The following is a 56,060-nucleotide window of genomic DNA, read 5'->3' on the forward strand; positions in this document are numbered from 1 at the left end:
CGATCACTCCACCGATCTCGGCAAGGCCCATGGCCGCATCGAGCAGCGCACCGTCACCGTCAGCGGCGAAACCGATTGGCTCTCCGGCACCCGCCGCTTCCCCGGCGAATTGCGCCTGCCCGCCGCCGCTTCGATCGTCCGCGTCGCCGCGCATGTCGAACTCAAGGATCGATGCCGTATCGAGACCAGATATTATATTTCCTCCGCAACGCTCAGCGCACAACAGGCCGCCAATGCCGTGCGCGGCCACTGGATGATCGAGAATGCCCTCCACTGGACGCTCGACGTCGTCTTCAAGGATGACCAGTCGCGCCTTCGTAAAGGGCATGGCGCAAACAACATGGCCATCGTCAGGCACTTCGCCATCAATCTCGTCCGAGCCGTAGCAGACAAGAAATCCATCAAACTCCGCCGCAAACGCGCCGGATGGGACACCAGATATCTTGAGACCCTGCTGGGAGGGCTTTGCCGTTAACCTGGATTCGAAGCCCTGCCCGCCCGCCCCGAACGGAAGATGTTTTGAGGCCGCTTCCGCAAATCAGCGCGCGTTGGACGAGCGCATGTGGCCCAAACGAAAACGGGGCTCTGAAAGAGCCCTGTTCGCATTCACATGAAATAGCTTACTTCACCCCTTCGGGGCGGGCACCGGCTCTGGCTTGACCTTCGGGGTTTCCTGCGCCGTGTTGGATTCGATCGGCGGCAGGCCCTTCATCAGCTTCTGCTGCAAGGTGGCCAGCACATCGGGATCGGGCTTCAGGTCGCGGGCCTGGTTCCACTGGAAGGTGGCTTCCAGCTTGCGGCCGACGCGCCAGTAAGCATCGCCAAGGTGATCGTTGAGAACCGGGTCTTCCGGCTTCAGCGACACGGCGCGTTCCATTTCGCGCACGGCATCGTCGAACCGGCCGAGGCGGAAATAGGCCCAACCCAGCGAATCGACGATGTAACCGTCGCTTGGCCTGAGATCGACGGCCTTCTGGATCATCGCCAGGCCTTCCTTGAGGTTCATGTTCATGTCAACCCAGGAATAGCCGAGGTAGTTCAGCACCTGCGGCTGGTCGGGGACCAGTTCCAGCGCCTTGCGGAAGTTCGGCTCGGCCTTGGGCCATTCCTTCAGGCGCTCATAGGCGATGCCACGCTGGTAGAAGATGTTCCAGTTGGCCGCGGTCGGCGTCTTCAGCGCCTCGACAGCCTTGTCGTAGAGATTGGCGGCCGAGCGGAAATCATCCTTCGAGGAATAGACGCCACCGAGCGCCAGATAGGCGCGCATGTCATCGGGGTGGGCGTCGACGAAGGCCTTCAGATGGGTGATCGCCTCCTCATGACGGTCGAGATCGGCAAGGTTGAGGCCGAGCTGCAGGTCCGAAAGCTCCTTCAGCGGCGAGGTAGCGGGGATCCGCCGATAGAGCGCGATGGCGCCCTCGCCGTCCTTCAACTGCTCGGATACTGCAGCGAGCTGCACCAGCGCCGCATCGCTGTCGGGCTTCAGCGCCAGAGCATACTGCAGATAGAGACGGACGAACGGCTCGCCGCCACCACGGTTGAGCGCGGTGGCGAGATCAAGCAGAATCTCGGAGGCGCCATCGGACGGACCGGCAGCGAAGGGCGCGATCTTGTCTCCCTTGGCGATCTTGTCGCGCAAGGCGACGATTTCCAGCTTGCCGGGCGAAAACGTCTCGGCCTGATCGAGCACCGACATTGCCTTGGTCTTGTCGCCTTTGCGGGCCAGGAACGAGGCGTAGGCCTGCGCATTACGCATCCAGGTTTCGGGAGCCGCACCACCGGCGGCCGTATCCTGCATGGTCGCGGCGTAGATCGCCTCGGCCTTTTCGGGGATACCGGACGCATCGGCGATCAGTGCACGATGGAACGACTTGAACAGGCCGAACCAATCCGGCCCCTGGAGCTTGTCGATGGAGGCCATCGCATCGGAGGCCTCACCGGCGCCCTGTTGGGCCCAGCCGGACATGACCCCGGAGATCAGCCGGTCGAGATCGGATTCCAGCGACAGCTTGAGCCAGTACTGCGCCTTGGTGAAATCCTTCTTGTGGAAGGAATCAACGGCGAGTGCCAGGCGCGAGAAGCGTTCGACGTCTGGAACTTCCTTGAGCTTGTCGGCATAGACCAGGGATTCGTCGAAGCGGCCTTGCGCGATCAGCGACAGCATCAGGCTCTGCTGCAGGCTGGTGTCGCTCGGGTCGAAGGCCAATGCCTGCTTGTAGTAGGCGATGGCGCTGTCGAGGTCGTTGTCACCTTCGGCGATCCGGGCCGCCAGATAGGCGCCCGAGAAAGACGTGATCTTGACCGGTTCGGTGGTTTGCTTGGCATAGGCCGGCAGAGCCGAGATCGCCATGCCGGTCACAATTGCCAGCCTTGTCAGCCAGCGCGCACGTCCTTGCCGCATCGTATCCCTTTCAGCCAGGCGCCATCTCCGCATCAGCGGGATCGGCGTAGACTCCATCTTCGTGATAAAGCATGGCCTTTTTGGGGTCGCGCTTCAATCCGCCTCGAATTCACAATCCGGGCACCCGATTAACAAACCATGGCGACAAGGGACAGTTTTCCGATTTTGAATTCCGGCCACGGCCCTGCGCGGAGCCGAATATATCACAGATTCGACCTGGGCTCGGAGCCAATTTCAGCGCTCACCCGGCGAGGCAGACCACTGCACCAGCGTGTCGCCATATCCGCCGGCCGCGATCGTGCCGCACAGATCATTCCACTCACAGCCGCCGCAAGCCTTGCGCACGCGGCCAGCCGAAAACGCCTGCCGCATCTGGACCAGGATTGCGGCGTCGAGATCGAGGCTGGCGCCGACCCGGATTGGGCGCGCCAGCAACTCCTCCAAATCCTGTGCCGCGAGCCGGTCCCGCTGGACGACGCTCTCGTTGAGACAATGCGGTTCCGCCTCGTCGAGCAACGGGCCGCAGACATCGTCAGGGCCGGAAACGAGGAGGACGTCCTCGCCCCGGCTCAGGCGCTCCGCGACGCGATCGTAGTTGGCGGTGAAGGCGGGACTGTATCCCTTGCCCACATAAGTGAGCAGGCAAAGGAGGTGATGGGCGCGCAGCCTGATCGTCACGGATTGGCCGGCTTAGCCCTGCCGGGAAGGGCCATGAGTGTCGCGGCACCCAGCGCCGACTTGAGCAAGCCGCCGACCAGAAAAGGCAGAAATCCGAACGTGATGGCCTGTTCGGCGCCGATCATGACGGCGAGCCACATGGTGCCGAGAACCAGGCAAGCAAGGTTGCCGAGCAGCATGGCAATGAAGGCGAGCACGACGCTATTGCCGTTCCAGCCGCGTTCGGCGAGCCAGCCAACCAGCGCGCCGGTGACCGGGAATGCGAAGAGGTAGCCACCGGTCGGCCCGACGAAATGCTGTAGGCCGGCGGCGCCCCCGGCCAGCACCGGGAAACCGACCGCGCCCTCGACCAGCCAAGCGGCGATGGTAACGGCGCCAAGCCGCCAGCCATAGAGCGCGCCGATCAATGTCACGGCGAAGGTCTGCATGGTCACCGGAACCGGCACCATCGGCACTTCGATGTAGGAGGACAGCGCCAGGAACAGCGTCCCGAGCACGACGGCTCCAACCTGCCAGGCAAGAGAGCGGCCCTGAAGCCGGAGCGGGCTGAACGACGGCTTGCTGGCCGAGAATGCGACGTCTGTCATCGGGATTCCTTTGATCGATTGCAAATTATAGATAATTTCTGTTTTCGATCTATTATCGAATCCACAATTCCTCGGAGATAGCAAGCCCTGGCTGCGCAAAGGGTCGTCCTAGCCTACGATGGCAAAGGCTTCTCGCGTCGTCCCGGCAGCCGTCCTGACAGGCTTGCGGCCAATCCATTGGACGTGCCGCCCCAGTGTCGCGGCTGCCGATTCGGTGTTTCCCTGCCGTAAGGCGGCGAGTATCGCGCGATGATCCTGGTCGGTGCGTGTCTCCCACTCCGAGCGCCAAGCCGCGAACAGGAAACGGGCACTCGCCGCGTGCAGATCGTCGATGGTGGCGAGCAGGCGCGGCATGCCGCATGGCGCCAGGATCAAGCGGTGGAAGGAGCGGTTGGCTTCTTCCCATGACCTGACATCGCGGGATTTGTCGCCGGCCTTGGTCGCTTCCTCGGCCAGGTCGAGAATGGCCGACGTCAGGTGCGGCGCGGCGTGCCGCAGCGCCAGCACTTCGAGCGCGGCGCGCATTTCGGCGACTTCCTTGACCTCGCCCAGGTCGAAAGACGCGACACGCACGCCACGGCGTGGCTCGCTGACGGCCAGCCCTTGCGCCTCGAGCCGGCGGAAGGCTTCGCGCACGGGAACATGGCTGGTTTGGAATTCCTCGGCGATATGATCCTGCCGAAGCCTGGCCCCCGGCTCGATCGCGCCGGAGATGATGCGGTCCGCCAGCACCTTGCTGATGCGCACCGCGATGGTGTCGTCCGTGCCCTTTGCCATGTTTTATAGATAATTTGCGACGGGGCAGCTTGTCGAGACGGCGAGACTGAATTCACAACTTACCTGCCCACAGCGCAAACCAGAGGGAGCGTCGCGAAAGCCAGCCTTCAATTCACCCGGCTGATGCAGAAATCGATGACGTCGATCAGCGCGGATTTCTGCGGCGTCGCTTCCAGCGGCGCCAGCGCGTCGCGGGCGATCTCGCCGAAATGGCGGGCGCGCCCGATCGTGTCGGCGATGGCGCCGTGGCGTGTCATCAGGCCGATCGCCTTTTCCAGGCCGGCGTCGTCGATGACATTGTCCTCGATGGCACGCTTCCAGAAGGTGCGCTCGGCCTTGGTGCCGCGCCTATAGGCGAGGATGACCGGCAAGGTCACCTTGCCCTCGCGGAAATCGTCGCCGACATTCTTGCCCAGATCCTTGCTGGTGCCGCCATAGTCCAGCGCGTCGTCGATCAGCTGGAAGGCTAGGCCGAGATTCATGCCGTAGGAGCGCAGCGCGGCACGGTCGTTGCGCGTCGCCTGGGCAATGACCGGGCCAACTTCGGCCGCCGCCGAAAACAGCGCGGCGGTCTTGGCCTTGATGACGGCGAAATGCTCGTCCTCGGTGGTCTCCAGGTTCTTGGCGGCGGCAAGCTGCATCACCTCGCCCTCGGCGATGATCGAGGCCGCGCTCGAAAGGATGTCAAGCGCCTCCAGCGAGCCGACATCGACCATCATGCGGAAAGCCTGGCCGAGCAGGAAGTCGCCGACCAGCACGCTCGCCTGATTGCCCCAGATCATGCGGGCGGTCTTCTTGCCGCGGCGCATGCCGCTCTCGTCGACGACGTCGTCATGGAGAAGCGTCGCCGTGTGCATGAATTCAACTGCCGTGGCGAGCTTGACGTGGCCCTCGCCGGAATAGCCGAACATCTGCGCGGCGGCGAGCGTCAGCATCGGCCGCAATCGTTTGCCGCCGGACGAGATCAGATGGTTGGCGATTTCGGGGATCATTTCGACATCGGAGCCGGCCTTGGACAGGATCAATTCGTTGACGCGCCCCATATCGGCCGCGGTCAGATCGATCATGTCCTTGATGGAGGCGGGCTCCCGCTTCCCGTTTTCGATGTTGAGAACGACACCCACGACAATCACTCCCGTCTTGGTATAACGCGTGCGACGGCACCCTTAATCCTTGCATGGACTCTAGGGCGGCAGGTACATCCACGGCAAGAGGCGAATTGGCGCGCCGGCGACGACAGGCTGTCAACTGGCGCCACAGGGAGTTCTGCTTCGCCGCAATCTGCCTACCCGTTTACATCAGCGCCGCAAACTGAGAGTTTCGCCCGATGATAGAGCTCATTCGCACCAACGACGCCGTCATCATCTCCTTTGTCGAATCGCTGATGCGCGATGCCGGCATCGGCTGCTTCGTCGCCGACCAGAACATGAGCGTGCTCGACGGCTCGCTCGGCATCCTGCCGCGGCGCGTCATGGTCGACGCCGACAAGGCCGACGCGGCACGGCGCATCCTGACGGACGCCGGCATCGCCAACGAGATCCGTGGAAAATAATGCCCGCCGCGCCGGCCACCCTTATCCCGGACACACCGGCCCATACGGTCGATGCTTTCCATCGCGGCCGGTTCTGGCTCGTGCAGCCCAAGCAAGGCGGCCATCGCGCCGGCATGGATGCGATGATGCTGGCGGCGTCCGTACCATCTTCCTTTGGCGGGCGTCTGGCCGATTTCGGCGCCGGAGCCGGGGCCGCGGGCCTGGCGGTGCTGTCGCGCTGCCTGGCGGCCGAGGCCGTGCTTGTCGAACGCGCGCCGGAAATGGCGGCCTTCGCGGCGGCCACCCTTGCCCATCCCGGCAATGCGCATCTCAGCGATCGGGCGTCCGTGCTGGTCGCCGATGTCACAGTGTCGGGCCGGGCGCGGGCGGCCGCCGGCCTCGCCGACAACGACTTCGACTTCGTCATCATGAACCCGCCTTTCAACGCCGCACGGGACCGCGCCACGCCCGATCGCTTGCGAAAGGAAGCCCATGTCATGGAAGACGGGCTGTTCGAGAGCTGGATCAGAAGTGCCGCCGCGGTGGTCAGGCCGCGCGGCGGGCTTGCCGTGATCGCGCGGCCTGACCAGCTCGGTTCCATTCTAGATGCGATCGCAGGGCGCTTCGGCGATACCGAGATGATTGCCGTCCACTCTCGCCCAGACGCGGCGGCGATCCGCATCATTGTGCGGGCGGCACTCGGCGCACGAGGAAGACTTGCCATCCGCCCGCCGCTGATGTTGCACTCGCAGTCGGGCAACGGTCCTGATGAGCGCAGTGAAATGATCACCAACGGGCTTGCCTCGCTGTTCGGAGATTGAGCTATTCCTGGCGCCCACATTGCTGTTGGCCGGGGAATCCCTACATGCCAGCAACCCATCGACCGGAGACCGTGCCCTCGTGAAACGACTTATCAACCGCCTGCTGCCGAAATCCTTGCGCTCCACCGTCGTCACCATTCCGGTCATCCGGCTGCACGGCACCATCATGGCCGGCGGCCAGTTCCGGCCAACCCTGTCGCTGGCCTCCACCGCCGGTCTCATCGAGAAGGCGTTTTCCTACGACGCGCCGGCGGTCGCCATATCGATCAATTCGCCCGGCGGCTCGCCGGTGCAGTCGCGGCTGATCTTCAAGCGCATCCGTGACCTGGCAACGGAAAAGAACAAAAAGGTGCTGGTCTTCGTCGAGGACGTCGCGGCATCGGGCGGCTACATGATCGCGGTCGCCGGCGATGAGATCTTCGCCGATCCGTCCTCGATCGTCGGTTCGATCGGCGTGGTGTCGGCCTCGTTCGGCTTCCCGGAACTGATGAAGAAGATCGGTATCGAGCGCCGTGTCCACACCGCCGGCCAGAACAAGGCAGTGCTCGATCCGTTCAAGCCGGAGAAGAAGGAAGACGTCGAACGCCTGAAGGCGCTGCAGCTCGAGGTGCACGGCACGTTCATCGACCTTGTCAAGGAGCGGCGCGGCACCAAGCTGAAAGACGATCCGGACCTGTTCACCGGCCTGTTCTGGACGGGCATCAAGGGCCTTGAACTCGGCCTTGTCGATGCGCTCGGCGACATGCGGACGGTGCTGAAGACCCGCTTCGGGGAGAAGACCCAGCTCAGGCTGATCACGGCGCCGCGCGGTCTTCTCGGCCGCTTCGGCCTATTCGGCTCGAGAATGGGCTTTTCGGCGCCAGACATCGCCGCCGCCGCCGCCAGCGGCGTGATCGATGCGGCGGAAGAGCGTGCATTGTGGGCGCGCTTCGGGCTTTGAAAAATCGGCGAAACCGTCTAGCATGAGAGACTTGTAGTTTCATGCATGTCGTTTTCCCAAAACCGGATCCACTTTCGGGCGACATGCATCAACCGACCCGACCGGCCGCCTTCGCCGGCCCAGCGTGGGAGGAGTTTTGGTATGCCGCAGATCATTTTCTTCACCGTGGTTGGCGTCGCCGCCTATTTCGGCTATCGCACCTTCATCCGCGAAGCCGAGCGCGTGACCGCCAAGGTACGGCGCACCGAAAAGCAGGCGGCCAACGGCACGATGGGCACGCTGGTCAAGGATCCGAAGACCGGCGAATACCGGCTGGCCAAGGACTGAGCACCATTTCACATGTGACTGACGCGGTGGACACCGACACCGGTTCACGTACTTGGCATGCGCATGCCAAGATCAATCTGGCGCTGCATGTCACCGGCAGGCGTCCCGATGGCTATCATCTGATCGAGAGTCTGGCGGTGTTCACGCGTTTTGGCGACAGGGTCGAACTCGCGCTGGCCGACAGTGATGATTTTGTCATGTCAGGCCGCTACGCGCCGGCCGTTCCTGTCGACGCCAGCAATCTTGTGCTTAGGGCGCGCGATACCCTGCGAAGAGAAGCCGGGCTGGAGAAAACCCCACCGGTCGTCATCCGGCTTGAAAAGAACCTGCCGGTTGCCTCGGGCGTCGGCGGTGGCTCGAGTGACGCGGCAGCCGTGCTGCGCGGGCTGGCAGAGATATGGGCCCTGGATATCGATGGCACCGAGCTGGCGCGGATCGGCCTCTCGCTTGGCGCCGATGTGCCGATGTGCCTGGCGGCAAAGCCGCTGGTCGCGCGCGGCATCGGTGACGAGCTGTCGATGGTGCCGGATTTTTCGGCGCTGGGACTGGTGCTGGTCAATCCAGGCACGCCGGTGTCGACGGCCGATGTGTTCGCAGCACTTTCGCGTCGCGACAACGAAGCCTTGCCGCCGCTGCCACGCAGCATCGATTTTCACAGCCTGCGCAACTGGCTGGAGATCACCCGCAACGATCTCGAACCGGCAGCGCTGGCGATGCAGCCCGCCATCGGCAGGGCGCTTTCCTGGCTTAACAAAGCTGGATCGGGTTTTTCACGAATGTCCGGGTCGGGCGCCACATGCTTCGGCCTGTTCGAAACAGGCAATGTCGCCAAGCGCGCCGCCGCCGAGATCCGCGGCCGCCAGCCCGACTGGTTCGTCGCGGCGACGCGCAGCATCGCATCGGAGGGAGCCGATGGCCAGAATTGACGAGAGCCGTTCCCTCATTCCCGTGCGCATCGCGGTGCTGACCGTTTCCGACACGCGCAGCCTTGCCGACGACAAATCCGGCCAGACGCTGGCCGACCGCATCACCGAGGCCGGTCATATCCTGGCTGCCCGCGACATCGTTACCGACGACCGCGAAAAAATCCGCGACAAGGTTCTGGCGTGGTCACGGGACAAGGATATCGATGTCGTGATCACCACCGGCGGCACCGGCTTCACCGGCCGCGACGTGACGCCGGAAGCGCTGGAGCCGATCTTCGAAAAGCGCATGGACGGCTTTTCGGAAGTGTTCCACCGCATCTCCTACGACAAGATCGGCACCTCGACGATCCAGAGCCGGGCGACCGGGGGCGTCGTCAACGCCACTTTCGTCTTCGTGCTGCCGGGCTCACCCGGTGCCTGCAAGGACGCCTGGGACAGCATCCTGAAGGCGCAACTCGACTACCGGCACATGCCGTGCAACTTCGTCGAGATCATGCCGCGCCTGGACGAGCATTTGCGGCGCGGCAAATCGGCTCCGTAGAAGCCGAGGCGAAGCGTCGGTTCCACGCCGCGTTTGCCAGGCAAAACAGCACCGGTGCCTTCGAAACACCATTCCAAACCGGATCTCGCAAAAGTACCTTGCGTGAAGGCGATCATCGCCATCACGACAAGGCGGATACGATGACCATGCATACCGGCGGATGCCATTGCGGCAACGTTCGCCTTGCATTTTCAACCGAACTCGATGCATCGCAAATCGAAGTTCGCGCCTGCCAATGCTCGTTCTGTATCAGACATGGTTCGCGCGCCGTTGCCGATCCGAATGGCCGACTGATCATCTCGGTCAAGGACGATGCACTATTGCAAAAATACCAGTTCGGGCTGAGGACGGCTGACTATTTGATCTGCCGGGATTGCGGCGTCTATGTCGCCGCAATCGCCGGAGAGGACGATGCAATCGCCAGAGACGACGCAAGGGCTATCGTCATCATCAACGCGCTGGACGACCGAGAGCGGTTCAATCAGGCGCCGGTCCTTGTCGACTTCGATGCCGAAAGCCGAGCGCAGCGCCAAGCCAGGCGCCGCACACACTGGACGCCTGTCGAGATGAACTTCGGATGGTTCCTTTTCAGCGGATGACCGGCTCGCCATGAAAGCGACGGCGCGACGGCGACGATACGCCGAAGCCGACTTCCATCATCAGCCGCGGCGTCCGCGACGGCACAGTGCCCATGTGGAAGCCGAAGGGGTCCTCGACGAAGCCTAGTCCTGCTTCTCCAGTCAACGTCACCGGGCTCTGCTCGCCATAGACGTCCAGAACCTCTTGCGCGGGTGGCCGACCAGGAGGGTGAGCTGATGCTTGAGACTGCGGCGATTGTGACTGCCCCTGACATAGACATGCGGGCCGGTGTCGCCATCGACCGGCTTGAGATAGAAAAAGAATTTCAGCATGCGCCAGTCGTCGAGGTCAAAATGATATTTGCCGAGTGAGGCGAGGTTCTTGTCGGCATCCGAGGCGGCACCCGTCGGAAAACTCCACCAGACCCGTGTCGTGATCAGTTTTGCCTGGCCGCCGAGATAGTGCGTGGCAACATCCAGAAGCAGCGGATCGCGCTGGATGGCGAGCGCCGCCTGGCAATCGAGGATGCGCTCGAAAAAATGCCCGCTGAGCAGCGAGCGGCCAAAGCGCTTCTCGGCTTCGGCATGTTCACCCGGCATGAATTCGAGACGGCGGTCGAAATTGCCGAAGCAAGGCGTGCGCCCGGCGAAATCCGCGATCTCTTCATGGATCGCCGGCGGCAAGACCAGGCCCGAAAACAACCCGTCGGAGCGCAGCGCTTCGACCACCGCTTCACGGTCGACGCCGGCAAACATCGTATCCCCCGCATTGTCGGCCGGACGGGCGCGCTTTGCGCCCAGCCAATGCATGCGGCGCCCGGGCATGGTGCGCGCCAGCACGAACATCGGCAGCCAGGCGGGGTTTTCGCGCAGGTCCGTCAGATAGGTCGGAATGCGCACGGCGATGCGCCGCAGCAGGCTGCCGTTACGCGCAATGGCCTCGAGACTGGCCGTGCCGATTTGTCGGGGGCTGAAAAGTTCATTGGATCCTCGGCTACGGGGAGCGGCACCGATTCCGTATCGGTGCTCATCACTCGGCATGACCCAAACCCAATTCATCCGCCTGACCGGGAAACTAACCTCAGGTCAGATTTTGTGCAATGCACAATGGACAGAGCAGCTGCAAAAATCACCTCGGGGGGCGACGTTCCTGTTTCGCCGGCGCCACCCATATCTCGGCCTCGAGCCGCTTTGTCGCTAGGCCGCGGGCGATGGCCTCGGCGCTGACGGCACTCTTGGCCGCGGCCTGACGCTTGCTGATCAGCAATCCATCGGCCAAGGCGCGGTTTGGGGAAAAGACGCGAGCCAGGAACGGCGTACGGCTGCCCCGCGCCCGCGAAAACCGTGCCGCCGTGGCTTGCCTGGCCGTATGGTCGACGACCGCGTCGATCCAGCCCTCCATCAATCGTGCGCCCGGCTCCAGGAGCAGCAACCAGTCCCCCTTGGCTTGCCGAATCCCCACCGCGATGCCGCCCGTCACGTACTGACAACCGGCATGCTCGGCCACACGATGCGTCTGGTCGGTTGAGCCGGTGTCACAGACGATGACGTCACGCACCACGCCCTCGACGGCGCCGCCAATCAGCGAGGCGAGCGTGCGGGTAAGGCCTTCCTCGTCATTGCACGTTTCGATGAGAACACTGAGCATCATTAGCCGAATAGCGGAAAGCGCGGCACGGCGCCAGTTATCCAGCGAAGCACAAAAAGTTCTTGCTTTGTTCTCATCAACAAAATAGGAATAATTTCATGAACAGAGCGATTCGACACAACACCGACAGTCCCTGGGAGCGGGCGAAGATGGAACAGATCGTGCGCGCCGACATCGCGGCTTTCGGAGCTGGACGGGCCGGGATGGCCAATGCGATGATCGAGCAGAGTGGCATGCGTGTCCGTCCGGACCGCAACCGCGGCAGGTCGGCGGGCATCAATCCGTCGGGCCGGTTCGAGCCGGTCAGCCGGCATGTGTTCGACGATGGCTGGAACTCGCTGGAGGAACTGCCGCCCTTCAAGACCGAAGTGCAGGTCGAGAAACCGCGCACCATCATCACCCGCAACGAATCGCCCGACATTTCCTTCGACCGTTCGATCAACCCGTATCGCGGTTGCGAGCACGGCTGTGTCTATTGCTTTGCCCGGCCGACGCACTCGTTCATGGGCCTGTCGCCGGGCCTCGATTTCGAATCGAAGCTGTTTGCCAAGCCAGATGCGGCGCGCTTGCTCGACAAGGAACTGTCGAAGGACGGCTACCAACCGCGCACCATCGCCATCGGCACCAACACCGACCCCTACCAGCCGATCGAGAAGCAATACCGGATCATGCGCGAGATCCTCGAAGTGCTGGAAGCGCGTGGCCATCCGGTCGGCATCGTCACCAAATCCGCTTTGGTGACGCGCGACATCGATATCCTGTCGCGCATGGCCGAACGGGGGCTGGCCAAGGTGGCGCTGTCGGTGACGACATTGGACCGGATGCTGGCCAGAACGATGGAGCCGCGGGCGTCGACGCCAACCAAGCGGCTGGAGGCGATCCGGCAGCTTTCGGATGCCGGCATTCCGGCTTCGGTCATGGTGGCGCCGATCATCCCCGGCCTGACCGACCCGGAGATGGAACGGATTCTCGATTCGGCACGTGCCGCCGGCGCGCGCGAGGCGGGTTATGTCCTACTGCGCCTGCCGCTGGAGGTCAGCCCGATCTTCAAGGACTGGCTGCTGCGCCACTATCCTGACCGCTACCGTCACGTGATGTCGTTGATCCGCTCGATGCGCGACGGCAAGGACTACGATTCGGAATGGGGCAAGCGCATGAAGGGCGCCGGTCCCTATGCCTGGCAGATCGGCCGGCGCTTTGAGATCACAGCCAAACGGCTCGGCCTCAATGTCGAACGGCGCACGCTGCGGACCGACCAGTTCGTTCCCGCGGGAAAGGATCAGGTACAACTGACGCTGCTTTGAAAGTGCAATCCGCTGCGGTGGTCGATCCGCCGCAGCACAGGAATCCCGTCCGGCCTGCCCCGGCTTGCAGACGGTGCCCTCCCGGTCCGGCGCCCCACCCGACCCGGAGGGACTTGCGGAGAATCGGAGCCGATGCGAACCTCGCCGCAACATGGCTCGCACGCGTTCTGATTCTCCGCCTCTCTTTGAGATCATCGAGAGGCCCGACTTCTCCTTCGAGACGAAGGCGATGGCCGAAGGTCTGTGGCCGGTTGCGGGCATGGACGAGGCCGGGCGCGGTCCCCTGGCCGGGCCGGTGGTCGCGGCGGCGGTGGTGCTCGATCCCGCCAACATTCCCGACGGCCTCGACGATTCCAAGCGTCTCAGCCATTTGCAGCGCGAGGCCCTGTTCCTGCGAATTCTCGGCTCCGCGCAGGCGGTCTCAATGGCCTCGATCAGCGCCGAGGGCATCGACGGCAGCAATATCCTCAAGGCAAGCCTGGAGGCGATGCGCCGCGCCCTGGTTGGCCTGTCGGTTCAGCCGAAGCTCGCGCTCGCCGACGGGCGCGACGTACCGCCGGGCCTGCCTTGCGCTGGGCGCGCGCTGATCAAGGGTGACCAGCGTTCGCAATCGATCGCCGCCGCCTCGATCGTCGCCAAGGTGATGCGTGACCGCATGATGTGCGGTTGCGGCAACCATCACGACCGCTATGGGTTCGAGGCCCATATGGGCTATGCCACGGTCCGCCATCGCACGGCGATCGAGGCGCATGGCCCGGTAGCGCGGCTGCACCGCGTGTCGTTTGCGCCGTTCAGGCTTGGCGGGACCGAAGTGGCCGAAGAAGAGAGCCTCGTCGGATTGGAGTGAGCAGACGGCGATGGCAGCCGATCTCCCCCCTCGAGGGGGAGATGTCGCCGAAGGCGACAGAGGGGGTCGGCTCGACTGGACTCGGCGCCCCTTTTTTCACTGGGCTCGACGCTCCTTCGACGACGAAAGAAGAGGTCAGCGCTTCACGCGCGGCGACCCCCTCTGGCCTGCCGGCCATCTCCCCCTCAAGGAGGGAGATTACGCCCTCGGCCGCCAATCTGGTTATCCACAACAAAAACCCGCCAGGTTTTCCCGGGCGGCTTTCGATGATTGGCTAGACGGACCGTCTAGTTCAGCTTCGACTTCACGTCCGCGAGCGAAGCCTTGAACAGCTCGGCACCCGCCTTGGCGTCGATCTTGCCGGCAAGCAGCGTGCGTGCGGCCTCGACGGCGATATCGACGGCGCTGGCGCGGACTTCGCTTATGGCGTCACGCTCGGCCTGGCCGATCTTCTGTTCGGCAAGCGCGGTGCGCCTGACGACATAGTCCTCGGTCTTCTTGTGCGCCTCGGCTGCAAGCATGTCGGCTTCGCGCGTGGCGGCGGCGACGATGGCGGCCGCCTCCTGCTCGGCTTCCTTGCGCTTGCGCTGGTACTGGCCGAGCAGCTGCTGGGCCTCCTCGCGCAGCCGGCGCGCTTCGTCCAGCTCGTTGCTGATCCTGTCGGCGCGGGCGTCGAGCGCCTTGGCGATCAGGCCAGGTACCCTGATGTAGACTGCAACGCCAAGGAAGATAACCAGAGCTACCGTGGCCCAGAGCGTTGCGAGAGAGGTGTAGTCCATGATGCGCTCCTCACCTGGCCACGGATTTGACCGCGGCCGCGATCTCGGCCTTGCTGGCCTTGCCGCCGACCAGGGCCTCGACGATCGCCGAAGCGGTATCCTCGGCGATGCTGCCGACTTCCTTCATGGCATTGGCCTTGATGGAAGAAATGCGGGCCTCGGCCTCGCCAAGCTTCGCGTCGAGTGCCGCCTCGACCTTCTTGCGTGCGGTCTCGGCCTCGGCCTTGGCCGCATCGTTGGCCTGCTGGCCGATCGCGTTGGCCTTGGTCTTAGCTTCCGCCAGTTCCTGCTCGTAGGCAGCAACAGCGGCGTCGGCCTCGCCCTTCAACTTGGCTGCCTGGTCGAGATCCTGGCTGATGCGATCGTTGCGGACATCGATGATGCCCCCGACGCGCGGCATCACCACCCGCTTCAGGAAGAGGTAAAACAGCCCGAAAGTGATCGCCAGCCACAGAAGCTGCGACGGGAACGTCGCAGGATCGAATGGCGGAAACGTGCCGTGCGCTTCGGCAGGCACGCTGGTGCCGGAATGCGTCTCGCCTTCCGTTGCGGCAGGCGCGGACTCTTGCGCGAAGGCAGATGTCACGAACATGGACTATCCCCGAAATTCAGGCCCGCCGCTTGCGCGGCCGGCCTGTCCAATCTTCTCATGGCTTAGCCAAAGAGGGACTCAGCCGAACAGGGCCAGAAGCGCGATCAGGAGCGAGAAGATGCCCAGCGCTTCGGTCACGGCGAAGCCGAAAATCAGACGGCCGAATTGGCCATCGGCAGCCGACGGGTTGCGCAGCGCGCCCGCGAGGTAGCTGCCGAAGATGTTGCCGAGGCCAATGCCCGCGCCACCCATGCCCAGGCAAGCGATGCCGGCGCCGATGTACTTTGCTGCTTCTGCGTCCATTTGTTCAACTCCTTTGGATCTAAAAATTCCGTTGCTCTATCATCCGGCGCCAATGTTGGAAAACTCTTGGGCCGGAAACTTTTGCTCAGTGCCCCGGGTGCAGGGCGTCGTTGAGATACATGCAGGTCAACACGGCAAAGACGTAGGCCTGCAGGAAGGCGACCAGCAATTCCAGTGCCGTCAGCGCCACCGCCATGGCCAGCGGCAGGATCGAGCCGGCGACGCCAACCGCGCCGAGCGCGCTCAGGCTGACGACGAACCCGGAGAACACCTTCAGCGTGATGTGGCCGGCGAGCATGTTGGCGAACAGACGAACCGAGAGGCTGACCGGGCGCGACACGAAGGAGATCACCTCGATCAGCACCACCAGCGGCAGCAGGAACACCGGCACGCCATGCGGCACGAACAGCTTCAGGAAGCCAAAACCATGCTTCATGAAGCCGTAGACGACCACGGTCGCGATCACCAGGATGGCCAGACCGAAAGTGACGATGATGTGGCTGGTGACGGTGAAGAAATACGGGAACAGGCCAAGTAGGTTGGCGACCAGCACGAACATGAACAGCGAAAACACAAGAGGGAAGAACTTCATGCCTTGCGTGCCGGCGGCATCGCGCAACATGTTGCCGACGAATTCGTAGGCCATCTCTGAGACCGACTGAAGCCGGCCAGGAACGAGGCTGCGGCTCGACGTCGTGAGAAACAGAAACGCGGCCGCGACAACAACGGTCGCGACCATGAACAATGCCGAATTGGTGAAAGACAGATCGTAGCCGCCGATGTCGATCGGAATCAGCTTGTTGATATGGAACTGGTGGATCGGATCGACCTTGTCAGCTGCCACGTTCAAACCCCGTCAATGCCGCGTACGGCCTCGTTACCATTACCGCACATGAAGCGCGGTCATTTCTTGTCGTCCTGGTCACGGCGCGATTTATCGCCCTGTCCGAATTCTGCCACAACGCCCGCGGAACGCATGACGTTAAGCACTCCGGCGCCAAAACCAAGCAGCAGAAACACGATCAGACCCCAAGGCGATGTCCCCGCCAGACGGTCGATGATCCAGCCGATGCCGGCACCCACCACCACCCCGGCGATAAACTCGCTGGAGAGTTTGAGCGCCTGGCCATAACCGGCCATACTGCCCGCTTTCGCGTCGTCTTTCCCCTCAAGCCGATCCGGCCGCCTTGTCGCGAGCGATGCTTCAAGGTTGCGCCGGCGGCGCTCAAGGTCGTCGTCGCGGATGCCGGGTTCATGCTGCTTGCCGCGGCCGGTTTCTCCGGTTCCGTCTGGCCCATTCTTGTCGGCCATCGCAACCCCCCTGCCCGGTCAGACCGTCACCGTCCGTCCGCTTCTAAAGTCGCCGGCAACATAGTTAGAGGGTTTGCGCCCGTCAAGCCACGGACAGAAGTTCATTGCCATGTATTTTAGGCAGCAAAATCAATGGATTAGAAAGGTGCGACATCGTGCCCGCCACGATGACGGGGATGCATGGCGCGAATCCCCCGGGCAATGGCTCTTCGATCGACTGCGCGGCGCGCCAAGGATCAGCGACTGTTGCGCGCTCAGCTCCAGCCGCCGCCATAGGTACGATAGAAGATATGCAGACCGATCTTGGTCATCTTCTGCATCGTGCGCGCCCAGCCGGGATGGACATATTGGGCGTAGTAGTGGGTCGACGATCCGACTTCCGGGATGAAGATCTTGCCGGCGGTGACGGCCATGGCGATATCCTGCGCGGTCTTGTAGGCGACAGGACTGTCGATGCGCTTCTTCCTGCCGTCGCAGGCGAAAGAGAACTGGCAACGGTTGAACCAGCTGTCGTTCTGGTAGACGACGCCGCAGATCGAATTCGGATAGGTCGGGTTGCGGACGCGGTTGAGTATGACCTGGGCGACGGCGGCCTGACCACGTACGGATTCGCTCCTCGCTTCGAAATAGACGCCCTTTGCGAGGCATGCCTGTTCCGGTTCGGAGAAGACACTGGCGGGCAACGGGTTCTGGATCCACGAATGATCGCCCTTGACCATCGGCGGAATGAAGCGGCCATCATTGGGCTGCTCGTCCTGAAGCAGGGCTTCGAAGGGCGATGCCTGGGCATAGTCGGGCTCGGACTGCGCATAGGCTGTCGCCAGCACATCCGGACGGTCATTGTTTACCAGCGCCGCCAGCATGGCAGGCACGCCGGGATCCGGCTTCTTGTCCTCGCGCGCATGGAATGCGGCGGCTATCTGGATTTCCTTGCCTTTGATCCGCGGCTTGGCGAAAGCCATCTTCAGGCCGCTGTCCACGCTGGGCCGCAGCAAGGAGGAGGTGCGCTCGAAGATCGAGCCGGCATTGAAGTTCTTCGGCGGTGCCACGGGGGACATCTGGACGATGCGGCCCTTCTTCTCGGCGCGCACGACGCGATCCTCGTCGGGCGTGGCGCTGACCTTGCCGCCCTTGCCGCGAAAAGACACGTTGCCGATGCCGGCTAGGTGGACACCCGATCCGGAGATGGAGCCGGTGACATCGGAATCGACAAAGGGCATCTCGGCCGCATGGGTCGAGCCGGCGACGGATTTCTCGACATAGGAATTCCAGCGGGTGCTCGATGCTTCGAGGCCGGAAACGAGGCTCGTCATGTCCTGATAGGCGGCGACGGTCGGAAAGCCGATCCAGATGCCGATGCCGACGACGAACGGAGCCAGAAAGCCACGTCTCTCACCGGCGGCGGCAACAAGCCGCTTCAACACACGTCGATGCACGGAACTCTCTCCAGGAACGCTACAGACCCCACTGGAGAGCAAAATGATGCATTAACCTTGATGGGACGTTAACGGGTTCGATCGGGTTTTTCCGATCGGCTCGAGGTCGTGGTTTGGAAGTCGGGCGGTTTTGCGGCGGGCCATTCAGGCCGGCCGCAGGAAGATCGGCCAGGCGACCAGTGCGCAGATGGCGGCGGATAGCCAGACTCCGGACCATGACCAGAGGTGCAAGAGCCCCGGAATGGCCACCGGCACCAGGAAGAAGCCTATGAAAACGAAGCTGTTGGCAAGGCTGAGCGCGGTTCCGACATGGCCGGCGCCGGCAAGCGTGGCAAGCTCGGTATAGGCAACGCCGTGCCAGGCGGAGACTGAGACGCCTGCGACAATCAGCACAGCGGGAAGGATCGCCATAAGCAAGAATTGTCCGCCTGATATGGCGGAACTGGCCAGAACCAGCAGCCAAAGCACGGCTAAGGCAAGCGCGCTGAGCGCACTGCACAACCGAAGGAACTGACGGCGGTTGCCGTGGCGGTCGGTGAAGCGGCCGCTCCAGATGCGCATGACCATGGCGCCGACCTGCACGGCGGCGAGGCTCGCGCTGATCGCTGCCGTTCCCAGCCCAACGAAGTCGTGCAGGAACACGGAGGCGAAGGTGAGCACGGCCACCTGCGGAAAGCAGAGCAGGCCGATGGCGGTGGCGATACGCCAGACGTCCGGATTGCGCAGCGGCGCCGGTCCGGCCGCAGCCGCCGAAACGAGATGGCCTTCGCCCGCCGTCGGCGGCTCGTGCAGCCAGCGCCAGGCGAATAGGGCAGAGAGAGCCGATGCAGCCGCTAGGACGCCGAACACCGCGGCAAAGCCGAAAGCCAGGGCAAGCGAGGGCAGGACGAGCGCGCCAAGGCCGCCGCCGAGCGGCACCGCCGTCTGCCTGATGCTCATGGCAAAGCCGCGCTCGTTTTCCCGAAACCAGCCCATGATGGCGCGGCCGCTCGAACCGTTGACGCTGCCGCCGAGCAGTCCGGTGATGAGCAGGCTCGCGGACAAGAGCATGACGTCGGGAACACCAGTCCTTGTGGGCACAACCAGCATCGCCATGACCAGGAGCCACGCAGCCGTGGCGCCAAGCCCGACCAGAAGCACGCGGCGATCACCCCAGCGATCGGTGAGCAGGCCCCATGGCAGTTCGCTAAGCGCGACCCCCAGCCCGAGAAGGCCGAGTGCAAGGCCGAGCTCGGCATTGGCCAAATGATACCCCTGGCGAAGCATGACCGCCGTTGCCGGTATGCCGGAGAAAGTGGCCGAGAAGCTGGCATTGGCGGCAACGCCGATGCCCAGAACCTTCCAGCGATGGTTGGGCTTGAATGTTCTCTCGACGGAACCGACAGCCATATCTTCCCCGAGTTCCGGCGGCTGTCGGTCGGTGCAATCGACGATGGCGGACATGATTTATTTCCCGTGCTTGGCCAGCGGCCTGAGCCTTGACGGTCTATCTCTAGCGTCGTAATTTGATCCTGAAAATCAGGAAGTTTTAAACCAACTATCCTGAAAAACAGGACTAAAAATATGCGACGCATAACATTCGACCTCGACGTCCTCCGCAGTTTCGTCACCGGCATGGAGCTGGGCAGCTTCGCCAAGGCGGCCGATCGGCTTGGCCGGTCGACGTCGGCGGTCAGTGCGCAATTGAAGAAACTGGAAGAACAGGCGGCGACGCCGATCTTCCGCAAGTCGGGGCGCGGCCTCGCCTTGACCGAGGCGGGCGAGACCATGCTCGGCTATGCGCGCCGGCTGATCGAACTGAATGACGAGGCGGCATCCGCTATCCACGATGTCGAACTGGAGGGCTGGGTAAGGCTCGGCCTGCAGGAGGATTTCGGCGAGGCGGTGCTGCCCGACGTGCTCGGCCGCTTCGCCCGCGCCCATCCCAAGGTCAAGATCGAAGCCAGGATCGCGCGCAGCCACGACCTTGCCGAACGGATCGTGTCAGGCAGTCTCGACATCGCGCTCGCCTGGCACAGCGGCGAGACGCTGCCCTACAGCGAACACGTCGCCGATGTGCAGATGCGCTGGATCGGTCCGGCAAAGCGCATCGAGGCCAGCCTGCGCCACAGTGAGCCACTGCCGCTGGTGGCGCTGGAAGCGCCATGCCTTTTGCGCACGGTTGCAACCGAAACGCTCGACCGCGCCGGCCTGTCGTGGCGGATGGCATTTTCCAGCCCGAGCCTTGGCGGCATCTGGGCAGCAGTTGCGGCGGGGCTGGGGTTGACGATACGCACCGACATCGGCCTGCCGACCAGCGTCAGCGCGATGACGCCGGAGATCGCCGGATTGCCGGCGCTGCCCAAGATGGCGTTGTTCCTGCATCGCAAGGACGCTGAAGCCGAGCCTGTGGCGGCCCGCCTCGCCGATATCCTGCTGGACGCAGCACGGCAAGCACTGCCCGAAAATGCGCGGGCCAGCGACAGCGACCTGCGCAACGTGGCGTGATCATGGTGCGCCAAGGGGCGCCGATAATCAGCTGCGTTTCTTGGACCGGCCAGCGAATGGGTTGTCCGAGGTGCGCAGCGCAATGCGGATCGGCACGCCGGGCAAGTCGAAGGCTTCGCGCAGGCTGTTGGAGAGATAGCGGACATAGGATTGCGGCATCGCATCCGGCCGCGAGCACTGAACGACGAAACCCGGTGGCCGGGTCTTGGCCTGGGTGACGTATTTGACCTTCAGCCGGCGCCCGGCCACGGCGGGCGGCGGATGATGCGCCAGGATGCCTTCCAGCCAGCGGTTGAGCTTACCGGTCGAGACGCGGCTGTTCCACACCTTGTGGGTCCTGATGACGGCATCCATCAGCTTGTCGAGGCCGCGCCCGGTCTCGGCCGAGACGGGTACGGCCTGGAGGCCGCGCGCCTGCGGAAGAAGCCGCTCCGTCTTCTCGCGCAGTTCGGCCAGAAGCTCCTGGGGATGGTCGATCAGGTCCCATTTGTTGAAGGCGATCACCGGCGCACGACCTTCACGGATGATCAGGTCGGCGATCTGCAGATCCTGCTTCTCGAAGGGGATGGTGGCATCGAGTACGATGATGACGATCTCGGCGAAACGGATGGCGCGCAGGCCATCCTGCACCGACATCACTTCCAGCTTTTCGTGGATCCTGGCCTTGCGGCGCATGCCGGCCGTGTCGAACAGTTTCAGGCGGCGGCCATGCCAGTCCCAGTCGACGGAGATGGAATCGCGGGTGATGCCGGCTTCCGGTCCGGTCAGCAGCCGCTCTTCGCCAATCAGCGCGTTGATCAATGTCGACTTGCCGGCATTGGGACGACCGACGACGGCGATGCGCATCGGCTTGGTGTCGTCGTAGGTGTGCTCGGCATCAGGATCGGCGATATCCTCGCCGATCAGAACCTCGCCGGCAGCGACTTCTTCGTCTTCGCCATCTTCATTTTCGCCGAAAGCACGCGCTTCGCCGAGCGCGCCAATCACGGCATCACGCAGGTCGGGCATACCTTGGCCATGTTCGGCCGAAACCGGGATCGGCTCGCCAAGGCCGAGCTCCCAGGCCTCCAGCATGCCGCCCTGGGCGCCCTTCGCCTCGGCCTTGTTGGCGACCAGCACCACCGGCTTGCCGGACTTGCGCACGATCTCGGCAAAGGTCCTGTCGTCAGGCAACAGGCCGGACTTGGCGTCGATGGTGAAGAAGATCAGGTCGGCCTCGCGGATGGCGATCTCGGTCTGCGCGCGCATGCGGCCGGGCAAGGTCGAGGCGCCCGCATCCTCGAAGCCGGCGGTGTCGATGACGTCGAAATGCAGATCGTAGAGCTTGGCGGCATGGACGCGACGGTCGCGGGTGACGCCAGGCGTGTCGTCGACAAGCGCCAGCTTCCTTCCCACCAGCCGGTTGAAAAGAGTCGATTTGCCGACGTTAGGTCTGCCGATGATGGCGACTTTGAAGGTCACGACGCACTGCCCGACCCGCGGATCAGTTCGGACATCAACGTTGCACGCTCGCGGGTGTTGCGCGGCGCGCCGTCATCGGCGGCGATCTGGTCGAACAGCTTTAGCGCGTCCTGGGTCTTGCCTTCCTTCCAGGCAGAAAGGCCGAGTGCCTCGCGCGCCGTATGGCGCAAGGTGTTGGTATCCGATGTGAGCGCCTCGACACGGCTGGAGACGTCGGCGAAGGAGCCATGGTCGACAAGCAGGAGTGCTGCCCGCAGGCGCGCCATGTCGCGAATGCCTTGGGGTATGGCGGTGTCGGCGGCGACATCGTCGAAATCCTTGACGGCGGCGGCGACGTCGCCCTTGTCGGCCTTGACGGTCGCGCCGCGCATGCGGGCGAGCAACGGATAGGCGCCGTAGCCATCCTTCTCCAACTGATCGAGGGCGGTCAGCGCTTCATCGTTCTTGCCGTCATTGGCAAGCTTCAGCGCCTGCGAGAACGCATCGCCGGAGCGGTTGGCGCGCGTCTCGTCCCAATAGCGATAACCGACGAAGGCGGCGGTGCCGAGCACCACGAGGATCGCGAGGACAAGCAAGGCGGGACCGAAGCGGTCCCACAGCGCCTGCGCCTGGTCGCGACGCATCTCGTCGTTGACTTCACGGATAAAACTGTCGTCGGACATCGATCAAAACCATTCCTGCCCGGTCGGGCCTTTGTCAGCCCGCGTTTTAGCGAAATTTTGTCGGCATGGAAGGGGTTCAACCGGAAAATCGCCTATTCCCGAGGCAAGCAGCCGAAAAGGCCAATCGCACCCACGCCACATTTCGGGGATAGCCGGCTTCCAGACGTCCCCCAGAGTGCAGATCAGAAGAGTGCAGATCAGATTGCCTATGCTTCGTCCGTTCCGCGTTGTTGCGTTTTCCCTCGCCTCGCTCGCCACCGCCGGCGGGGCTTTGGCCGATCCGCCCGCGCCACCAATGCCGGCAAAGCCCAAGCAGGTCGTCATCATCTCGTTCGACAGCGCCCGCGACATTTCGCAGTGGAAGCGCAGCCGGGCACTGGCGCAGCGTACCGGCGCGCATTTCACCTATTTCCTCTCCTGCGTCTTCCTGCTGTCGCCGGAGACACGCAAGCAATACGACGCACCCGGCAAAAGCGCCGGCAAATCCAATATCGGCTTTGCCGCCTCGAAGCAGGAAGTCACCGAGCGGCTCGAACAGATCGGCCTTGCCGCGCATGAAGGCCACGATATCGCCAGCCATGGCTGCGGCCATTTCGACGGCAAGGACTGGAGCAAGGCCGACTGGCTGAAAGAGTTCAGTTCGTTCGAGCACATTCTTGAGAACGCCTATGCGATCAACGGCATTGCGCCCGAACCCGAGGGCTGGCGCGATTTCGCGCGGCATGCGGTGGCCGGTTTTCGCGCGCCGTATCTGTCGGCGAACAAGGCCCTCTACGAGGCTCTGCCGGCGGCCGGCTATCAGTTCGACGCCAGCGGCGTCTCGCAGGGGCCGGCCCGGCCGATGGCCGGCAACGGCATCATGCAGTTTTCGCTGCCGCAGATTCCGGAGGGACCGAAGTCACGGCCGGTGATCGCCATGGATTACAATCTCTATGTCAGGCATTCCGGCGGCTTCGAGCGGCCAGGCAAGGCGGACGAATTCGCGAACCGCACCTATGATGCCTTCCGCGCCGCCTTCGACAAGCAGTATGCGGATAAGCGCATTCCGCTTGAGCTCGGCTTCCACTTCACGCCGATGAATGACGGCGCCTACTGGAACGCGCTGGAGCGCTTTGCCGGCGAGGTCTGCGTCAAGGCCGATGTCGAGTGCATCAGTTTTCGCGACTATGTATCGCGCCAGGACGCTGCCCAGAAGCAGGCTTCGGTTGGCGGCTGAGCCGCCAACCCGGTTCGATTTCCAACCTGGCCTTTAGGCCGGATCTTCAACGCCCTGTTTTGCCAGATAGCGCTGGTCGATGTCCGGCAGCGGCTCGCCGAGCAGGGTCGCCTCGAAGGCGCGCAGGCGTTTGTGGACCGATTGCAGCTCAACGATTGTCGACCAGGAGGTGAGCAGAAACTGCAGCGACCCGGTCACTTTACCGAATGCATTCGAAATCTGGTTCAGCGCGCCGAACGTTATCTTGTGTGCAACCAGCGACGGACCCAGGATCAGCAGCGAGAAAATGTTGTCGGCCTGCAGGTAGGTGTAACGGACGACGTTGAAATAGATGTAGTGGAAATAGAGCCTGAAATAATTGTGACGAACGTTCGCGAACAGCTCGGCAGTGGTGGCTGGCTGGGCCCTGTCCGCGTGATCCTCGCCGTAGACGAGTTCCTTGCGATAGGCGGCCTCGACGCGCTGGTTGCGGAACTGCAGTCCTGGAAGCTTCATGCCGGCAATCATGACCGAGATCGTTCCGAACAGACACCAGGCAAGGGCCGCGACCACCAATGGCTGCGGGATCGCGCCGATAATCGGCAACTCGGTGATATGGGCCTGCAACTGGATCATGACCGGCAGGAATGCGATCAGGGTCATGATCGACTGGACGAAGCTGGAGCCGAGATCCTCCATGATCTGCGAGAACCGCATCGTGTCTTCCTGGATACGCTGCGAAGCACCCTCGATATGTCGAAGCCTGCCCCAGTTCTCGACAAAATAATCATTCATCGCCGTGCGCCAGCGGAAGATCCAGTGGCTGACGATGAAGGCATTGACCACCTGCACGTTCATGCCGATCAACGCGAGCCACGAAAAATCTGCCAATCCGATATAAAATTCGGCGTTGGTCGACTTTCCGGTCCCCGACATCAGTCCCTGTACGTAGTCGAAGAATGGCCCGTACCAGGCGTTGACGGCGACACTGACCTGCACATTGAAATAGATGAAGAACAGGATGACTGAGGTCATCAGGATCGACCAGCGTTGCCATGGATGCGGCGAATACCAGCTCCAGAACGCATAGAAGACGGCCACGCAGAACGCGAAATAGAGATAAAACCATAGAAACGGCGGCGACATGAGAATGGCGATGCCGATAATGGGCGGCGCGCCGGCCATGGCGGGTGGCAATCCGAAAACCGCGCCCAATTGTTCACCACCGAAAAACCAGAACAGGATCGCCGCAAGGCTCCAGACGGCGGCCGAAGAGAAAAAAAGCTTCGGCTGCGGGAAAAAGGATACGAACACTGTGGGGAATTCCTCGATCTAGGCGCAAATCAGCTGACTACGGCGGGCATAAAGTCACACATTAGCTGGAAAGAAAATGCCCGTGCCCGATGCCTGCACCGAGCAACCCCACAATCATGGCGATTTTGGCGCAGCCGACCATGTGAGGCCGCCGGAGACGACCAGCATGATGGCGGCGGCGATCGAGGCGAGGAAGAAATCGCCGGACATTTGCGCCAGCAGCCCGGCGGCGATCGGGCCGATGATCTGGCCTACGCCGAACGCAGCCGTCATCAGGGCAAAGATCCGCCGCGGCGCCCGCGGTGCAAGCTGTCTGGCGGCCTGGAGGCCAAATGCGGTGATGGCTATGAAGGTGCCGCCGAGCAGCACGCCGCCGAGCAACGGCCCGGTACGTCCGCCGATGGCGACGCTGGCGGTGACGCCGACAACTTCGATGATGCATGCCAGCGCATAGGCGGCATAGAGGCCGGTCCGAGCGGCGATCTTCTGCCAGAGCCAGGTCGAGGGAAAGCCGGCAAGGCCGGCGACCATCCACACCATGGTCTCGAAGACCCGGCTGCCGCCGCCTTGCCGAACGATGGCGACCAGGAACGTCGCCGTCACCACGTAGCCGAAGCCGAACAGGCCGTAAGCAATGATGACCTTGATCAACGACCGGTCCATCCGCAGTGCCGGCTCGCGGGCGACTTCGCCATTGGTGAGCGGACCCTCGTCGACCATCAACGCCACGAGTACGAAACCGCAAGCCGAGATTGCCGCCGACCATAGCCAGCCCGCCGCCCAGCCGGCATGTTCGGTGACGAGCACCGCCATCATCGCCGCGGAGATTGCGATGCCGAGGCCGACGCCGGCGAAATGCCACGCCTGCAGGTCGCCGCGACCGGCAGCCGCGATATGGCTGAAAACGATGCTGGCCATGAACACCATGACGAAGGCGCTGGCCAGGCCGGCCAGAAAGCGGACAACGAGAAAGGCGGCCATCATATCGGTCAGCCCCATCAACTCGGCCAGGACCGCACTGGCGCCGAGCCCCACCAGCATCAGCAGGCGCTCACGCCCATGCGCCCAGCCGCCCGCCGCGGCTAAGGCGCCGAGGAGATAACCGAGATAGTTGGCGGAGGCGATCCATCCGGCATCGGCCGGCGACAGATGCAGTTCCTGCATCATGCCGGGCAGGATCGGCGTGTAGACGAAGCGGCCGATGCCCATCGCGACGGCCATGGCAACCATGCCCGCGAAGGTGAAACGCAGCGCTGTTGAGGTGGCTGATGTCATTGCACTGCACAATAAATGCAGGAGTCGCCGAAACAATCCGCCATTCGTTAGGCCAGTGCGACCCTCGCCTCGACTTTCCCCAAGCCGGAACGCTTAGCGCCCGCTCAGCAGCGCCCACCGAAACCGGCTCGCAATGAAGCGGTCTCATGCACTGTCCGCCGCGCCGTCAGCCTGAACGGCACGTCGCCAAGTTCGCGCTCCGACATGGTGTTCAGCACGGGGTGCGAAAGCGGATCGGTCAGCCACCTCAGCGCCTCGCTCTCCCGGCTGGGCTCATATGCGGAACCTGCAGCGAAAAACCCCTTCAGCGACGACGACAAGATCCTTAGCATTTTTGGCTCCGGGGGTCTGTCTTCCCTTGCATAAAATCTGCCGTTTCGACGGGTCTTTCAATTGAGATTTCGGCTGGACCGGTTTAGAAAATCTCAAATGACCATGCTCAACCGCGTTCATCTCAACGGCCTTCGCGCCGTCGAAACCGTTGCCCGTCTCGGATCCCTGGCGGCTGCCGCCGGTGAACTCAACGTGTCCGTCAGTGCCGTCAGCCAGCAGATAAGCCGCACCGAGAAGCAGCTCGGCCAGACGCTGTTCGATCGAACGGCGAGCGGTCTCGTGCTGACCGAATTCGGCGCCCTCTTCGCGGCCCGCCTTGGTGCAGGATTTCGCGAGCTTGCCCAGGCCGTGGCGCTGGCCGACGAGGCGACGCAATGCACCTTGGTGGTTTCGGTGGCGCCGGCCTTTGCCTCGAAGTGGCTTTTGCCGCGACTGTCGCGTCACTTCGCCCGGCATCCCAACGTGCTTTTGCGCATCGACGCTTCGATGCGGCTGGCCGATCTCGATCATTCCGACATCGACATCGCCATCCGGCTTGGCGACGGCAAGTGGCCGGGCGGGCGGACGGAACTGCTCTTGGCGCAGGAAGTCTTCCCGGTCTGCGCGCCGGCGATCGCAAAAAAACTGAAGTCGATCGAGGATCTTGCCCAGACCTGCGCGATCACCGACGAGCGGGCGATGATCAGTTGGGACAGCTGGTTCGAGACGGCCGGTGTTCCGCCGGTCACCTTCCTGAAGGGCGCGCGTTTCACCGACCCGATGCTGTGCCTGGAATCGGCGATTGCCGGCCATGGCGTGATGCTGGGCTGGCAGTTGCTCGCCGCCGATGCGCTCGCCGATGGGCGACTGGTGGCGCCGTTCGGAATCCGCGCCCAGAGCGGCCTCGGCTATTGGCTGGTGACCTCGTCCGCGAGGGCCGAAAGCCGCAAGGTTCGGGATTTCAAGATCTGGATCAGGGAAGAGATCGAGGCGACCATGGCGCAGTTCGGGTCGGCAACCACTGCACCCGCCGGCGCGATCGCGGTGGAAACGACCGTGGCGCCGCTCTATGATGAGTCGGACATCAAACTACGACAGGCAGGATCATGACCACACATTCGCGCGGCGTTTCCGCATCGATCGACCCGGTGAAGCTCGACAGGCTGGCGGAGGTCGCCATCAAGGTCGGGCTGCAATTGCAGCCAGGGCAGGATCTGGTGCTGACTTCATCGATCGCGGCACTGCCGCTGACCAGGCGGATCGTCGAACACGCCTACAAGGCCGGCGCCGGGTTGGTGACGCCTATCTTCAACGACGACGAGATGACGCTGGCGCGCTATCGCTTCGGCGCCGATGCGAGCTTCGACCGCGCCGCCGGCTGGCTTTATGAAGGCATGGCGAAAGCCTTTGCCAACAATGCTTCCAGGCTTGCCGTGCGCGGCGAGGATCCGTCGCTGTTGTCGGCACAGGATCCGGCGAAAGTGGCGCGCGCCAACAAGGCCAATTCGATGGCCTATCAGCCGGCACTGGAAAAGATCACCGGCTTCGACATCAACTGGAACATCGTCGCCTATCCGGACCTCGCCTGGGCCAGGCAGGTTTTCCCCGGCGACGCCGACGATGTTGCGGTCGCAAAGCTCGCCGACGCCATTTTCGCCGCATCGCGGGTGGACGTCGAGGATCCGATCGGCAACTGGAAGGCGCACAATGCGGCACTTCGTGGCCGCACGGAATGGCTCAACGGCCACAATTTCCATGCGCTGCACTTCACCGGGCCAGGCACCGACCTGACCGTCGGGCTGGCGGACGGCCATGAATGGATGGGCGGCGCCTCGACCGCCAAGAACGGCGTCACCTGCAACCCCAACATCCCGACCGAAGAGGTCTTCACCACGCCGCATGCGAGGCGGGTCGAGGGTCATGTCTCCTCGACCAAGCCGCTGTCCTACCAGGGCACGATGATCGACGAGATCTCGGTGCGTTTCGAAGAGGGCAGGATCGTCGAGGCCAAGGCATCAAAGGGCGAGGACGTGCTGAAGAAGGTGCTCGACACCGATGAAGGCGCACGCCGCCTCGGCGAGGTGGCGCTGGTGCCGCATTCCTCGCCGATCTCAGCGAGCGGCCTGTTGTTCTTCAACACGCTGTTCGACGAGAACGCCGCCTGCCACATCGCGCTCGGCCAGTGCTATTCGAAGTGCTTCGTCGACGGCGCCTCGCTCAGCCAGGACGAGATCTCTCGGCGCGGCGGCAACAAGAGTTTCATCCACATCGACTGGATGATCGGTTCGGACAGGATCGACATAGACGGCGTTCACAAGGACGGCGCCCGCGTGCCTGTCATGCGCAAGGGCGAGTGGGCCTGACCCGCTTACGGAGGGTCCGATGGCCTTCGATCTGGCGGTCAAGCGGATCTACGAGCCACCCGCGCCCGACGATGGGCAGCGGGTTCTCGTAGACCGCATCTGGCCGCGCGGTGTCAGCAAGCAAGACGCCGCGCTGACGCTGTGGCTGAAGGAGATCGCGCCGAGCGACGAGTTGCGCAAATGGTTCGGCCACGAGGCGTCGCGCTGGGCTGAGTTTCAGGAGCGGTACCGGGTTGAGCTGGACGGGAATGAAGATGCGGTGGACAAATTGCGCGGCCTGCTCCGCCACGGCAAGGTGACGCTGCTCTATGGCGCGCATGACGAGGCCCACAACAACGCGGCGGCGCTGGCGGGCTATTTGCGCGGGGGGTGAGGCGGCTGGAATTTCTGAAGGCCGGCGGGACGGCGCCCCCCTCTGTCCTGCCGGACATCTCCCCCACACGGGGGGAGATTGGCAGCTTTGGCGCCTTCGCCCTTCGTATCGTTTCGTTGAAAATTAGCGAAAGCGCCGCGACATCCAATCTCCCCCCTCGTGGGGGAGATGTCCGGCAGGACAGAGGGGGGCGTGAAGGAACGCGGCGGGGCGAGTGTCGCTCTACTTCCCCACCGCCGCCTGATAAACATCAGCCTTGAACCCCACCAGAATCCGATCATCCACCTCCAGCACCGGCCGCTTGATCATGGTCGGCTTGGCCAGCATCAGCGCCTTGGCCTTCTTTTCATCCAGCCCTTGCTTGTCCTTGTCCGCCAGTTCGCGAAACGTGGTGCTCGCCTTGTTGAGCAGCTTTTCCCAGCCGACCTTGCCAACCCAGCCGTCGAGGCGCTTGGCGTCCAGCCCCTCTGCCCTGAAATCGTGAAACCGGTAGGCAACGTCATGGGCCTCCAGCCAGACGCGCGCCTTCTTGACCGTGTCGCAGGTGGTGATGCCGTAGATGGTGATGGTCAAAACAGTGGCCCTTCGGACTTCGAATCTGATCGCAGACTAAGGGCGCCCACCGCACTTTGCCAGCGGCCGCATCGGTGCCCGGCGGGCTGTTCCGGACGCGCATGCAGTCGCAGGACGGCAATGAGGTCAACGACGGCCATTGCTGCTTTCTCCAAATCGTGCCGAACGAGCGGCTGGTTTGGAGTATGTTAAAACGATCTGAACCTCGCACGTGGCGACCAAGACGTCGTCTTGGCCGCCACGCTTAATCTCTACCCAGCAGCGAAGAGAGCAAGCCCCCAAAGCCGCTCCGGCCTCAGTAATAGAAGCGCTCTTCGGTAATCTTGCCATTCTTGACCGTGTACAGGCCAACTTCATCCATGGTGACACGCTCGCCGGTAGCCTTGGGCGTTATGTCGAACTTGAAGCGCACCGCGAACTGGTCGCCGTTGACATAGGGCCCCTCGACCGAGCCGCCATGCACTTCGTTGTTCTCCTGCCACCACTGACCCTTCTGCCTGAGAGCCTCCTTGCCACGAGAGATGGCCATCGGCCCCTCCATGGCTTCGAGGCTGACAATGTCATCGGCATTGTATTTCTCGGCCGCAGCTTCGTTGTTCCCCTGCTTGAGCAGCTCGGTGAAGTCCTTGGCAATTTCTGCAATGGTCATTTGTGTTCCTCCGTTCAGACGAATTGCAAATAGGGAACAGCTTGCTGGCCTGCCATCGTCATCCGCTCGGTAGCTGACAAGCCATGTCAGGATGATATCGCGCGGACCGGCTCCCGCACATTCGGTTGCGGACACGAGCCATTTCCGCGATCCTAGGTGAATGTGCAACCTCTACAACATCACCACGACGCAAGAGGCGGTCCGCCAATGGACGCGCACACTGCGCGATATCAGCGGCAACCTTGAGCCTTCCGTGGACATCTATCCCAACCAGCCCGGCCCGGTCGTTCGCAACACGGCGGACGGGGAGCGTGAGCTGGCGAAACTGTTTTGGGGTTTGCCAACGCCGCCTGAACGCATGAAGGGCAAGGCGGACTACGGCACCACAAACGTTCGCAATCCGCAATATTCTCACTGGCAACAGTTTGTTGGCATCGAGCATAGATGCGTCGTGCCGGTGACCAGCTTTGCGGAACCCAGCCCTACACCGAACGACAAAGACCCGGAAACAGGAATCCAGCGCAATTATTGGTTTGCCCGTGATGAAAGCCGACCTTTATTTTTCTTCGCTGGTTTTTGGACTCGTTGGCATGGCGTGCGGAAAGTCAAGGATGGTCCTGCTGACTTCGAGTTGTACGCCTTCATGACAACCAAGCCTAATGCGCTCATCGCGCCAATCCACGAGAAGGCCATGCCCGTGATCCTGACGACGTCGGAAGAGACCGAGGCTTGGCTGACAGCGCCGTGGTCAGACGCGCGGCATTTGCAGCGGACAGCGCTCGACGACGCGTTGGTGATCGTCGAGAAACCAGCCACACAGATCAAGTTCCCGCAGCAGGCTCCGGCCCAGGGATCTCTTTTCTAAGCTGCAGGATCGCCGTATCAGCCCCTTCCTCAATCCTCGTCTCGCCAAATCGCTCGGCGAACCACGCGGATTTCGACAAGGCGTCTGACACGAATTTTCAATCGTTCGACAGCACTCGGAAGGATGATATCGGCGTCAAGCTCGCGTAGTTTGCAGCGTTCGCACCGCATATGCCGTTCCACATCCCAAAAGGGGATGTCACCGACCAGCTTTGCGAGGTCGCCGGGCAGGTAGTGCCGAGTGATGTTGCAGTTCCGGCATCGGACACGAACGAGTTGCCCGACGTCGTGCGCTAGGCACAGAGTTTGCACATTTCGGCGCGGTCGGCTGCTGGGTTCCGGCATCGGCCAGATCTAGGAATGTATTCCTTGCCAGTCAATCCATACTTAATTCCATGTGTTCACAACCGGCAGGAGGATCCCAGATAGGCCAGGCCGACCGCCGACGCGAACCTGGCCCTCAACCTACCAAGTCCCGTAGCCGATGATGTCCTTGACCTTGAGAAAATCGGGGATCGCCCGGTCGGCATATTCGCGGCCGCGGCCTGAGTGCTTGTAGCCGCCGAACGGCGCGAACGTGTGTTCCGGTTGTTATCGTCGATGAAACTAGCCCGGCAGCATGGGGCAGTTGGCGCCACGGCGCAGGCTGATATGCGCGACGTCGCCGACGCTGAATTGAAAACCCTCGGCCTGGCGCGGCGCGTCGACGACAACAGGTGCGCCCTGCCCGAGTTCGGCATGCAGGCGCAGCGTGCGACCGTGAAAGACGATGCTGTTGACGCGTGCTGGCGCCGTGCCGGCCGCGGCTTCGGTCGTCGCCAAGAGATCCTCCGGGCGCACGCCGACGGTGCGCATGGCCCCTTCAGCGGGAGCGTCGCCGGCTTCGGACGTGGCCTCCAGCGGCATAGCGCCGGCGACGAAATGCAGGCGATCGCCGTCGCGGCCGATGAAACGCGACCGCAGCAGGTTCATCGTGCCGATGAAGCTGGCGACGAATGTGGTGGCTGGCCGGTCGTAGAGTGTGGCCGGCGGTGCGATCTGCTCGATGCGGCCCTTGTTCATGACGACGATGCGGTCCGAGATCGACAGCGCTTCGGTCTGGTCGTGCGTGACCATGACGAAGGTGGTGCCGAGCCGCGACTGCAACCGCTTTAGTTCGACCTGCATCTGCTCACGCAGATGCGCGTCGAGCGCCGACAGCGGCTCGTCGAGCAACAGCACGCGCGGTTCACAGACAATGGCCCGGGCGAGCGCGACACGCTGGCGCTGGCCGCCCGACAGTTCGGAGACGCGGGCGCCGATCTTGTCGGCGAGGCCGACCATGTCGAGCGCTTCGCCGACGCGTTTTGCCTGTTGGCTGCCTGAAAGCCTGCGCAGCGACAGGCCGAAGCCGACATTTTCTTCAACGTTCATGTGCGGAAACAGCGCGTAGTCCTGGAACACGGTGTTGACCGGCCGGTCGTAGGGCCGCAGCGCCGTGATGTCGCGGCCATCGAGCAGCACCTTGCCGCTCGACGGGCTTTCGAAGCCGGCGATAACGCGCAGGCTGGTGGTCTTGCCGCAGCCGGACGGGCCGAGCAGCGTGATGAACTCGCCGCTGATAATGTCGAGATCGACGGCGTCGAGCCCGACGATGCCGCCGGGAAAGATTTTCGAGACCGCCTGCAGCCGGACGAGGGGATCAGGCGCCATCGCGAACCTCGGACGGCTTCGTGGTGTTGACCCAGAGAATCTGGCAACGCTCGGCGCCCGGATTGCGGAAGGCGTGCAAAAGCGTGCTCTTGAAGGCAAAACTGTCGCCCGCCTTCAGCACGTATCTTGTCGCATCCACCACCAGTTCGACCTCGCCCGACAGGACGAAGCCGAACTCATGGCCGGCATGGGCATAGGCCTCGGCCGTGCCGCCGCCGGCTTCCACCGTCACCAGCATGCCGGTCAGCGTCGCGCCAGGCGGCGACAGCAGCGCCTTGGCAATGCCTTCCGATTTGACCGGGATCTGCCGCCGCTTGTCGGCACGCACGCAATAGAGATCGTTGGCGGCATCGTTGCCGTCGGCGATCAGCGCCGACGGCTCGATGTCGAGGGCGGCAGCGAGCGGCCAGATCACCTTGACGCGCAGCGAGGACATGCCACGCTCGATCTGGCTCAGTGCCCCGATCGACACCCCTGCCCTGGCGGCAAGATCGGCCAGCGACAGCTTGCGCTCGAGCCGCAGCGCCCGCACGCGCCGGCCGACCCGCACATCGGCATCGTCCTTCGGCTTCTCAGCCGCTTCGTCCAGCATGTCCATTCATCCGTCCTCGTTTGCTTTTCCCTTCTCCCCTTGTGGGAGAAGGTGGATCGGCGCGAAGCGCCGAGACGGTTGAGGGGTGTTCCAGCGGAATGAGACGCTGGTGTTCCCTGGAACACCCCTCATCCGTCGCCTACGGCGACACCTTCTCCCACAAGGGGAGAAGGAAGAACGCCCTTACCCGCCTGCCTTGACCTTTTCGAACATCTTGGCGAGGTCGTCATTCTGTTTCATCGGTCCGGTGAAGATGGTGGTTTTCAGCATCACCTCGGGATCGGACGGCAATTGCAGTTTCTCCAGTTCCTCCTTCGGCACGGTGGCAAAGGCGGAGCTCAGCGAGCTGCCATAGCCATAGGCCTCGATCAGGTATTTGCCTGAGTCGGCGTCCAGCCGGCTGTTGATGAAGTCATAGGCGAGATCGACATTCTTGGCGTCCTTGAGCATGACGAAACCGCAAGCCCAGGTCAGCATGCCTTCCCTCGGCTTCATGAACTCGACCGGCACGCCCTGCTTCTTCAGCGAGGTGGCCGACGCGTTCCAGATCATGGCGGCGACCAGTTGGCCGCTGGCCAGCGCCTGTTCGACCGAGGTCATGTCGGTGGTGTAGTTGGAGAGCAGCGGGCGCTGCTCGCGCAGCTTCTCGGCCACCTTGTCCATCTCGGCAGGCGTCATGTCGAACGGATTGACGCCGGCCAGAAGCGCGGCAACGATCGGCGTGTCGTGCACCGCGTCGATGGTCGCCATGCGGCCGGCATACTGCTTGTCCCACAGCAGATTCCAGCTCGCTTCCGGGTTCTTCACCAGATCGGTGCGGTAGAGGATCGAGGTGTTGCCCCAGTCCCACGGCACCATCCAGACCTTGCCGTCGCCGGCCTGCAGGTCGGGCAGGTTCTTGAACACCGGGAAGATCGAATCCCAGTTCTTGATGCGCTTGGTGTCGATCGGCTGCAGCAGGCCTTCCTTGTTCCAGCGCGCCACCTTGTCATAGCAGGGATGCGCGATGTCGGGGCGGAAGCCGGCCTTGACCTTGGTGAAGGCGTCATCGTCGTCACCGAAGATCGAGGCCTCGACGCCGTCGGGGTGCGCCGCAAGGAAGCTCTTGTTGAAATCGGGCAGTTCGTAGCCCGACCAGGTGAAATATTGCAGCTTGTCGCCGGCGAAAGCGACGGTCGACGACAGCGCCAATGCCAAGGCGGCCAGGCCGGCCCGGACCGTCTTTCCGGATATCGGGTGGCCGGATATCGGGTGGCCGGATATCGGGTGGCCAGATTTCAGGTCGCCAGATTTCAGGTCGCCAGACTTCAGGTCGAATGCCATTGCAGTTCCTCTCTCATGGTTTGTTTTGGTTGTGGTGGATCGGCGGGCGCCGCCGCGGCCAAGCCGCGATGGCGCAGGATCTCGGCTGCTGCAGCGATAACGAAGGACACCGCCAGGATCGACGTGCCCAGCGCCATGACCGTCGGCAGCGATTTGGGGAACCGCAGCTGGCTCCAGATGTAGAGCGGCAGCGTCGGCTCGGTGCCGGCGAGGAAGAAGACGACGATGAATTCGTCGAAGGAGATCAGGAAGGCCAGCATGAAGGCCGAGACGATGGCCGGCAGGCTGAGCGGCAGCATGACCCGCCGGAAGGTCGTCCAGTCGGAGGCACCGAGATCGAGAGCCGCCTCGCGAATGGTTTTGGGGATGGCGGCGAAGCGGCTGCGCATGATCACCACCGTTGTTGGCAGCGCCACCAATATGTGCCCGAGAACGATGGCGATGCGCGATGGCCCGAGGCCGATGAGGTTGATGAGGATCAGCAGCGATATGCCGACGATGACGCCGGGGATCAGGATCGGCAGCCGGGCAATGGCGCTGATGGCGGCGGCCAGCGGCGAGCGGCCATAGAGATCCATGTAGGACACGGTGATGCCGCACAGCGTAGCACCCATGGCGGCAAGGGCACCGATGACGAGGCTGTTCAGGAGCGCGCCGGTCAGCGCCGAATTGCCGAACAAAGTCGCGTACCATAGCAAGGTAAAGCCTTGCAGCGGAAACGCTGCCTGGATCGAGTTGTTGAAGGAAAACAGCGGGATCAGCAGCACCGGCAGATAGAGAAAGACCAGATAGGCGATGACGTAGGCGCCAAGCCAGCGACCGCCCCGCTGCGTGCGTGTGGTGCTCATGTCCGGCTGCCAAATCTGCGGTCGGTGAAGCGCGCGACCAACACCACGGCAAGGATGACCAGCATCACGGCGACGGAGAGCGCGGCGCCAAACGGCCAGTCATTGGCCTTGCCGAATTGCGCCTGGATAAGGGTGCCGATCATGGTGCTGGCCGGACCGCCGACGAGAGCCGGCGTGACATAATCGCCAACCGTCGGCACGAAGACCACAAGGGCCGCCGCCAGCACTCCCGGCATCGAATTGGGCAGCACGACACGGCGGAAAGAGGTGAATGGCCGCGCGCCGAGATCGGAAGCGGCCTCGATCAGCGATTTCGGGATCGTGTCCAGCGCCACATAAATCGGCAGGATGGCGAACGGCGCATAGGCATGGGCAAGCGTGACGACGACGGCGGCCGGCGTGTTGAGAAAGGCCAATGTCGGCTCGGACCAGATGCCGCTTTCGATCAGCGCCGAGTTCAGCACGCCATTGTAGGCGAGCACGATCTTCCAGGCGAAGACGCGCAGGAGATAGCTGGTCCAGAACGGCAGCGTCACCAGGAACAGCAGCAGGCCGCGCCGCCGGCCGGCGTGGAAGGCAAGGTAGTAGGCGACGGGATAGGCGGTGACGACGGTGGCCAGCGTGACAAGCGCGGCAATGATCAATGAGCGCAGCGTCACCGTCCAGTACAGTGGATCGGACACGACAGTTGCAAAATTCGCCGCGGTGAAACCGGCGCCGAGAAGCGACCCGTCATTGCCGCGGAAGGCGAGGAAAAGCACCAGGCCGAGGGCAAACAGGATCAGCAGGGAGGTGACAAGCGCGCCCGGCAGCAGCATGGCGACCCGGAAGCCCGATGACGACCGGGCCTCTGGCGCTGATGCTGCAACGAGGGTCGACATCGACCTGCCTATCAAATTTTGAAATTGGCCAAGAGTTTTTCATATTCATGAAACTGTCAAGCGAAATCCCAAACGGACCTCATTGGCATGAATCGCCGTGGTCAGCGCTCCAGCGCGTCGAGCAGGCGATACCAGGCGATGGTCGCGGCGACGCCTACCTGGCGGAAGGCGTGGAACGGGATCGGCCGGATCGGTGAAAGCGGGAACGGCAATTGCCTGGCATCTCCACATTGGAGATAGCCAGCGACACTCTCGCCAAGCGCTGTCATCAGGCCGACGCCGCGGCCCTGGCAGCCGACGACGGCCAGCAGGCCCTGCTCGGGCTCGTGGATGTGCGGCAGGTGGTCCGGCGTCATCGCCACACGGCCGAACCAGCGCTTCTCGATCGCGATTTCGGACAGCATGGGGTAGAGCCGCCGCAGCGCCCGCTCGAGATGTGCCCAGTCACTGGTGCTCGTCGGCAAGGCCATGCGGCCACGCCCGCCAAGCACCAGCCGGCCGTCGGCGCTCTTGCGGTAATAGACGAGGATGCGCCTGGAGTCCGACACCGCCTGCGCCTCAGGCAGGATCGTGGCCGAAACGTCGGGCGGCAATGGCGCTGTTGCGATCTGGAACGAATGCAACGGCACGATAGTCTCGGCGAGGCCGGGGATCAGACCATCCGTATAGGCATTGGTCGCCAGCACGACCGCTTTTGCCTGCAATTGCAGCCCGTTCTCCGTTGAGATCCGCCAAACGCCGGCGCTTTTCCCCAACCGGACCACCTTCTGGTGTTCGGCGATTTTCGCACCCGTGGCCGCGGCAATTCGTGCCAGTTCCGATGTGTAGGCTAGCGGATCGATGACACCCGCGCGGCGATCTAGCCAGCCGCCGAGATAGCCCTGCGCGCCGGTCTTGGCTGCGATCTCAGCCGCGCTCAGAAGTTGGACATCGGCGCCGCGCGCCCGCCATTGCCGGTCACGGTTTGCCGCCGCCTTCAGCGCGACCTCGGTGTGCGCCGCCTGGATCCAGCCATGGCGAACGAAAGGGACCGTCAGCTTCTCGTCGCGGATCAGTTCGAACACTGCATCGGCGGTTGAAGCGGCGAAGTTGACGAGCGCCTCGCCGCGCTCCGGGCCAAAATGCTCCAGCAGCCATTCCGGATCGTATTTCAGGCCGGGAATGACCTGCCCGCCATTGAGCCCCGACGCGCCCTGACCGATTTCGCCGGCCTCCAGCACCTGAACGGACAGGCCAAGCCGGGCAGCATGCAAGGCGGTCGACAGGCCCATGATGCCGCCACCGACAATGACGACGTCGGCACGTTCGCCGCTGGGAAAAAGCGACTGAAACCTGGAAGTTGCCTGCGGCTTGCGCCAAATCGGATCGGAGAATGGTGCGGGCAAAGGGGTCACCTGGATGTGTTGCGGGCTGGTGAAAATCGTAGTGAGGATTTCACAATTTTGAAAGACCACTTCAGTTTTCGTCTGTGGACCGACGCCGACAGACGAGATCAGAAGCTGGAATCTCGATCGCCAACGACGGGATAGACCTTTGACCGGAATCCGGTGAAAGTGCCGCGCCGATCCAGCCAGCCGCTTTTTTCGATCATTTCAGAGGACCGAATACCAATGACGAACCAGACGCATCTGCCCACCGAGGGCCTTTTTGTCGGCCGCGCCAGCAGCGCCTCGCATCCGCTGGTGGTCACGGTGCGCGACGGCACGGTCTTCGACATCACGTCGCGCGCGGCGCCAACCATGCGCGACCTTTGCGAAATGGGCGACCCGGCAGGGCACGTCCGCTCGGCCAAGGGCAGACCGATCGGGTCGCTCGATGACATCGCCGCCAACAGTTTCGAGGCGACACGCGATCCGACAAAACCCTATCTGCTGTCCCCGGTCGATCTGCAGTCGGTAAAAGCCTCGGGCGTTACCTTCGTCGTCAGCCTGTTGGAACGGGTGATCGAGGAACAGGCGCGCGGTTCGGCTGAAAAGGCCGACGCCATCCGCGCCGACATTGCCGGACTGATCGGCCACGATCTGTCGAAGCTGAAGCCCGGTTCGCCCGAAGCGATGGAGATCAAGGCCAAGCTCATCGCGCGCGGCGCCTGGTCGCAATATCTGGAAGTAGGCATCGGCCCCGATGCCGAGATCTTCACCAAGTGCCAGCCGATGGCCTCGGTCGGCTTCGGCGCCGATGTCGGCCTGCACCCGGTATCGACCTGGAACAATCCGGAGCCCGAGATCGCCATGATCGCCGCCAGCAGCGGCAGGATCGTCGGCGCCACCATCGGCAACGACGTCAATCTGCGCGACGTCGAAGGGCGTTCGGCCCTGCTGCTCGGCAAGGCGAAGGACAACAATGCCTCGGCCGCGCTCGGTCCCTTCATCCGCCTGTTCGACGACACGTTCTCGATCGACGACGTCAAGCGCGCGGTCGTGCGCCTCAAGGTCGAGGGCGCGGATGGGTTTTCGCTGGAGGGAGCGAGCTCGATGGCCGAGATCAGCCGCTCGCCGGAAGAGCTGGTTGCCGCCGCCATGGGTCCGCACCACCAGTATCCGGACGGGCTGGCGCTCTATCTCGGCACCATGTTCGTGCCGTCGAAGGATCGCGGCGAGAAAGGCAAGGGTTTTACCCACAAGGTCGGCGACATCGTCACCATCTCGTCGGAAAAATTCGGCGCGCTGGTCAACAGGGTGCGGCTGTCGCCCGATTGTCCGCACTGGACCTACGGCGCCAGCCATCTGATGCGCGAATTGGCGAAGGCCGATCTCATCTAGCATCTCGACACCCAGCCAGGGTGCGGCTGCCGACGCTGGTCCTGATAGGCGTTGGGTGGCCGCCGGCGTCATCCATATCGGGGCTGATTGCGCTATCGCGGCTCGAGGCCAGGACAATTCGTTTGGCTGCCTCGCCGCCAATTATCCGACAGTCGGAAAATCGCCTCAACTGATGCAATCTGATGGGACCGTTGATGGCGCCCCGTCAGGCGCCAACTACATCTGCAGATGGAGGCTTGCCATCCGTCGAAAAAGGGAATGCTCTGACGCGTGCGACCGGCGCTGGCAAAAGACGTAATCCGGCGGTCGTCGGAACAAGGGACGGACTGAGAACTGACCATCTACAAACGGGAGGAAATCAAATGCTGACACGGCTAAGACTCGTCCTATACGGCCTGTTGGTGGCGCTGACGATTGTTCCGGCAGCGGCACAGGCCAAGACATTCTACTGGATTTCGCATGGCGGTCCGGCCGATCCGGTCTGGACCTACTTCCTGGCCGGCGCCAAGCAATGGGCCAAGGACACCGGCAACACCGTCAACACCTCGTTCCACAATGGCGATGTCGCCTCGCAGCAGGAAGCGGTTCGCGCCGCCCTCTCCGCCAAGGCCGATGGTATCGTCACCACGAGCCCCGATCCGGGCAGCCTGGTAGAGATCGTCAAGGAAGCGCGTGCGGCGAAAGTGCCGATCATCAATTTCAACACGCCCGACCCTAAAGCGGATTTCAACGCCTATGTCGGCGGCGACAATGTCACCTTTGGCAAGCACTGGGCACAGTATCTGGTCGACAAGGGGCTTGTGAAGAAAGGCGACTTCGTCTGGATGCCGGTTGAAATCCCCGGCGCCACCTATGGCGTCCAGGAAGAAGAAGGCATCAAGAGCGTCTTCGAGCCACTCGGCATCACCTACGAGATCACCGAAGCCACGCTCGACCAGGCTGAAGTGATCAACCGCATGGTCGACTACCTGACCGCCAACAAGGCCAAGGTCAAGGCGATCATCGGCCTCGGTGACCTTGTCACCGGCTCGATCAAGCGGGTGTTCGACCAGGTCGGTATCAAGGCGGGCGAAATTCCGGTCGTCGGCTGGGGCAACTCGCTCGACACCACCCAGGAAGTGCTGAACGGCTATGTCAATGCCGGCCAGTGGCAGGACCCGCAGGCGACCAGCTATGTGGCACTTTCGCTGGCCAATATGGCCGCCAGCGGCATTCCTCCGGGCTTCAACGTCATCACCGGCGCGCTCTACGAGAAGGACACCGCGCAGGTCTACGACGACATCCTGTCCGGCAAGTAACATCCCAAACCCAAACAGTCGCGATCGCCCCGGCGGTCGCGACTGGCTTCTCATTTTCGCCGAGCCCTTCGCGCACGGATGTGCGAGGCTCAGCCTTTCCACTCATGTCGCGGGTTGCTCGTGGAAAATCGTTCGCTCATCCAACACCTGGTCGCGCGGCCAGAATTCGGCCCATTCGTGCTGCTCGTCGTCGAGATCGCCGTTTTCTGGGGCTTCAATCACGACTTCCTGTCGCCGCAGAACATCTCCAACACGCTTGCCTTCACCGTCGAGCTCGGCCTGATCGCGCTGGCGATGACGCTGTTGATGACGTCGGGCGAATTCGACCTCTCGGTCGGTTCGCTGTTCGGTTTCTCGCCGGTGCTGATGTGGACGCTGTTCAACAGCGGCCTGACATCGCTGGAGGTCGGCTTTGTCGCCGCACTTCTGGTTGCCGGCTTCATCGGGCTGGTGAACGGCTGGTTCGTGACGCAGCTCAAGATCCCGTCCTTCCTGGTGACGCTCGGCATGCTTTTGGTTGTGCGCGGCACCGCCCTGTTCGTCACCGATGGTTTTCCGCAGCGCACCTGGAGCGCGGAAGGCAGCTGGCTGGCGGAGGCGCTGGTCGGCGACTTCTTCATCGGGCCCTTCCGCATCTACATGTCGCTGTTCTGGTTCATCGCCGCGGCCATCGCGCTCGGCTATGTGCTGACGCAGAGCCGGACCGGCAACTGGATCCAGGCGGCCGGCGGCAATCCCAGTGCGGCGCGCGCCCGCGGCGTCAATGTCAGCGGCGTCAAGATCGGCCTGTTCGTGCTGTCGTCGGTCATGGCGTCGCTCGCCGGCGTCATCTCTTCGCTGCGCACTTCCGCCGCCAATCCCAACAGCGGCACCGGCTATGAGCTCGAAGTCATCGCCATGGTGGTGATCGGCGGCACGGCGCTGACCGGCGGGCGCGGCACCATCATCGGCACCGTGCTCGGCATCCTGATCCTGCGCGTGATGCGCAACGGCATCGTGCTGATCGGCGTGCCAGGTCTTGCCTACAACATCTTCATCGGCGCGATCATCCTTGGCATGATGGCGCTCCATTCATGGCTGGAACGCCGGCATCAGGCGGGGACTTGAACCATGGCCGAGCCACTGATCCGCATGACGAACATCCGCAAGTCCTATGGCCGCGTGCAGGCGCTGGAGGATGCCAATTTCCATGTCAATGAACGGGAGATCGTCGGCCTGCTCGGCGACAATGGCGCCGGCAAGTCGACACTGATCAAGGTGCTTTCGGGCGCCGTTCCATTGACCAGCGGCGATATCTTCATCCGCGGCCAGAAGGTAAGCCTACGCAGCACCAGAGACGCCATCGCCCAGGGTATCGAGACGATCTACCAGGACTCGGCGCTGGTCACGCAATTGTCGATCGCGCGCAATCTGTTCCTCGGACGCGAACCGATCAAGCCGCCGCGCTTCCTCAACCGGATGGACCAGGACGCCATGAACACGGTTGCCCGCGACCTGCTCAAGCAGGTCGGCATTTCCAAGAACATCCCGCCGACGACACCGATCGGCTCGCTGTCGGGCGGCGAGCGCCAGGCGGTGGCGATCGCGCGCGCCATGCATTTCGACAGCGACCTGATCATCCTCGACGAGCCGACCAACAATCTCGGCGTCGCCGAAACACAGGGCGTGCTGAGCTTCGTGCGCAACGCCCGCGATTCCGGTCATTCCTGCATCTTCATCGCGCACAACATCCACCATGTCTTCCAGGTGGTCGACCGCATTGTCGTCATGCGCCGGGGCAAGGTGGTCGCCGACGACATCGACCCGAAGAAGACCAGCGTGGCGGAAGTCGAACGGATCATCACCGGCATGTCGGACAAGGAAATCCGCGACGCCATCGCCGATGGCAAGCCATCGCACTGACTATCGGGTGATGGGCGGCAATCATCCATCACCTCAGATCGCATCGCTCGTCTGGCGCGGCATCGCATCGGCGCATAGGTTGCGGCATGAAAATCCACCGTCTCGGATATCGCCCGCAATTGCGGGCCGTGGGTTGCGGCATGAAAGCCACCGTTTCGGATAACGCCCGCAATCGCGGGCCGGGGGTTGCGGCATGAAAGCCACCGTCTCGGATATCGCGCGCAATTGCGGGCTGTCGACCGCAACGGTCGACAGGGTGCTCAACAACCGGCCGGGTGCGAGCGCCGCCAACCGGCAGCGCGTCATGGAGGCGGCCAAGCAGCTGGGCTATCTGCCGGTCGCCGATCAGGTGACGCTGCCTTCGCGGCCCGCGCACCTCGAATTCCTGCTGCCTATCGGCAGTAATGCCTTCATGCGCGATCTTGCCGGGCATATCGAGGACTACGCCGCGCGCCTGCCGCTCGTCGCCTCGTGCCGGATCCACAATCTCGCTGGCATCTCGCCGAACGCGCTGCAGAGTGCCGTCGAAAATCTCTCACTGCGGGCCAATGGCGTCGGTGTCATCGCCGTCGATCATCCGCGTACGCGCAACATCCTGCGCGACATTGTCGACGCCGGCATGCGCCTGGTGACGCTGGTATCAGATGTTCCGGCGGCACCGCGATCGGCCTATGTCGGCATCGACAACCGGGTTGGCGGGACGAACGGCGGCGCTGTTGATGGGACGCTTCCTTGGCGGCCGCACCGGCCATCTGGCGATGGTCGTAGGTTCCCGCTCCTATCGCGGCCACGAGGAACGCGAAATGGGTTTCCGCTCGGTGCTCAATGAAGAGTTTCCCAACCTGACTGTGAGCAGCGCCGTCGAGATCAACGACGAACCCGACGTCAGCTACATCGAAACCATGAAGGCACTGCACAACGAGCCGGAACTGCTGGGCATCTATTGCGTGGGAGCCGGACACTCGGGCGTTGCAAGGGCGATCCGGGAAGCCAGGCCGAACCGCAAGCCGGTGTTCATCTGCCACGACCTCACCAAGGACACGCGCGGCCATCTCGTCGACGATCTGCTCGATGTCGTCATCGACCAGAATGCCAGGCTGATCGCGGAACAGTCGGTCATTCGCCTGCTCGGCTCGATTGCATCCTCGGCGCCCTATCTGACGCGGAAGTTTATCGAGCCGCGGTTGATCTTCAGGGAAAACGTTCCAGTGCAGTGAAGGCGCGTCTGATTGCAGACTGAGCTTTTCCTGCCATAACCCGCAACTTTCGCGGGCGTCACGGCAAATCTGCACAGCAGCTATGCACGATTCATTATTGCCGAATCATTGGGCAAATCGTAGTTTCTGGTTGTCGGCCATCTACTCCTCCCAGATGCGATGCCGACGCTGAATGGGGCGCACCTCCTCCCGCGCCACATTCGAAATCGAGCCCGCTGCCACCTCCTCCCGGCAGCGGGCTTTTTTCGTTCCAGCGACGGTTGCAACATTGCTCGCGTCAAAAGACGCGAGACATCGTTCACTCTCGGTCGCAAGATCGAATAAGGGCCATCAGCTGCCGCAGCGAGACTTCAGCCGGAGGCGGTGCTGCCTCTGAAGGAGACGATCAGCCCTTCCGCCATGCGGACGAACTGCGCGCTCGGGCCTTCCGTGCCGACGCTCTGAACACTGACACGGGCGCCTTCAAGCAGAAGCGACAGCGTGTCGGCGAGCAACTCGGCCTGGCCGATGCCGGCATCCCTGCACAGCGTCACGAGGCGATCGCGCTGTGCTTCCTTGAGTTCCTTGATCACGCGCCTGGCCGGATGATCGGTCTCGCTCAGTTCGACGGCGGCATTGGCCATATCGCAGCCGCGGCCGTCCGCCCTGAGCATATCGGCGGCAACCCGGACCCAGGCATGCAGTTGCGCCAGCTTGTCGCCAGGGTGCTCGGTTTCGAACTTTTCCCACATTGCACCAGCCTTGCAGGCGGTGGCGCGCAGGCATTGGATGATGAGGTCATCCTTTGAATCGAAATGACGATAGAGCGTCATCTTGTTGGTTCCGGCGGCCTCAGTGATCGCGTCGATGCCGACGCCCTTGATGCCATGCTTGTGAAACATGTCCTGCGCCGTCTCCAGGATCCTGTCCCGGGGGCGAGCGCGCTCCACAGTGCCGTCTTCCATCAAAACCTCCTTGGTTTCCCAAAAATCCCTCGGTACGCCTCTTGACTAGGGTGTTACCGGTCTGTAACGTCACGAATGTTACTTACTGGTAACACCTATGTCGCCTTTCGTCAATCACAAGGCCGTGATCTGGTCCTACCAGATCAAAACAGGCCAGATCGAGACAGGCGAAAAATTGCAGATCATGCGGCCTCGGCCGGTGAAGAGATGAAAACGGTTCGCGAGCATGGGCTGCGAATCGATAGACAAGGAGCCGGCCAATGCCACAGCGCCGCGATCTTACCATAGATGAAGCCGTCCGGGATCCGATGATCCGGCTGGTCATGAAAGCCGATGGCGTCGACCCGCGCGCCTTCGAGACGATGCTGCGCTCGCTCGCCGATGCACAGCGCCGCGAGGTGCCGTTGCTGCGTTCCCTGGAGGAACACAGTGACGGGCGCGGCCAAAGGCTGTCCAGGGTTGCCAGCGCCTTCGGGCGGGCAAGAGCAGCCGGGGAGGCGTGCGTGTCGTGGTAAACTTTTTCATCCACCGTCCGATCTTCGCCTCGGCGATCGCCATCATCATGGTGCTCGCCGGGACGATTTGTTATTTCCTGCTGCCCGTTTCGCAGTTTCCCGACATCACGCCGCCACAGGTCGTGGTCAGCGCCCACTATCCAGGCGCCAGCGCGCAGGTGGTCGCGGACACCGTGACGACGCCGCTCGAGCAGCAGATCAACGGCGTGCAAGGCATGACCTACATGTCGTCGACGAGCTCCAATGACGGCTCCTCGACCATCACCATCACCTTCGATGTCGGTTATTCGCTCAGCACCGCCGCCGTCGACGTCCAGAACCGCGTCTCGCAGGCTGCCTCATCGCTGCCGGCGATCGTCAACCAGGGCGGCGTGACCATCAAGAAGCAGAATCCGAACTTCGTCCTCATCGTCAACCTGACCTCGCCCGACAGTTCGGTCGATCCGGTGGCGCTGAGCAACCTTGCCTATCTGCAGGTGGTCGATCCGCTGAAGCGGTTGCCCGGCGTCGGCGACGTGCAGATCTTCGGCGAGCGGCGCTATTCGATGCGCGTCTGGCTCGATCCGGACAAGCTCGCCAATCTCGGCATTACCGCGGTCGACGTGCAAAACGCCATCTCCGAGCAGAACGTCCAGGTGGCGGCCGGCAAGATCGGCCAGTCGCCGGCTCCGGCCGGCACCGCCTTCGAGATGCAGGTCAACGCCGTCGGCCGTTTGAGCGATCCCAAGGAATTCGGTGACATCGTCGTGCGCGCCAACACCGACACCGGCTCGCTGGTCAGGCTGCGCGACGTCGCCCGCATCGAGCTCGGCGCGCTGCAATATTCGTCGTCGGCCTTCTTCGGCAAGGACCCGACAGTGGTGCTCGCCGTCTACCAGATGCCCGGCTCCAACGCGCTCGATCTGCAGCAGCGTGTCAAGGACAAGATGCAGGAGCTTTCGGGCCGTTTCCCGAAGGGCGTCTCCTATGCGATGCACTATGACACGACCCGCTTCGTCTCGGCGTCGATGCATGACGTGCTGATCACGCTCGGCGAAGCGCTGGTGCTGGTCGTCGCCGTGGTGTTCCTTTTCCTTCAGAGCTGGCGCACGACGATCATCCCGACTATCGCCATTCCGGTGTCGCTGGTGGCGACGCTGGTCGTCATGGAGATGCTCGGCTTCTCGCTCAATATGCTCAGCTTGCTCGGCATGGTGCTGGCGATCGGCCTCGTCGTCGACGATGCCATCGTGGTGGTCGAGAATGTCGAACGACAGCTGGAGGCCGGGCTCAGACCGCTGGCGGCGACGAAGGCCGCGATGGCCGAGGTCACCGGTCCGATCATCGCCACCACAGCCGTGCTGATGGCGGTGTTCGTGCCGGTCGCCTTCATTCCGGGCGTCTCCGGCAAGCTCTACAACCAATTCGCGCTGACGGTGGCGATTTCCGTCGGCATCTCCGCCTTCAACTCGCTGACGCTCAGCCCCGCGCTCAGTGCCGCCTTCCTGCGGCATCGCGAGCCGACGCAGTTCGTGCTGTTCCGCTGGTTCAACACCGGCTTCGACAGGCTGTCGCATGCCTATGCCAATGGCGTGCGCATTCTCATCCGCTTGCGTTGGATCATGCTCGGCCTGTTCGCGGCCGGACTCGTCGCCACCTATTTCGTCTGGCAGCGCCTGCCCTCGACCTTCCTTCCGGTCGAGGACCAGGGCTATTTCTTCGTCGTCATCCAGTTGCCCGACGGCGCTTCGCTGGAACGCACCGACGCGGTGGCGCAGAAGGCGCGCGACATCCTGCAGGCAACGCCCGGCGTCGACATCGTCGGCTCGATCAGCGGACTGAACTTCCTGACCAGTGCCGCCCAGTCGAATTCGGCGGTCGAATTCGCCATCCTCAAGCCATGGGAGGAACGCGGTCCCGACCAGAGCGCCTCGAAGCTCGTCGCCGACGTGCGCGGCAAGCTGATGCAGATTCCGGAAGCCTTCGCGCTGAGCTTCGATCCGCCCTCGATCCCCGGTATCGGCACCACGGGCGGCTTCGAGTTCGTCGTCGAGGATCTCACCGGTCGCGGCAGTTCAGCCCTCAACGATGCGACGCAAGCTGTGATCGCCGAGGCGCGCAAGCAGCCGGAAATCAATCCGCAGCAGCTGTTCTCGCCGTTCTCGACCTCGACGCCGCAGTTCAACTACGACCTCGACCGCAGCAAGGCCAAGCTGCTCGGCCTCAACCTGCCCGATGTGTTCAGCACGCTGCAGATCTATCTCGGCTCACTCTACGTGAACGATTTCAACCTGTTCGGCCGCACCTTCCGTGTGACCATCCAGGCTGACAAGGATGCACGTGCGGGTGCCGCCGACATTTCGCGGCTCTATGTGCGCAATGCCTCCGGCGGCATGGTGCCGCTCAGCACGCTGGGCAAACTCGTGCCCTTCGTCGGCCCGGAAACCGTGCCGCACTACAACAACAACGCCTCGGCCTCGATCAATGGCGGCGCCGCACCCGGCTTCTCCTCGGGCCAGGCGGTCGCCGCGATGGAACGGGCCGCCGCCACCGCGCTGCCCAGGGATTTCGGTTTCGAATGGACCGGCATCACCTTCCAGGAGCTCAAGGCAGGATCGATCGCGTCCGTCGTCTTCGGCCTCGCCATCGTCTTCGTCTTCCTGATCCTGGCGGCGCAGTATGAAAGCTGGGCGATGCCGTTCATGGTGCTGCTGGCGGTGCCGCTCGCTCTGTTCGGCGCGTTCGTGGTGCTGTGGGCGCGCGGCATGCAGATCGACGTCTACTCGCAGATCGGCTTCGTCATGCTGATCGGCCTGGCGGCGAAGAACGCGATCCTGATCGTCGAGTTCGCAAGGCGACGGCGCGAGGAAGGCTTGAGCATTGTCGAGGCGGCGATGGAAGCCGCACGGCTCAGGCTGCGGCCGATCCTGATGACGGCCTTCGCCTTCATCCTCGGCGTGCTGCCGCTGATGTTTGCGACCGGCGCCGGTGCCGCGAGCCGGCAGTCGATCGGCACCACCGTCTTCGGCGGCATGGTCGCCGCGACCATCCTGTCGCTGGTGTTCGTGCCGGTGTTCTACGCGGTCATCGAACAGCTGCGCGAACGCCGCGGCAATGACGAGCCCGCTACTCAAGACAATGAGCCAACGACTGACCACGCCTTCCCGCCCCTGGCGGAAGCGGCCGAATAAGATTGGAGACTGATCATGCGTAAATGGAAAATCGCGTTGGGAACAGCCGTCGCGCTGGGTGCGATCTCGGTGGCCAGTGTCCACCTGCTCGACATGGGCAACCTTAGCCTCAATGCCGGCACGGCCGGTGCCGCACCCGCTCCGGCGGCGTTCGTCATGCCGGTGCCGGTGGTCAGCGTCGTCAGGAAGACAATCCCGATCTACCTCGACTATGCCGCGCGGACGGAACCGATCCGCAGCATCACCTTGCAGGCCAGGATTCCCGGCTATCTGCAGGAACAGACCGCTGCTGACGGCGTTGACGTCCGGCAAGGCGATCTTCTCTACAAGATATCGCCTGACGACTTCCAGGCCGCTCTTGACCAGGCGAAGGCGCAGGTGCAGCGCGACATGGCGACGCTCGACTATGCCCGCTCCAATCTTGGCCGTGGCACCGAGCTCGCCAAGAGCGGTTACCTCGCCAAGGATGGCTTCGACCAGCGCACCAGCACCTTGCGCGAGGCACAGGCGTCGCTCGCGCTCAACCAGGCGGCGGTCCGCACGGCAGAGCTCAATTTGAGCTATGCCGAAATCCGGGCGCCGTTTGGCGGACGCCTGGGCCGCAACCAGGCCTCTGTCGGAACGCTGGTCAGCGTCGCCGGCACGGTGCTCAACACGCTGGTGCAGCTCGATCCGATCTACGTCACCTTCAATCCGAGCGAGACGGATCTGGCCGAGATCGAGCAGGCCCGCGCCAACGGCCCGATCGAGGTCGAGGTGCTGCTTCCCGGCCAGACCGAGGCGAGCCAGAAGGGCGAGCTGACCTTCATCGACAATTCGGTCGACCGTTCGACCGGCACCATCACCGCGCGAGCGACGATCGGCAATGGCAAGTTCACCCTGTTGCCCGGCCAATATGTTCGTGTCCGGCTGCATGTGAGGCAGCAGCCCGATGCGCTCATGGTGCCGCAGACGGCGCTGGGCTCGAGCCAGCTCGGCAAATATCTCTATGTCGTCGGCAAGGGCAACACGGTCGACCAGCGGCTGGTTTCGCTCGGCCCGACGAGCGGCGGTCAGGTCGCCATCTTGAGCGGCGTCGCCGAGGGCGATCAGGTCATCACGGGCAATCTGCAGAAGATCGGACCCGGAATGCCTGTATCGCCAATGCCGGAAAAGCCGGCCACCTGAACACCCCCGTCAGGACCGGCTTCAGCGCGGCGCCCCGGCCTTCCCACAGGTCGCGGGCGCCGTTTTCGTGAGCAATTCCACGAGGCGGGCGACATCGGCGCGGTCGGCCTTGGCCGGCTGCTTCAGCGGCCGCGCAGTCTGAGGCTGAAGAGGCAACATTCCAGCGGTCCCCAAGAATCCGAAGATGACCTCTTGTTAGATTGTCGACAATCTGCTTGTCTTGCTTTCAGTTACCTTGGGAGCAGCCGAATGGGGAAAGCGGACTTCAGTCCGATCGCGGACACGACGCGCCGCGCCGAGATTGTCGCGCTGCTGCGGCGCGCGATCCTGACCGGGCAGCTCGAACCCGGCCAGAAGCTCAACGAGCTTAGGATTTCCGAACAGATGCGGGTCAGCCGCGCGCCGCTGCGCGAGGCGATGCGCGAGCTGGTCCAGGAAGGCATCCTGACCAGCATTCCCTATGCCGGCACCTTCGTCATCGAGGTCACGGCCAAGGACATCGACGACGCCTATTCGTTCAACAAGGTGATGGACGAGCTGGCCATCGAGCGGGCGTGGCCGCTGCGCGACCAGCGCTTCTTCGACGAGCTCGACCGGCGCCATGAAGCAGTGAAGCAGGCGACCCGTGCGTTGGACACGACGCGCCAAATCGAAACCGCGCTGCAACTGCATGGCCTGATCTACGAATGGGCCGACAATTCGGTGCTGCTGGAAACCTGGCATCGGCTGACCAGCCGGCTGCAGATGTATTTTGCGCTCCACCAGCATGCCCGCAATGAGCCGGTGCCGGCCGAAGACGCTCACGAAACCTATGTGCGGTTGCTGAAGGGCAAGGACATGCGTGCAGCGCAACGCCACGCCAGGGAGCACATCGATCTCGATTTCGAGGAGTTGCTTTCCTACGCGCGCGGCCTCGAACAACGCCCATCGAAGGGCGCCTGACCCGTTCCCAACATCACAGACAACGGAAAAGACACGTGCAGATCGAAATCATCAAGGCCTACCATGTCGTGCAGCCCTTCGTGGACGGGCCCTACCGCATGTCGAAGGGGCGCGTTGCCGACGCCTTCGACGCGGTGATCGTGTCGATTACATCAGACAGCGGCATCACCGGCTGGGGCGAAATGGCGCCGCTCGGTAATTTCTACTCGCCCGCCTTCGCCGCCGGCGTCCGTGCCGGCGTGGTGGAGATCGCGCCGCATCTGATCGGCCAAGAGCCGCGCGGACTGGCCGGCATTGGCCGGCTGATGGACACGGTGTTCAAGGGCCATCCCTACATCAAATCGGCGCTCGACATGGCCTGCTGGGATCTCGCCGCACGTGCCGCCGACGTGCCGCTGGTGACACTGCTCGGCGGCCGGGAGAGCGAGACCACCGAACTCTACAAGGTCGTCACCCATGGCAGCGTCGACGCCATGGCCGCGCTGGCCAAGCGCATCGTCAAGGACGGCTTTCACCGGCTGCAGGTCAAGGTCGGCGGCAATGTCCATGACGACATTGAGCGCGTCACTGCGGTCGCCGCTTCGGTGCCGAAAGGCACGGTCATCTTCTGCGACGCCAATGCCGGCTGGACACCCTACAAGGCGCGCCAGTTCGCCGATGCGACGCGCGCCATCGACTACACGTTCGAGCAGCCCTGCACGACGATCGACGAATGCATGTCGGTGCGCCGCTCGCTCGACAAGCCCATGGTGCTCGACGAGTCCGTCGCCTCGCTGGATGACATGCTCGACATCCATCGCAAGGGTGCGGCCGACGGGCTGACCTTGAAGATTTCGCGGCTCGGCGGCGTCAGCAAGACACGCCAGATCCGCGACCTCGCCGTCGACCTCGGTTTCATGATCACCGTCGAGGACACCGGCGGCGCCGAGATCGACACCGCTGCCATGGCCCATCTGTCGCTATCGACGCCCGAAGAGCGCCGGCTGCACGCGATCGCCTTCCATGAATGGGTGACGGTGCGCACGGCGTCGAACATACCCCCGGTCACCGGCAGCCGCATGGGCATTCCGGACGGACCGGGCCTTGGCATCGACGTCGTTCCCGACCTGCTCGGAAAACCTTTCTTCGAGGTCGGTCGCTGAGATGAAAATCCGCGGCATCAAAGCCACGCCGATCAACTTGCGCCTCGAAGCGCTCTATGCCTGGGCGTTCGGCGAGTTCGACGGGTTTTCACCGACCATTGTCGAGGTCGAGGATGGGAGCTTGCTCGGGACATAGCGCGGCGCGTACCCTCCCGAAGGCAGGGAGGGCTATCGATGGATCTTTTCAAACTTAAAGGCGATGTCGCGCTGGTCACGGGCGCCGGCAGCGGCATCGGCCAGGCGATCGCGATCGGGCTGGCCGAGGCGGGTGCCGACGTCGCCTGTTTCGGCCATGCCTCGAAAGGTGGACTGGACGAAACCGCGCACCGGATCACGGCACTCGGCCGCAAGGCGCTCGTGCTGGCCGGCACGGTGACGTCTGAGGGTGATCTCGCGGCGGCGATCGAACGCGTCGAGAGCGAACTCGGTGCGCTGACCGTCGCCGTCAACAATGCCGGCATTGCCGGCTCCGAGCCGGCCGAGACGCTGTCGCTGGAGACATGGCAGAAGGTGCACGAGGTGAATGTCGCCGGCGTCTTCCTGTCCTGCCAGGCCGAGGCGCGCAAGATGCTGGCGCGACGCAAGGGCTCGATCATCAACATCGCCTCGATGTCTGGCACCATCGTCAACCGCGGCCTGACGCAAGCGCACTACAATTCCTCGAAAGCCGCTGTCATCCACATGTCGAAGAGCCTCGCCATGGAGTGGGCCGACCGTGGGCTGCGGGTCAACGTCGTCAGCCCGGGTTACACGCTGACGCCGATGAACAAGCGGCCGGAGGTGGCGGAAGAGGTCAAGATCTTCAAGCGCGACACGCCGATGGGGCGCATGGCGGCGCCGGAGGAAATGGTCGGACCGACAGTGTTCCTGGCCAGCCGCGCATCGAGCTTCGTTACCGGCCTCGACCTGATTGTCGATGGCGGCTACGTCTGCTGGTAAGGCTGTTTCGTGGCCGGGTGCCGCGACCGACTTCGCCCTCAGTCTGGAATTCCGCAGTGCGCAGAGGCGTCAGCCGTTGCGCCGCATGAACGTTGGTATATATACTTTCATCCTATGAAACGGCGTCGACGAGGATGGAGCTCGCCGGCCGAGATCATGGGATTTTGATGGCTCGCACGTCTCAGAGCGCCGCCGGAGCGGCGATCGATCCGTTGACGATTGCTCGCGCAGCAATCCATCCGATGCCATGACGCGGATCCATTCGATATCACACCATCACCAGATTGAGCACCATTTTGCCTGCGCCGATCGCGGCTGCAGCATGGGCATGGTGCGAACGAGCTTGCGTAACGACCAGCCTTTCCAACACAATCAAGAAAAGACGCAAGAAGGGAACGACTGACAACATCCACATGGTTTGACAGGAGAACCAAACATGTCATTTCGCAGTGTGATTTCGAATCTATCAATGGGAGCCTTCGCGCTTGCCGCCGCAAGTGCGCTTACATCGCCGGCCCAACCCGCCGCACCGGAATCCAACGACCCGATCAAGATCGCGCTGTTCGACTGGACCAGCGTCAATCTGAACGCCAAGATCCTCGGCGGCATCCTGGAAAAACTCGGCTACACTGTCGAATATCCGACCGCCGACTACCTCTCCAGCCTGACCACGGGTCTCACCAATGGCGATCTCGATGTCGGCCTGGAGTTCTGGGACACGACCGCCGGCGAGGCGATGAAGGCTTCCGATGCGACCGGCCAGACCGAACGGCTGGGCAAGCTCGGACCCAAGGCCAAGGAAGAGTGGTGGTTTCCCGAATACATGAAGGAGAAATGCCCCGGCCTGCCCAATTGGGAAGCGCTGAAGGACCCGAAATGCGCCGAAGCCTTTTCAACGGCGGAGACCGCACCGAAGGGCCGTTATCTCGGCGGCCCGGTAACATGGGAAGGCTTTGACGACGAGCGCGTCGAGGCGCTGAAGCTGCCCTTCACCGTCATCCATGCCGGCACCGACGCGGCGATGTTCGCCGAACTGGACTCCGCCTATCAGCGCAAGGCGCCGATCATGCTGTGGATCTATTCGCCGCATTGGGCGCCGGCCAAATACAAGGGCGAATGGGTCGAATTCCCCGAATATACGCCCGAGTGCTACAACGATCCGAAATGGGGCACCAACCCCGACGCCAAATACGATTGCGGCAAGCCGCATGGCGAGATCTGGAAGTACTCCTGGGCCGGCATGAAGGACAAATGGCCGGTCGCCTACAAGGTGGCGAAGGCCTACACGGTCGACACCGACGAACTCAACAAGATGAGCGGCGAGATCGATCTCGGCGGCAAGACGCCGGAAGACGTCGCAGCCGCCTGGATCGCCGCCCACGAGGCCGACTGGAAAGCCTGGGCGCAGTAATCGTTCCAACTGGAAAAATGAGACCCGGCTGTTGATCAGCCGGGTCTCAATTCTTGATGTTCCAGAAGGACGTTTGAATGACGGACAAGACTGAACAGGGACCAAACGCGGCAGGCACGCCAAAGGATGCCCGCCCGATAAAGCTTGCCTGCCGCAATGTCTGGAAGCTGTTCGGATCGAACGCGGCCAACTTCATCCGCGAACGCGACGGCAAGGCCAGCATGGCCGATGTCACTGCCGCCGGACTGGTCGGCGCGGTGCGCGCCGTCGACCTCGAAATCCGCCAGGGCGAGACCTTCATCATCATGGGCCTGTCGGGCTCCGGCAAGTCGACGCTGGTGCGCTGCATGTCCAGGCTGGTCGAGCCGACCCACGGCAAGGTCGAATTCGAGGGCAAGGACCTCCTGAAAATCTCGGATGCGGCGCTCATCGAACTGCGGCGACACCGCATGGGCATGGTGTTCCAGAATTTTGCGCTTCTGCCGCATCTCAACGTGCTGGAGAACATCGCCTTCCCGCTCAGCATCCAGGGGCAGGACCGGGCGACGCGCGAGGCACGGGCCCGCGAGGTCATCGAGCTTGTCGGCTTGCGCGGCCGCGAGCACTTCTATCCGCGCGAGCTTTCCGGGGGCCAGCAGCAGCGTGTCGGCATCGCCCGCAGCCTGGCGACAAAACCGGAAATCTGGTTTCTCGACGAGCCGTTCTCGGCGCTCGATCCGCTGATCCGGCGCGAGATGCAGGACGAGCTGATGCGGCTGCAGACCATGCTGCACAAGACCATCGTCTTCATCACCCATGATTTCGACGAAGCCATCCGGCTGGCCGACCGCATCGCCATCATGAAGGACGGCGAGGTCATCCAGATCGGCACGCCGGAGGAGCTGGTGGTCAATCCGGCGACCGACTATGTCGCCGAGTTCACCCGCGACGTCGACCGCGCCAAGGTGATTTCGGCACGCAGCCTGATGCGCGCCTGCGACGGCTCGGAGCATGGCGGCACGGTGGCGCCGGATGCCAAGATCGCAAGCTTCTCGGCCGGTATCGTTGCCGCCAACAAGCCGTTCGCGGTGGTCAACGGCACCGGCAAGCCGATCGGCGAGGTGACGCCGCAAGCGGTGATCGATCTGTTGGCCGGCATCGACCGCTCGAGGGCCGCCGCATGACGGTGACGGCAAGCGCCGGCGAGGCAAGGTCGCGACCGATTCAGGTCTGGCTGCTGGTCTGGGCGTTCGCGCTTGCCGCCGTGCTTGTCGTGTTCCTGTTGCAGGACCGGCTGCCCTGGGCCGTCAACTATCCGGCCAGCGCCACCGTGCCGGTCGCCGACTGGGTCAGCGCGCTGATGCGCTGGATCAAGGCGAACCTGTCGTGGTTGACCCGCTCGATCACCGCGGTGCTCGGCGTGCCGCTCGATTTCGCGCTTAACTTACTGGCCAAGAATTTCAAGATCGGCCATGGCACTG

60 protein-coding genes and 1 pseudogene (1 of these 61 running past the window's edge) are annotated in these 56,060 nt (G+C 63.1%); 33 read left to right on the forward strand and 28 right to left on the reverse strand.

From position 1 onward, the window contains the following. Positions 1-475, forward strand: a 475-nt coding sequence (locus NKH19_RS01960; RefSeq protein WP_352981591.1) for an ISAs1 family transposase, incomplete at its 5' end; no start/stop codon positions are given. 150 nt (positions 476-625) lie between these two features. Here NKH19_RS01960 and NKH19_RS01965 read toward each other — a convergent pair. The 5 genes from NKH19_RS01965 to NKH19_RS01985 all read right to left on the reverse strand — a co-directional run bounded on the left by NKH19_RS01965 (position 626) and on the right by NKH19_RS01985 (position 5,567). Beyond that, the gene (locus NKH19_RS01965) at positions 626-2,401 is read right to left on the reverse strand and encodes a tetratricopeptide repeat protein (protein ID WP_352981592.1); all 1,776 of its coding nucleotides are present in this window, start codon (positions 2,399-2,401) and stop codon (positions 626-628) included. A gap of 234 nt (positions 2,402-2,635) precedes the next feature. After that, the gene (locus NKH19_RS01970) at positions 2,636-3,079 is read right to left on the reverse strand and encodes a DUF1284 domain-containing protein (RefSeq protein WP_352981593.1); all 444 of its coding nucleotides are present in this window, start codon (positions 3,077-3,079) and stop codon (positions 2,636-2,638) included. After that, positions 3,076-3,666: a biotin transporter BioY gene (locus NKH19_RS01975; protein ID WP_352981594.1), complete on the reverse strand. Its 591-nt coding sequence runs from the start codon at positions 3,664-3,666 to the stop codon at positions 3,076-3,078. Before NKH19_RS01975 ends, NKH19_RS01970 begins: the two co-directional genes overlap by 4 nt. A gap of 108 nt (positions 3,667-3,774) precedes the next feature. Then, the gene (locus tag NKH19_RS01980) at positions 3,775-4,443 is read right to left on the reverse strand and encodes a GntR family transcriptional regulator (protein WP_352870369.1); all 669 of its coding nucleotides are present in this window, start codon (positions 4,441-4,443) and stop codon (positions 3,775-3,777) included. A 107-nt stretch (positions 4,444-4,550) separates the two neighbouring features. After that, on the reverse strand, positions 4,551-5,567 hold the full coding sequence (locus NKH19_RS01985) for a polyprenyl synthetase family protein (protein WP_352981595.1): 1,017 nt from the start codon (positions 5,565-5,567) through the stop codon (positions 4,551-4,553). Between the two features lie 203 nt (positions 5,568-5,770). Here NKH19_RS01985 and NKH19_RS01990 point away from each other — a divergent pair, with 203 nt between their 5' ends. From NKH19_RS01990 to NKH19_RS02020, 7 genes are all read left to right on the forward strand, one after another. Further along, positions 5,771-5,995, forward strand: coding sequence for a putative signal transducing protein (locus NKH19_RS01990; RefSeq protein ID WP_023759075.1), 225 nt, complete (start codon positions 5,771-5,773; stop codon positions 5,993-5,995). After that, entirely contained in the window at positions 5,995-6,795 is an 801-nt protein-coding gene (locus tag NKH19_RS01995; protein WP_352981596.1) for a tRNA1(Val) (adenine(37)-N6)-methyltransferase, read from the forward strand. Before NKH19_RS01990 ends, NKH19_RS01995 begins: the two co-directional genes overlap by 1 nt. 79 nt (positions 6,796-6,874) lie before the next feature. Beyond that, complete coding sequence (locus NKH19_RS02000) at positions 6,875-7,735, forward strand: S49 family peptidase (protein WP_352981597.1); 861 nt, start codon at positions 6,875-6,877, stop codon at positions 7,733-7,735. 141 nt (positions 7,736-7,876) lie between these two features. Continuing rightward, positions 7,877-8,062 (forward strand): hypothetical protein, encoded by a 186-nt coding sequence (locus NKH19_RS02005; RefSeq protein ID WP_292185499.1) that lies wholly within the window; start codon positions 7,877-7,879, stop codon positions 8,060-8,062. A gap of 26 nt (positions 8,063-8,088) precedes the next feature. Further along, positions 8,089-8,988: a 4-(cytidine 5'-diphospho)-2-C-methyl-D-erythritol kinase gene (locus NKH19_RS02010; RefSeq protein WP_352981862.1), complete on the forward strand. Its 900-nt coding sequence runs from the start codon at positions 8,089-8,091 to the stop codon at positions 8,986-8,988. Next, positions 8,975-9,529: a molybdenum cofactor biosynthesis protein B gene (gene moaB / locus NKH19_RS02015; protein ID WP_352981598.1), complete on the forward strand. Its 555-nt coding sequence runs from the start codon at positions 8,975-8,977 to the stop codon at positions 9,527-9,529. Before NKH19_RS02010 ends, moaB begins: the two co-directional genes overlap by 14 nt. 140 nt (positions 9,530-9,669) lie before the next feature. Continuing rightward, entirely contained in the window at positions 9,670-10,128 is a 459-nt protein-coding gene (locus NKH19_RS02020) for a GFA family protein (protein ID WP_352981599.1), read from the forward strand. Here the strand turns inward: NKH19_RS02020 and NKH19_RS02025 are convergent. Then, a pseudogene (locus NKH19_RS02025) lies at positions 10,118-11,148 on the reverse strand (hypothetical protein). The gene NKH19_RS02020 and the pseudogene NKH19_RS02025 overlap by 11 nt on opposite strands. Before the next feature lie 88 nt (positions 11,149-11,236). After that, the gene (locus tag NKH19_RS02030; RefSeq protein ID WP_352981863.1) at positions 11,237-11,755 is read right to left on the reverse strand and encodes a glycosyltransferase; all 519 of its coding nucleotides are present in this window, start codon (positions 11,753-11,755) and stop codon (positions 11,237-11,239) included. Between the two features lie 149 nt (positions 11,756-11,904). Here NKH19_RS02030 and NKH19_RS02035 point away from each other — a divergent pair, with 149 nt between their 5' ends. Together NKH19_RS02035 and rnhB are read left to right on the forward strand one after the other, a co-directional pair. Then, entirely contained in the window at positions 11,905-13,059 is a 1,155-nt protein-coding gene (locus NKH19_RS02035) for a PA0069 family radical SAM protein (RefSeq protein WP_352981864.1), read from the forward strand. A gap of 151 nt (positions 13,060-13,210) precedes the next feature. Then, positions 13,211-13,906, forward strand: coding sequence for a ribonuclease HII (rnhB, locus tag NKH19_RS02040; RefSeq protein ID WP_352981600.1), 696 nt, complete (start codon positions 13,211-13,213; stop codon positions 13,904-13,906). A 287-nt stretch (positions 13,907-14,193) separates the two neighbouring features. On the opposite strand, the gene NKH19_RS02045 is transcribed toward rnhB, so the two are convergent. From NKH19_RS02045 to NKH19_RS02075, 7 genes are all read right to left on the reverse strand, one after another. Continuing rightward, a complete protein-coding gene (locus NKH19_RS02045; RefSeq protein WP_352981601.1) occupies positions 14,194-14,685 on the reverse strand; it encodes a F0F1 ATP synthase subunit B in 492 nt (163 codons plus the stop codon). 10 nt (positions 14,686-14,695) lie between these two features. Next, positions 14,696-15,277 (reverse strand): F0F1 ATP synthase subunit B, encoded by a 582-nt coding sequence (locus NKH19_RS02050; protein WP_352870378.1) that lies wholly within the window; start codon positions 15,275-15,277, stop codon positions 14,696-14,698. Between the two features lie 78 nt (positions 15,278-15,355). Continuing rightward, positions 15,356-15,580 (reverse strand): F0F1 ATP synthase subunit C, encoded by a 225-nt coding sequence (locus tag NKH19_RS02055; protein ID WP_006206606.1) that lies wholly within the window; start codon positions 15,578-15,580, stop codon positions 15,356-15,358. An 85-nt stretch (positions 15,581-15,665) separates the two neighbouring features. Then, a complete protein-coding gene (locus NKH19_RS02060) occupies positions 15,666-16,424 on the reverse strand; it encodes a F0F1 ATP synthase subunit A (protein ID WP_352487594.1) in 759 nt (252 codons plus the stop codon). A 59-nt stretch (positions 16,425-16,483) separates the two neighbouring features. Beyond that, complete coding sequence (locus NKH19_RS02065) at positions 16,484-16,891, reverse strand: AtpZ/AtpI family protein (RefSeq protein ID WP_352870380.1); 408 nt, start codon at positions 16,889-16,891, stop codon at positions 16,484-16,486. A 254-nt stretch (positions 16,892-17,145) separates the two neighbouring features. After that, positions 17,146-18,327, reverse strand: coding sequence for a cell wall hydrolase (locus tag NKH19_RS02070; protein ID WP_352981603.1), 1,182 nt, complete (start codon positions 18,325-18,327; stop codon positions 17,146-17,148). Positions 18,328-18,471: 144 nt separating this feature from the next. Further along, entirely contained in the window at positions 18,472-19,770 is a 1,299-nt protein-coding gene (locus tag NKH19_RS02075) for an MFS transporter (RefSeq protein WP_352981605.1), read from the reverse strand. Between the two features lie 120 nt (positions 19,771-19,890). Between NKH19_RS02075 and NKH19_RS02080 the strand changes: the two genes are divergently transcribed. Next, complete coding sequence (locus NKH19_RS02080) at positions 19,891-20,814, forward strand: LysR substrate-binding domain-containing protein (RefSeq protein WP_352981606.1); 924 nt, start codon at positions 19,891-19,893, stop codon at positions 20,812-20,814. Between the two features lie 27 nt (positions 20,815-20,841). Here NKH19_RS02080 and der read toward each other — a convergent pair whose 3' ends face one another. Both der and NKH19_RS02090 read right to left on the reverse strand, forming a co-directional pair. Then, complete coding sequence (gene der, locus NKH19_RS02085) at positions 20,842-22,275, reverse strand: ribosome biogenesis GTPase Der (RefSeq protein WP_352883386.1); 1,434 nt, start codon at positions 22,273-22,275, stop codon at positions 20,842-20,844. Continuing rightward, on the reverse strand, positions 22,272-22,937 hold the full coding sequence (locus NKH19_RS02090; RefSeq protein WP_352981607.1) for a tetratricopeptide repeat protein: 666 nt from the start codon (positions 22,935-22,937) through the stop codon (positions 22,272-22,274). Before NKH19_RS02090 ends, der begins: the two co-directional genes overlap by 4 nt. Positions 22,938-23,145: 208 nt before the next feature. Between NKH19_RS02090 and NKH19_RS02095 the strand changes: the two genes are divergently transcribed. Further along, the gene (locus tag NKH19_RS02095) at positions 23,146-24,153 is read left to right on the forward strand and encodes a polysaccharide deacetylase family protein (protein ID WP_352981865.1); all 1,008 of its coding nucleotides are present in this window, start codon (positions 23,146-23,148) and stop codon (positions 24,151-24,153) included. A 33-nt stretch (positions 24,154-24,186) separates the two neighbouring features. Here the strand turns inward: NKH19_RS02095 and sbmA are convergent, their stop codons facing one another. From sbmA to NKH19_RS02110, 3 genes are all read right to left on the reverse strand, one after another. Then, positions 24,187-25,446, reverse strand: coding sequence for a peptide antibiotic transporter SbmA (sbmA, locus tag NKH19_RS02100; RefSeq protein ID WP_352870385.1), 1,260 nt, complete (start codon positions 25,444-25,446; stop codon positions 24,187-24,189). 114 nt (positions 25,447-25,560) lie between these two features. Then, on the reverse strand, positions 25,561-26,721 hold the full coding sequence (locus NKH19_RS02105) for a YbfB/YjiJ family MFS transporter (RefSeq protein WP_352981608.1): 1,161 nt from the start codon (positions 26,719-26,721) through the stop codon (positions 25,561-25,563). Positions 26,722-26,825: 104 nt separating this feature from the next. Beyond that, a complete protein-coding gene (locus NKH19_RS02110) occupies positions 26,826-27,053 on the reverse strand; it encodes a hypothetical protein (protein ID WP_352981610.1) in 228 nt (75 codons plus the stop codon). A gap of 97 nt (positions 27,054-27,150) precedes the next feature. Between NKH19_RS02110 and NKH19_RS02115 the strand changes: the two genes are divergently transcribed. Genes NKH19_RS02115 through NKH19_RS02125 form a run of 3 tightly spaced genes read left to right on the forward strand, consistent with a single transcriptional unit; the run spans position 27,151 to position 29,769 of the window. Continuing rightward, entirely contained in the window at positions 27,151-28,143 is a 993-nt protein-coding gene (locus tag NKH19_RS02115) for a LysR substrate-binding domain-containing protein (protein ID WP_352981611.1), read from the forward strand. Then, a complete protein-coding gene (locus NKH19_RS02120) occupies positions 28,140-29,396 on the forward strand; it encodes an aminopeptidase (protein WP_352981613.1) in 1,257 nt (418 codons plus the stop codon). Before NKH19_RS02115 ends, NKH19_RS02120 begins: the two co-directional genes overlap by 4 nt. A 19-nt stretch (positions 29,397-29,415) precedes the next feature. Then, on the forward strand, positions 29,416-29,769 hold the full coding sequence (locus NKH19_RS02125) for a DUF488 domain-containing protein (RefSeq protein WP_352981614.1): 354 nt from the start codon (positions 29,416-29,418) through the stop codon (positions 29,767-29,769). Between the two features lie 222 nt (positions 29,770-29,991). On the opposite strand, the gene NKH19_RS02130 is transcribed toward NKH19_RS02125, so the two are convergent. Further along, on the reverse strand, positions 29,992-30,342 hold the full coding sequence (locus tag NKH19_RS02130; protein ID WP_352981616.1) for an ArsC family reductase: 351 nt from the start codon (positions 30,340-30,342) through the stop codon (positions 29,992-29,994). Positions 30,343-30,416: 74 nt separating this feature from the next. On the opposite strand from NKH19_RS02130, the gene NKH19_RS02135 reads away from it, so the two are divergent. Continuing rightward, positions 30,417-30,590, forward strand: coding sequence for an SRPBCC domain-containing protein (locus NKH19_RS02135; RefSeq protein WP_352981866.1), 174 nt, complete (start codon positions 30,417-30,419; stop codon positions 30,588-30,590). 47 nt (positions 30,591-30,637) lie between these two features. On the opposite strand, the gene NKH19_RS02140 is transcribed toward NKH19_RS02135, so the two are convergent. Then, on the reverse strand, positions 30,638-30,991 hold the full coding sequence (locus NKH19_RS02140; RefSeq protein WP_352981618.1) for a SnoaL-like domain-containing protein: 354 nt from the start codon (positions 30,989-30,991) through the stop codon (positions 30,638-30,640). A 160-nt stretch (positions 30,992-31,151) separates the two neighbouring features. Between NKH19_RS02140 and NKH19_RS02145 the strand changes: the two genes are divergently transcribed. After that, a complete protein-coding gene (locus NKH19_RS02145; RefSeq protein WP_352981620.1) occupies positions 31,152-31,856 on the forward strand; it encodes an SOS response-associated peptidase in 705 nt (234 codons plus the stop codon). Between the two features lie 605 nt (positions 31,857-32,461). On the opposite strand, the gene NKH19_RS02150 is transcribed toward NKH19_RS02145, so the two are convergent. The 6 genes from NKH19_RS02150 to NKH19_RS02175 all read right to left on the reverse strand — a co-directional run bounded on the left by NKH19_RS02150 (position 32,462) and on the right by NKH19_RS02175 (position 38,576). After that, entirely contained in the window at positions 32,462-33,547 is a 1,086-nt protein-coding gene (locus tag NKH19_RS02150) for an ABC transporter ATP-binding protein (protein ID WP_352981621.1), read from the reverse strand. Further along, positions 33,537-34,145, reverse strand: coding sequence for a cupin domain-containing protein (locus NKH19_RS02155; protein WP_352981623.1), 609 nt, complete (start codon positions 34,143-34,145; stop codon positions 33,537-33,539). The genes NKH19_RS02150 and NKH19_RS02155 overlap by 11 nt, the downstream gene beginning before the upstream one ends. Before the next feature lie 177 nt (positions 34,146-34,322). Then, entirely contained in the window at positions 34,323-35,462 is a 1,140-nt protein-coding gene (locus NKH19_RS02160) for an ABC transporter substrate-binding protein (protein ID WP_352981625.1), read from the reverse strand. Continuing rightward, the gene (locus NKH19_RS02165; RefSeq protein WP_352981627.1) at positions 35,447-36,310 is read right to left on the reverse strand and encodes an ABC transporter permease; all 864 of its coding nucleotides are present in this window, start codon (positions 36,308-36,310) and stop codon (positions 35,447-35,449) included. Before NKH19_RS02165 ends, NKH19_RS02160 begins: the two co-directional genes overlap by 16 nt. Beyond that, positions 36,307-37,191 (reverse strand): ABC transporter permease, encoded by an 885-nt coding sequence (locus NKH19_RS02170; protein WP_352981628.1) that lies wholly within the window; start codon positions 37,189-37,191, stop codon positions 36,307-36,309. The genes NKH19_RS02165 and NKH19_RS02170 overlap by 4 nt, the downstream gene beginning before the upstream one ends. Positions 37,192-37,292: 101 nt before the next feature. Then, positions 37,293-38,576 (reverse strand): NAD(P)/FAD-dependent oxidoreductase, encoded by a 1,284-nt coding sequence (locus NKH19_RS02175; RefSeq protein WP_352981630.1) that lies wholly within the window; start codon positions 38,574-38,576, stop codon positions 37,293-37,295. Between the two features lie 225 nt (positions 38,577-38,801). On the opposite strand from NKH19_RS02175, the gene NKH19_RS02180 reads away from it, so the two are divergent. The 6 genes from NKH19_RS02180 (at position 38,802) to NKH19_RS02205 (ending at position 44,370) form a co-directional block, all read left to right on the forward strand. Further along, on the forward strand, positions 38,802-39,953 hold the full coding sequence (locus tag NKH19_RS02180) for a fumarylacetoacetate hydrolase family protein (protein WP_352981631.1): 1,152 nt from the start codon (positions 38,802-38,804) through the stop codon (positions 39,951-39,953). 362 nt (positions 39,954-40,315) lie between these two features. Next, entirely contained in the window at positions 40,316-41,251 is a 936-nt protein-coding gene (locus NKH19_RS02185; RefSeq protein ID WP_352870400.1) for a substrate-binding domain-containing protein, read from the forward strand. A 120-nt stretch (positions 41,252-41,371) separates the two neighbouring features. After that, positions 41,372-42,358 carry an ABC transporter permease gene (locus tag NKH19_RS02190; RefSeq protein WP_352870401.1) on the forward strand — a complete coding sequence of 329 codons (987 nt, stop codon included), beginning with the start codon at positions 41,372-41,374 and terminating at the stop codon, positions 42,356-42,358. Between the two features lie 3 nt (positions 42,359-42,361). Then, positions 42,362-43,153, forward strand: a complete 792-nt coding sequence (locus NKH19_RS02195; RefSeq protein WP_352875477.1) for an ATP-binding cassette domain-containing protein — start codon at positions 42,362-42,364, stop codon at positions 43,151-43,153. A 193-nt stretch (positions 43,154-43,346) separates the two neighbouring features. Next, positions 43,347-43,982, forward strand: a complete 636-nt coding sequence (locus NKH19_RS02200) for a LacI family DNA-binding transcriptional regulator (protein ID WP_352981633.1) — start codon at positions 43,347-43,349, stop codon at positions 43,980-43,982. Continuing rightward, positions 43,873-44,370, forward strand: a complete 498-nt coding sequence (locus NKH19_RS02205; protein ID WP_352981634.1) for a substrate-binding domain-containing protein — start codon at positions 43,873-43,875, stop codon at positions 44,368-44,370. The genes NKH19_RS02200 and NKH19_RS02205 overlap by 110 nt, the downstream gene beginning before the upstream one ends. Before the next feature lie 350 nt (positions 44,371-44,720). Here the strand turns inward: NKH19_RS02205 and NKH19_RS02210 are convergent, their stop codons facing one another. Then, complete coding sequence (locus tag NKH19_RS02210; protein WP_352875479.1) at positions 44,721-45,314, reverse strand: TetR/AcrR family transcriptional regulator; 594 nt, start codon at positions 45,312-45,314, stop codon at positions 44,721-44,723. Between the two features lie 260 nt (positions 45,315-45,574). On the opposite strand from NKH19_RS02210, the gene NKH19_RS02215 reads away from it, so the two are divergent. The 10 genes from NKH19_RS02215 to NKH19_RS02260 all read left to right on the forward strand — a co-directional run. After that, positions 45,575-45,829, forward strand: coding sequence for a hypothetical protein (locus NKH19_RS02215; protein ID WP_352867094.1), 255 nt, complete (start codon positions 45,575-45,577; stop codon positions 45,827-45,829). Continuing rightward, positions 45,823-48,999: an efflux RND transporter permease subunit gene (locus NKH19_RS02220; protein ID WP_352981635.1), complete on the forward strand. Its 3,177-nt coding sequence runs from the start codon at positions 45,823-45,825 to the stop codon at positions 48,997-48,999. Before NKH19_RS02215 ends, NKH19_RS02220 begins: the two co-directional genes overlap by 7 nt. Before the next feature lie 15 nt (positions 49,000-49,014). Then, complete coding sequence (locus tag NKH19_RS02225) at positions 49,015-50,166, forward strand: efflux RND transporter periplasmic adaptor subunit (protein WP_352867099.1); 1,152 nt, start codon at positions 49,015-49,017, stop codon at positions 50,164-50,166. 249 nt (positions 50,167-50,415) lie between these two features. Continuing rightward, a complete protein-coding gene (locus tag NKH19_RS02230; RefSeq protein WP_352875484.1) occupies positions 50,416-51,108 on the forward strand; it encodes a GntR family transcriptional regulator in 693 nt (230 codons plus the stop codon). Between the two features lie 35 nt (positions 51,109-51,143). Further along, on the forward strand, positions 51,144-52,250 hold the full coding sequence (locus tag NKH19_RS02235) for a mandelate racemase/muconate lactonizing enzyme family protein (RefSeq protein ID WP_352981636.1): 1,107 nt from the start codon (positions 51,144-51,146) through the stop codon (positions 52,248-52,250). A 1-nt stretch (position 52,251) separates the two neighbouring features. Further along, positions 52,252-52,386: a hypothetical protein gene (locus NKH19_RS02240; RefSeq protein WP_352981637.1), complete on the forward strand. Its 135-nt coding sequence runs from the start codon at positions 52,252-52,254 to the stop codon at positions 52,384-52,386. Positions 52,387-52,424: 38 nt separating this feature from the next. Then, complete coding sequence (locus tag NKH19_RS02245) at positions 52,425-53,189, forward strand: SDR family oxidoreductase (RefSeq protein WP_352981638.1); 765 nt, start codon at positions 52,425-52,427, stop codon at positions 53,187-53,189. A gap of 436 nt (positions 53,190-53,625) precedes the next feature. Further along, entirely contained in the window at positions 53,626-54,600 is a 975-nt protein-coding gene (locus NKH19_RS02250; RefSeq protein WP_352981639.1) for an ABC transporter substrate-binding protein, read from the forward strand. A 77-nt stretch (positions 54,601-54,677) separates the two neighbouring features. Beyond that, positions 54,678-55,763, forward strand: a complete 1,086-nt coding sequence (locus tag NKH19_RS02255) for a quaternary amine ABC transporter ATP-binding protein (RefSeq protein ID WP_352981640.1) — start codon at positions 54,678-54,680, stop codon at positions 55,761-55,763. Then, positions 55,760-56,060: the start of an ABC transporter permease gene (locus NKH19_RS02260; protein ID WP_352981641.1), read on the forward strand. 1,682 nt of this gene lie beyond the right edge of the window; the window shows 301 of its 1,983 coding nt (coding positions 1-301); its start codon is at positions 55,760-55,762; the stop codon falls past the right edge of the window. Before NKH19_RS02255 ends, NKH19_RS02260 begins: the two co-directional genes overlap by 4 nt.

The sequence above is a fragment of the Mesorhizobium sp. M1338 genome (assembly GCF_040318045.1).
Taxonomy (GTDB): domain Bacteria; phylum Pseudomonadota; class Alphaproteobacteria; order Rhizobiales; family Rhizobiaceae; genus Mesorhizobium.

Excerpts from the sequence above, each read along its gene's own strand:
- NKH19_RS01965 (WP_352981592.1), bottom strand. The coding sequence starts at position 2,401 with ATGCGGCAAGGACGTGCGCGCTGGCTGACAAGGCTGGCAATTGTGACC.
- NKH19_RS01975 (WP_352981594.1), bottom strand. The coding sequence starts at position 3,666 with ATGACAGACGTCGCATTCTCGGCCAGCAAGCCGTCGTTCAGCCCGCTC.
- NKH19_RS01980 (WP_352870369.1), bottom strand. The coding sequence starts at position 4,443 with ATGGCAAAGGGCACGGACGACACCATCGCGGTGCGCATCAGCAAGGTG.
- NKH19_RS01990 (WP_023759075.1), top strand. The coding sequence starts at position 5,771 with ATGATAGAGCTCATTCGCACCAACGACGCCGTCATCATCTCCTTTGTC.
- NKH19_RS01995 (WP_352981596.1), top strand. The coding sequence starts at position 5,995 with ATGCCCGCCGCGCCGGCCACCCTTATCCCGGACACACCGGCCCATACG.
- NKH19_RS02005 (WP_292185499.1), top strand. The coding sequence starts at position 7,877 with ATGCCGCAGATCATTTTCTTCACCGTGGTTGGCGTCGCCGCCTATTTC.
- moaB (WP_352981598.1), top strand. The coding sequence starts at position 8,975 with ATGGCCAGAATTGACGAGAGCCGTTCCCTCATTCCCGTGCGCATCGCG.
- NKH19_RS02020 (WP_352981599.1), top strand. The coding sequence starts at position 9,670 with ATGACCATGCATACCGGCGGATGCCATTGCGGCAACGTTCGCCTTGCA.
- NKH19_RS02030 (WP_352981863.1), bottom strand. The coding sequence starts at position 11,755 with ATGCTCAGTGTTCTCATCGAAACGTGCAATGACGAGGAAGGCCTTACC.
- NKH19_RS02035 (WP_352981864.1), top strand. The coding sequence starts at position 11,905 with ATGGAACAGATCGTGCGCGCCGACATCGCGGCTTTCGGAGCTGGACGG.
- rnhB (WP_352981600.1), top strand. The coding sequence starts at position 13,211 with ATGGCTCGCACGCGTTCTGATTCTCCGCCTCTCTTTGAGATCATCGAG.
- NKH19_RS02045 (WP_352981601.1), bottom strand. The coding sequence starts at position 14,685 with ATGGACTACACCTCTCTCGCAACGCTCTGGGCCACGGTAGCTCTGGTT.
- NKH19_RS02050 (WP_352870378.1), bottom strand. The coding sequence starts at position 15,277 with ATGTTCGTGACATCTGCCTTCGCGCAAGAGTCCGCGCCTGCCGCAACG.
- NKH19_RS02055 (WP_006206606.1), bottom strand. The coding sequence starts at position 15,580 with ATGGACGCAGAAGCAGCAAAGTACATCGGCGCCGGCATCGCTTGCCTG.
- NKH19_RS02065 (WP_352870380.1), bottom strand. The coding sequence starts at position 16,891 with ATGGCCGACAAGAATGGGCCAGACGGAACCGGAGAAACCGGCCGCGGC.
- NKH19_RS02075 (WP_352981605.1), bottom strand. The coding sequence starts at position 19,770 with ATGTCCGCCATCGTCGATTGCACCGACCGACAGCCGCCGGAACTCGGG.
- NKH19_RS02080 (WP_352981606.1), top strand. The coding sequence starts at position 19,891 with ATGCGACGCATAACATTCGACCTCGACGTCCTCCGCAGTTTCGTCACC.
- NKH19_RS02090 (WP_352981607.1), bottom strand. The coding sequence starts at position 22,937 with ATGTCCGACGACAGTTTTATCCGTGAAGTCAACGACGAGATGCGTCGC.
- NKH19_RS02095 (WP_352981865.1), top strand. The coding sequence starts at position 23,146 with ATGCTTCGTCCGTTCCGCGTTGTTGCGTTTTCCCTCGCCTCGCTCGCC.
- NKH19_RS02105 (WP_352981608.1), bottom strand. The coding sequence starts at position 26,721 with ATGACATCAGCCACCTCAACAGCGCTGCGTTTCACCTTCGCGGGCATG.
- NKH19_RS02110 (WP_352981610.1), bottom strand. The coding sequence starts at position 27,053 with ATGCTAAGGATCTTGTCGTCGTCGCTGAAGGGGTTTTTCGCTGCAGGT.
- NKH19_RS02115 (WP_352981611.1), top strand. The coding sequence starts at position 27,151 with ATGACCATGCTCAACCGCGTTCATCTCAACGGCCTTCGCGCCGTCGAA.
- NKH19_RS02120 (WP_352981613.1), top strand. The coding sequence starts at position 28,140 with ATGACCACACATTCGCGCGGCGTTTCCGCATCGATCGACCCGGTGAAG.
- NKH19_RS02125 (WP_352981614.1), top strand. The coding sequence starts at position 29,416 with ATGGCCTTCGATCTGGCGGTCAAGCGGATCTACGAGCCACCCGCGCCC.
- NKH19_RS02140 (WP_352981618.1), bottom strand. The coding sequence starts at position 30,991 with ATGACCATTGCAGAAATTGCCAAGGACTTCACCGAGCTGCTCAAGCAG.
- NKH19_RS02145 (WP_352981620.1), top strand. The coding sequence starts at position 31,152 with ATGTGCAACCTCTACAACATCACCACGACGCAAGAGGCGGTCCGCCAA.
- NKH19_RS02150 (WP_352981621.1), bottom strand. The coding sequence starts at position 33,547 with ATGGCGCCTGATCCCCTCGTCCGGCTGCAGGCGGTCTCGAAAATCTTT.
- NKH19_RS02155 (WP_352981623.1), bottom strand. The coding sequence starts at position 34,145 with ATGGACATGCTGGACGAAGCGGCTGAGAAGCCGAAGGACGATGCCGAT.
- NKH19_RS02160 (WP_352981625.1), bottom strand. The coding sequence starts at position 35,462 with ATGGCATTCGACCTGAAGTCTGGCGACCTGAAATCTGGCGACCTGAAA.
- NKH19_RS02165 (WP_352981627.1), bottom strand. The coding sequence starts at position 36,310 with ATGAGCACCACACGCACGCAGCGGGGCGGTCGCTGGCTTGGCGCCTAC.
- NKH19_RS02170 (WP_352981628.1), bottom strand. The coding sequence starts at position 37,191 with ATGTCGACCCTCGTTGCAGCATCAGCGCCAGAGGCCCGGTCGTCATCG.
- NKH19_RS02180 (WP_352981631.1), top strand. The coding sequence starts at position 38,802 with ATGACGAACCAGACGCATCTGCCCACCGAGGGCCTTTTTGTCGGCCGC.
- NKH19_RS02185 (WP_352870400.1), top strand. The coding sequence starts at position 40,316 with ATGCTGACACGGCTAAGACTCGTCCTATACGGCCTGTTGGTGGCGCTG.
- NKH19_RS02195 (WP_352875477.1), top strand. The coding sequence starts at position 42,362 with ATGGCCGAGCCACTGATCCGCATGACGAACATCCGCAAGTCCTATGGC.
- NKH19_RS02200 (WP_352981633.1), top strand. The coding sequence starts at position 43,347 with ATGAAAGCCACCGTCTCGGATATCGCGCGCAATTGCGGGCTGTCGACC.
- NKH19_RS02205 (WP_352981634.1), top strand. The coding sequence starts at position 43,873 with ATGGGACGCTTCCTTGGCGGCCGCACCGGCCATCTGGCGATGGTCGTA.
- NKH19_RS02210 (WP_352875479.1), bottom strand. The coding sequence starts at position 45,314 with ATGGAAGACGGCACTGTGGAGCGCGCTCGCCCCCGGGACAGGATCCTG.
- NKH19_RS02215 (WP_352867094.1), top strand. The coding sequence starts at position 45,575 with ATGCCACAGCGCCGCGATCTTACCATAGATGAAGCCGTCCGGGATCCG.
- NKH19_RS02225 (WP_352867099.1), top strand. The coding sequence starts at position 49,015 with ATGCGTAAATGGAAAATCGCGTTGGGAACAGCCGTCGCGCTGGGTGCG.
- NKH19_RS02230 (WP_352875484.1), top strand. The coding sequence starts at position 50,416 with ATGGGGAAAGCGGACTTCAGTCCGATCGCGGACACGACGCGCCGCGCC.
- NKH19_RS02240 (WP_352981637.1), top strand. The coding sequence starts at position 52,252 with ATGAAAATCCGCGGCATCAAAGCCACGCCGATCAACTTGCGCCTCGAA.
- NKH19_RS02245 (WP_352981638.1), top strand. The coding sequence starts at position 52,425 with ATGGATCTTTTCAAACTTAAAGGCGATGTCGCGCTGGTCACGGGCGCC.
- NKH19_RS02250 (WP_352981639.1), top strand. The coding sequence starts at position 53,626 with ATGTCATTTCGCAGTGTGATTTCGAATCTATCAATGGGAGCCTTCGCG.
- NKH19_RS02255 (WP_352981640.1), top strand. The coding sequence starts at position 54,678 with ATGACGGACAAGACTGAACAGGGACCAAACGCGGCAGGCACGCCAAAG.